Raw genomic sequence first — 57,671 nt, forward strand, 5'->3', positions numbered from 1 at the left:
GAACTCAAACGTATATTTCTTCATAAAACCACCTCAAAATTATTAGTCTTTCTGTCTAATAATTTTACGGCACTTCAGAACGTCGCCTAACATCGCTGACACGGCTTGCTGCATCCCTGGCCGTCTCCGGCTCAGATGACACACGTCAATTTCAACCTGCAATAAAAAGTGGCCGCCCGCCAACCGGCGAACGGCCACTCCATTTAAATCAAGCTTACTTGATGAAAGCCTTCGTCATACCAACCATGGTAGCGTAGTCTTCCATTTGTTCTTCAGTCAGGGAGAAGGAAAGCATGGTGTGGTGACCACCACCGGCCTTCATCCATTCCAAGGCACCGGTCTTTAAGCCAACCTTTGGCGTCCAGAGTTGCTTAGCAACTGGCAGCTTAGGGGTTTCAGCTTCTGGCTTGTTGGCGTCTACAGCATAGCTGATCATCTTGAAGCCGTCACGGAAGTCCGCAACGGTCACGTCAATGGCGTCACCTTCGGAACCAGTGAAGACCAGACGTGCAGGGTCAGCCTTGCCACCAATGTCCAATGGGTGAACTTCAACCCGTGGCTTGTCGGAAGCGATTGAAGGGTCGACTTCAAGCATGTGAGAACCGAGGATGGCTTCATGGCCCTTCCGCAGATCCAACGTGTAGTCTTCCATGAAGGCAGTCCGGTCGTTATGAGACATAATCTTCATAACCCGGCCCAAGGCAGCGGTCTTCCAGTCACCTTCAGCACCGAAGCCATAGCCGTCACGAATCAACAATTGTGCGGCTAAGCCAGGGAGTTGTTCCATTCCCCAAAGGTCTTCGAAGTTCGTGGTGAAGGCGGTGTAGCCACCCTTTTCCAAGAAACTCTTGATTCCCAGGTATTGCTTCAATTGAACCCGAACGGAATGGGTGTACTTGTCAGCATCGTTGTCGCCTTGAACCATTTCGTAACGAGATTCGAGGTCGGCGTATTCCTTGTCGATGTCAGCGTCAGCAACCTTGCCGATTTCTTCAACTAAATCACCGATACCGTAGTAGTCAACCGTCCAGCCCATCTTGATCTGAGCTTCAACCTTGTCACCTTCAGTAACGGCAACGTTCCGCATGGTATCGCCAAAGCGGGCAACCTTAACCTTGAAACTTTCGTTATAAGCAACGGCAACGTCTTCCCAACGTGCGATTTGTTCCTGCACGTCTTCGTCACCCCAGTAGCCATAAACGATCTTGTTGTTCTTTTGAAGACGCGCGTTGATGTAAGCATATTCGCGGTCACCATGGGCACTTTGGTTCAGGTTCATGTAGTCAAAATCGATATCAGCGTAAGGAATGTTGTTTAAGTATTGGGTAGCCAAGTGCAGCAATGGCTTCTGCAATAATTCAGTTCCCCGAATCCAGTTTTTAGCTGGAGAGAACGTGTGCATCCAAGTGATCACACCGGCAACCTTATCGTTGTAGTTAACTTCCTTCATGAAGTCTGTGATACTTTCAGCGGTCGTCATAACATCCTTGAAGACCACCTTGTAAGGCAACTTGCCGCTAGCGTTCAACTTGTCAGCGATGTCTTGGGCATCCTTGGCAACGGACTTCAATTGTTCTTCACCATAAAGATGTTGAGAACCGGTAACAAACCAAAATTCGTAATCTGGTACTGATAACATAAAATGACACTCCTTTGATATATTTTTTTATTAGTTATTCGCAATAATTAAGTGGCCAAACCTGTGCTGTATACAAATGCTGATTCATATCAGCATCATAGGCATGACCTTGACACATCTCACCAATCCTACTGCCTGACCAGGCGGAAACGTCTGATTAGCGTAGACGGTCTATCAACCCAAAGGCTACTCGCGAGCCGCGTGGTCCTTGGACTTGGCGTTGTTTTGGCCGTAGTAGGCGTTGGCACCATGCTTGCGGAGGTAATGCTTGTCCAACAAGTATTGTGGCAACTCACGGTTAGCCCGCGTCAACTGTAAGGTGTGGTAGTCTTCTTCGGCAACCACTTCAAGGACCTTCGCGTTGTATACGGCCTTGTCAGGTGTTGGGCCCCATGAGAATGGCCCATGTTGGCTAACCAGGGCAGCAGGGACGGCTTCGTAATCGATGCCGCGTTCGTTGAAGGTCTTAACGATGGTCTTCCCAGTATTGCCCTCGTAGTCTTCTTCAATTTCTTCCTTAGTCAAGGCATCGGCAGCAGGAACGTCACCATAGAAGGTGTCGGCATGCGTCGTGTTCATGGCTGGGATATCCATCTTAGCAGCGGCGAAGGAAACGGCCCAAGGTGAATGGGTGTGAACGATCCCACTGATATTTGGAAAATGGTTGTACAGGTACGTGTGGGTTGGCGTGTCACTTGATGGATTTAATTTGCCTTCAACGACCTTACCATCCTTTAGGTTCACAACGACCATGTCTTCTGGCTTCAGTTCGTCGTAAGGAACCCCAGAAGGTTTGATGACGTACAGACCCTTTTCACGGTCAACACCGGAGACGTTTCCCCAGGTGAATGAGACCAAGCCAAGCTTTGGTAAACGCATGTTGGCTTCATAAACTTCTTGTTTTAAATCTTCAAGCATGCTATTTCTCCTTTAATTCGTGATTAATCGGTGAGTAGGTCAATGGCCTTACCTTCGACTGGTAAGGCCGCCTTGTAACCGGCGATGAATTCGTTAGAACCCTGAACACCAGTTGGGTCAGGTTCGACCGTCGTGCTGTCTGGGTTGGCGAAGACCTTGTTGTCCAAGAAGTCTTCCAGCGTTTCATTGGCCGTCTTGTCAGCGACGTAGAAGCCAAGAACTGCCATCCCCCATGGGCCACCTTCGCCAGCATTACTGGTGACGGTGATTGGCGTGTTCAACGAGTCCGCTAAGACCTGTTGCCCCACCTTAGGCGTCCGGAACAGGCCCCCCTGAGCAATCAAGGAATCCAAGTGGATGTGTTCCTCGTTAGCCAAGATGTCCATCCCAATCTTCAGTGGCGCAAATGCTGCGTACAACTGCGTCTTCACGAAGTTGGCCAAGGTAAAGTTACTATTTGGCGTCCGAACGAATAATGGCCGTCCAGCCGTCATTTTGGTAATGTTTTCACCGGAGAGGTAACTGTAGTTCAACAGGCCCCCGGCATTGGCATCCCCCTCGGTTGACTTGTTGAAGAGTGCCCCGTATAACTCGTCGGGTTTCAAGTCAACGCCAATCGTTTGGGCAAATTCCTTAAATAGGTTGACCCAAGCGTTGATATCGGAGGAACAGTTGTTGGTGTGGACCATGGCAACCGGCAAGCCAGTTGGGGTCGTGACCAAGTCGATGTCGCGATGAACGGCCTTCATGGGTTGGTCCAAGACCACCATGGAGAAGGCTGACGTCCCAGCCGAAATGTTCCCGGTCCGTTCGCGAACAGCGTTGGTGCCGACCATCCCAGTGCCAGCGTCCCCTTCAGGCGGTGCCATCACACTGCCGGCTTCCAGGTTGCCCTTGGGATCGAGCAACTTCGCGCCATCAGTAGTTAGGTTACCAGCTGGTTGCCCAGCAAGGAGTACCTTTGGCAAAATGTCCTTGATGTCCCAGTGATATTGCCGAACGGACTTCACGTCTCTAAATTTCGCTAATAATTTTGCATTGTAATCTTTAGTGTCGCTGTCGATTGGGAACATCCCGGAAGCATCCCCAATACCCAAAACCCGTTCGCCGGATAACTTCCAGTGCACGTAACCAGCCAGTGTCGTGAAGAACGTAACGTCCTTGACGTGGTCTTCTTGGTTCAGGATAGCTTGATAGAGATGCGCGATGCTCCACCGTTGCGGGATGTTGAAGTCAAATAACTTCGTCAACTCATCGGCGGCTTGTTCCGTGATGTTGTTCCGCCAAGTCCGGAAAGGAACCAGTAATTGGTCCTTAGCATCGAAGGCCATGTATCCATGCATCATGGCACTGACGCCGACTGACCCGATTTTGGTCAATGGGACGCCATATTTATCTTGAACTTCCGTAGCCATTGCTTGGTAACTAGCTTGAATCCCGGTCCAAACGTTCTCTAAGGAGTACGTCCAAACACCATTCTTCAATTCGTTTTCCCAAACATAACTGCCGGAAGCAATCGTTTTAAAGTCAGGAGTGACTAAAACGGCTTTGATCCGCGTTGATCCAAGTTCGATCCCCAGCGAGATGTTACCGCTTTCAACATCCTGAATAGTCTTATCCGCACTCATGCGATAAACCTCCATAGCTCTGTCAGCTAATAAATTCTACTACGCAACGTCTTAAGTGTATAATTTTTATTCGCATAAATCAACAATAAATTATATTTATACGTATTATTTTTAGAGAATTCTCAGATTTCTGGCCGTTAAATCCGAATTTGTTAAAATCAAGGACACTTGATTCCGTTTTAGCCGCCTATTAGTAGAATGATCTGGTTCCCCTAACGTTCACTCACCTGACCGTTTAATGACTATTCGGGTGAAATGGTAGCGGTAACATTAACTTGTACGGATAAATAAGAATGTGACGGTTATAAGCGTGGTCTGGCGATTGCTTGCTAGCTAAAACGAGAGTGGGTCGTAAGGCGGTTAGTTTGCGAGCATTAACGTGATAGCCGGAATTATGCTTGACTTTGGCATAATTTTTGCTAGCGGGTTAAGCGCAACAAACTGCCTGGTGGCCCACGTTTCGGCACCATAATGACGTAAATAAAGGAGTCTGGGAAAATCCCAGACTCCTTTGGTATCTCTGAATTTACAGTGCTGAAACGTGGGATCAAAGGCAGCTGACCCGCTTAGAGATGACGGCCGAATGACCCTCGACCCAGGACTCTTCAGTCGTCGCCGTTATGACTCACGCGCGTACTTCTATTCCGCCACCGTCGCGTCTAAAAATCCCTTTTCCGTGTCATAAATAACCTGCGTTGCCGTCGTTGTTACGGCTTGTTGCCGGTGAATAAATTTCACAGCGTGCGGGTATGGAGCGTCGTTCGTCACCCGATACTGGGTTGCCGAAAGCTGTTCGAGGCTCCCGTTGACAACTGCCAACTCACCATCAGCCTTTTCATACAGGTAGGCGTTCTGACCAAATCCCGTCAAGTAGGCCGCGAGCTCTTCACCCATATCCCAATCCGCTTGACCGGTATCCCCATCTGGGAAGAGCCGGGTGTAGATGCCACCGTCCTTTGCAAATGTCGATTGACCGAAGCGGTTGCGAGACAAATCTGGCCGATTCAAATTAGGCCCAGCGATACTGTAGGTCGAAGCCGCCTCCCCTGGTTGCAACTGGTTCGTTGGGGTCGTCGCGTTGCTGTCATACATGTACAGAACGCCCACAAATGCGCGGTAAGAGGCCAGTAACAAGGCCGTATCGTCCAAGACTTCGTACGCATCTAAGGCTGAGGCCGCTGTAATTCCGCCCCACAGAGAATGAATCATGTAGGACTGTGCTTCCCACCAGCGATCGGGCGCTTGACTCCGGAAGTCATTACTGTAGCCAATGTTGGCCTTCAGGAGTTCTGCATAGAGCCGAGCCTCCTTGACGTAACCGGCATTGGCTAAGGCCCCGGTTGCGGGACCAAATCCAGCATTGTCATAGAAGTGCTCCGTAATGGCCGCTTGATACTCACCACTGTGAGCTGCGACCCGTTTCGTAGCCTCTTCCCAACAACTCTTGATCTGCTGGTACTCTTCCGTCAAGCCGTGTTGCTTCAGCGCTGCCAGTAAGTCATTGATGTACAGGAAGTAAACGCCTAATGTGTGGGCCTCCTCTTTCCCCCGTTGTGACGTGTGGAGGTCAGCATTGACCCGCATGTTGAAGACCTGTGCGGCCCATTTCAAATAGGTCGCCGCTGAATTTAACTGTAAGACATCCTCATCAAATTGTGCCAACAAATAGTAAACGTGGCCGATGTACTCGAAGTCCATGTCCCGGTAAAAATCACCATACAGATTAACCGGCTTGAAGAAATCGCCGTTAGTAAACCATTTCGGCTTCACGTAATTAACGGCACTGGCCTCGACTTCACGCACCTGGTCTGCCGTCTTCGTCGTTTGATGCAGCAAGTTCGTCTGAAGGATCAGACTAAGCTTTCCGAGGGATTCCCCTTGATTAGAAATCGGGGTAAAGGCATCGTATGGCTTGGTCGTCTTCCCATTGTAGGCGTTCTTAGTCAGCCAATCGACCCGCGTTTCAATTAGGTCGCGCACTGCGGCCATAACGTTGAAGACAATTAGGTCGCTGCGACCGTCCGTCAAGTAGATGCGTAGACTATGTTCACCAACACCTTTGACCGGGGTCCTTAAGCTGTCGCCTTCGTAGTCACCGATCACATCTTCCTTGTGCAACTCGCCATCCGTCTTGTAGGTCATCACCATGCGTTCTGGCTTGACGCCCGCCGGCAGTGAAATGTGGATATTGGTGGTTTGACCGACCGTTAGCAGCGGATCGAAATTGATCTCGGGATGCCCATTCGCAGCAGCGACGGCCTTGAAATCGGCCTGTGTCGTGAAGGGTTCGAGCACAAAGCTCCAGTACTGGGCCGCACCACCGGTGATCACCACGTAATTGTGGGGATAGATCCAGTCATTAACTGGTTCCTCGCCGTGTTGATAGCCGCCCGCCAACTCTAACTGGTGGAACAGCAGGCCATCCAGCGACGGTGAAACGTTCTCAAAGAAGCGGTTGGTCCACTCGTTGTACGTCCCAACAGATTGCGTCACACCCGCCGTTTGGAACAGCCCGAGGTTTGGTCCCTGGTTGTCCCGCCGCACACCAGCCAGTTTGGTAAAGTTAGCTGAGATGCTAGGGAAAACGGCAGCAGAGTCGGACATATTGCGATGCACGTTCTTATCACGGAACATCACGTAGGCCAGCGAGGCCCAAACACCAAAGTTCTCTAGCGTAATAAAGTCGTCGGTTGGATTTTGAACGGCAATGTCCCATTGGACCTGTTTGCCTACCAAACGGTACGTTTCCACAACAACTAAGCCAGCAATCAGGTAAGAAACCGTGATATCGTTGTCCGTGGTCAGCACGCTAGGCTCAAAATCAATACTGTGGTAAGTCTTATCACCCACGGTCAGGGTAAACTCACCGAACAATTTATCCTCATCCTGATAGCCAACTTGCTTGAGATAAGCGGGATCCACGACCCAGTTCATGTGGTGGTCATCCTGCTTATTTTGCAGATTGACAATGGCCCCACGTTGGTTCACGTCTAATTGAAATTGTGCTGATTCCATTACTTCAACCCCTCCTTGTCTGCTTTGATCCGCCGGGTGTTGGCCTGGCGATATTGACTGGGTGACAAACCCGTATACTGTTTAAATACCGTTGAAAAGTAATATATGTTCTGAAAGCCAATGGCCTCCGCGATTTCAGTCTCCAGCATGTTGGTGTTGAGCAAGCGCTTGCTGGCTTCTTCCATGCGGTACTGGCGCAAAAACTCAGTGGGGGTTAACCCGGTCGTGGCCTTCAGCGTTCGAATCAGGTAGTTCGGATGGAAATGAAACTCCCGACTCAACGTAGTATTGGTAATCTTTTCATCAAAATGGTCCCGCAAGTAACGTTGCACCTGCCCTGACAACTGAACCATTGCCGAGTCTTGCTGCGACTGGACCTGAATTTCCTGCAAGACGTCGATGAAGAGCTGCTGTGCTTGCCAGAAACCGTACTCCTTGGTTGCCGAACTATTTTTAAAAATCTGCTCGGTCATTTGAACCAAACGGTCTTGGTGCTGCATCTTAACATGTTTGGCCAGATACAGCGTTTCGGTCGGCGTGTAATGGTGCAGTGTGGGGACCTTGATGGCCGAACGCATCGGTACTAAGGTTGCCTGCTGCTGCCAATGGCCGGATACGTAAAAGTGAAGCCAGTAATACCCCGTATCCTCGGTCACCGCATGCCAGGAATAGTGATGATGCATGGGCAACAACACAAACATTTCACCCGGCTCAATGGTGTAGTCATTATCATCTTCCGAAATGAAAAGTTTCCCTTTGATCATAAACATCAGAATGAAATACTGCAGGTTGTTACGGTTCGGGTGGTGGTCACCGGCATGAAAGGTAGCGTATCCCCCTTCAATAAACGTCGGCAACGGTAAACACGAAATTGAAATGTAAGCCGGTTGGGCCATGCAATCACCTCCAAAAAGTTTCCTTATACGTCTTCGGTAGTCAGGTACTCCACCCGGTGAAGCAGACCTGAAGCCTGAGGCCCGGTCTTCAGGTCAACTTTGAGCCTAAAGTCCAAGTCTCAAAGATTGGCCTGTGCTCTAAGCCCGGCACAAACCAGCCGGACTAAGACCACCGACACGAGGTTACGTGCCTAATGACCTACGACTACGACAACATTTTTCTAATGTTATTATAGGTCGTATTCCTAATTTTTGTTAACCTAGCTGACACCAAGTTTCATGGTTAATCTAGATAGTATGCCACCGGTGTCGACCCTCACTCGTCATCAATCATTTCAGCAAGCCCGCTTCTGACACGAAATAGGTGCCCAGTCTCGTAAAGAAACCGCACCTATTCCGTTAAACCATGTAAATCATGGGTCGACCTTGAAGACGCAGACACTTCGCGGCTTCAAGTCGAGTGGAAACCCGTCCCTTGGCTGGAGCAATCCCATAGCGGGTGGAATCCCTGCTGGCTTAATAGAAAACCAAGCTTGGAGACTCGGGCCTTTCGAGGCTTCAAGTTGTGTTCGCACCGTTCCAGCCCATATCTGCCGGCCGATAAGGCGATGGTTGGACAATGTTGCCTAATTTTAGACCCAGTATCGTTGTGACAACAGTCATAATGTGGGGTTTGGAACTTTCAACCTCAATCTTCAGCTAATTCGCCACGTTTTTCGGCTAAGGTCGCACGGATACCAGTTTCTTGTTTTTCGTAACGTGCATAGAAGAACATGATTGCTGCACCGATAACAAAGAAGATAGCAGGTAAGAAGCTGATACAGAACTTGATAGCGCCCAATGAAGCCGCCGTCTGTGCAGCACCGGCCTTGTAACCGGCATTGGCCATAATCATTGATGGTGCCCAGCCACCCAGGCCAGATCCCATCTTGATGGCAAATGAACTCCCAATGGCAGTTAAGAAACCACTGGCCCGGATACCGTTCTTCCATTCCCCGTAATCAACCGTGTCGGATAACATGGCAAATGGCATAGAAACGGAAATCCCAGTCCCAACGGAAGCAATACTCCAGGCGATTCCTAAAGCAATTAAGGACTTGCCCGTAAAGAAGATCATGATTTGACCAACGGCAGCTAAGCACAGTCCGAACATCAAAACGTGTGTCTTACTAAATTTCTTGACCATGAATGGAATCAAGACCATCCCGACCATTTGGAACATAACTAAGGCGTTCAGTACGGACGCAAAGCCTTTGACCCCTAAGTTGTACTGCGTGTAGTAAACCAAAACGGAAGTCCGCGAAGAGTTCCCTAACCAGTAGAAGATAAAGGCAACAACCAAGATGAACCAAGGCCAGTTACTCTTAGCGGCCCGGATACTATCCATGATTGGAATGGACTTTTGCGTTGCGGTGTTGACTTCACGCGTATCGAAGAAGGCAAACATTAACAGGGCAAAACCAGCAACGGCTAAGACGATAGCCGTGTTCCGCCACCCAGCAACATCGCTACCGCCGCCAAAGAAGGCAACGAAGCTCAACGTGAAGGTTGCGGTGATCAAGAACCCAATGTTCCCACCGATCATCCGAACACTGTTTAATTTGATTCGCTCGTCAGAATCGTTACTCAAGTTTGGCAGGATTGAACTAATTGGCGTCCCAACCCCGGTGTAGGAAATCCCGAAGAGTAGGTAAGTAATCATGGCCCACCAGAACTTCCCGGTCGCGCTCAAGTTAGGACTTAAGAACATCAGAATGAAGAAGATGGCAAATGGGAACGCCATCCATAAGAAGTACGGTCGGCTCTGGCCCCACCGGGTGTGCGTGTGGTCAATAATGAAGCCCCAAACTGGCGCATCGAAGGCATCTAAGATCCGGGCTGCCAGTAAAACGGTCCCAGCAGCGGCAACGGATAATCCGAACACATCCGTATAGTAGTAAAGGATGAAGGTCGTGACCGTCGTGTAGAGCAAGTTCCCCGCGGCATCGGTACTAGCAAACGCTAACATTCTATGGAACGGCACTTTAGCATCTGATTTAACAGCAGTTGCGACTTGACTTTTCACAATAAGTTCCTCCTTGAAGTGAATTTATAAAAACGAGTCGTTAATCACTCCTGGTGTGTTGTCTAGCTGTAAACGATTACAAAATAATACAAATTACTAACAGCTATGACCTGAGTGCTTTAATGGTCGTCTTTATTTACTACCAATTTAAAACAAAAACACGGTATTGCCAATTCGATAGACAACACCGTGTTTATAATTTTTAACACACTGAACTTATTTCACAGTGTTTTCATTTTCCTCGCGATCTAGTAAAGCACTAATATCTTGTGGGATGGGAATACTAGGATCAATCGCCGGATTATTCAGGTGGGTGTTGCCATAACTGTTCCGATACTGGCCCGCCGTCATGTTCACTTTCTTCTTGAAAAGCTTCATAAAGTTCTTATCGTCATGAAAATAAGCAGCGGTCGCCACCTGATTGATAGGCAAATTAGTCCGGACTAATAATAGCTTGGCAACTTCAATTTTTATATCTACTAAGTAGCTGCGGAGATTCTTCCCCTGTTCCCGTTTGAATAGTTTAGTCAAATAATCCGGGCTCATGTCAAAGTGGTTCGCAATCACGGCCACCGTTAGATTGCTTGAGAGGTTAGCGCGGATCCACTCGACGACGCGGGTGGTCTTGGCATCGGTACCACCCGCCGTGGCCACTAGGTTTTGCAAGTAGGCATCCCCTACCGAGATCAAGGCCAGCTGCGTCATCAGGTGGTTGCCATAGTCCGTATAATGATAGCGATTCGTGTAGTCCAGAACTTGATTGAACATCAAGATGAGCTCCTGCGGATTAGTCACTGGAAAGTGGCGTGGCAGATTGACCAGACACTTCAGATCATGCGCCGGTTCATGGGCAGCCTGCTGTTGCGTCATTACCTGTAACTGCTGATGGGAAAAGTCGACCCAGTCCCACCCCGCAAAGAAGTGTAACCAAAAGAAGTCGACGGGTCCCGTGGTGTCCTTAGTCCCCGCAATACGGGTATCGGGTGGCAATACCCAGCAATCGTTAGCCCGAATCCGACACGGTTGGCCATTGATCGTAACGTCGAAATGACCTTTCAGGCAAAAAATGATTTCAAAATCGTGCTCGTGATACATGTCCTTATGTCGCCAACCCGCGTCAGCACTGAACTCACCGGCCTTATAAAACCAGAGTGGTTGCGACAACGTTAACTGCATTAATTTCATCGTCTCACCTCGTGTGCGGAAATTGCCACTTTTTTCACAGGTCAGTGGCTTTTTTTCGAATTGGTACCGTTTACAATAATAGTTGTTCAGACAAATCATTATATTTTGAAAAGTGAGGTTTTGTAAACCACCCCATGCGGTTACAGCGTGAGCCCCTGACAACCACAACCGTTCTGCTCTTATTATATCATAGGTGGTTAGGTTCCTTACCCTTTTGCTGGGTGTTCCTTAAGTGGCGTTAGCTTTCTCGGCCAAAGAAGGCTAGCACTTCGCCGCGATGTCATTACATACTAGTTAGTTTCCGACACCACGACGAGCACCCGCCCGCCACGTTTCAATTTATAATTGCGACCACACGAAAGGAGATCTTATTTTGACTGAATCAACATTAACGACTGCCACCCCCAAGGTGACCATCACGTCTGATTTCTGGAACAAGTACCGCCAGCTCATCGTGAAGGAAGTCCTACCCTATCAGTGGGCCGTCATGAATGACGAAGCCGACATCAACATCACCGACGAAAAGGGGGGTGCCAACCCGGACTCCAAAAACAGTCACGCCGTTGCTAACCTCAAAATCGCCGCTGGTCAGATGAAAGGCCACCACTTTGGCTTTCCCTTCCAAGACACCGACGTCTACAAATGGTTGGAAGCCGCAGCCTACTCCTTTAGTTACCAAGCCAATCCGGATTTGAAGACGGTCACGGATAACCTGATCGACTTGATTGCCGATGCGCAAGAAGACGACGGCTACCTCTCGACCTTCTTCCAGATTGACGCGCCAGAGCGAAAATTTAAGCGGTTGCAACAAAGCCACGAACTCTACACCATGGGACACTACATTGAAGCCGGCGTGGCGTACCATCAAGCGACTGGCAGCGAAAAGGCCCTGACGATTGCGATTAAGATGGCCGACTGTATCGACGCTAACTTTGGCCCCCAAGATGGCAAACTTCACGCCGCAGATGGTCATCCTGAAATCGAACTGGCCCTCTCCAAACTCTTTGAGGCCACCCACGAACAACGCTATCTCGACTTAGCTCACTACTTCCTGGTCAATCGAGGGGTCGATCCTGACTTCTACGACCGTCAGCTGGCAGCCGATGGCTTCGATAACGACATCATCCCCGGAATGCATGGCGTGACTCACAGCTACTACCAAGTTGACCAACCCTTGCTGACGCAAAAAGACGCTAAGGGCCATGCTGTGCGGGTCGTTTACCTTTGCACGGGAATGGCGCATGTGGCCCGGCTGACCGGTGACAAGGACTTACAAGCTGCCTGTGACCGTCTGTGGGACAGCATCGTTCACCGCCGGATGTACGTCACTGGTGGGATTGGCTCGACTAACATTGGTGAAGCCTTTACCTACGACTATGATCTGCCAAACGAAACGATGTACGCCGAAACCTGTGCCTCAGTTGGACTGACTTTCTTTGCCAAGCAGATGCTGCAAAACGAAGCCAAGGGTGAATTTGGCGATATTATCGAAAAGGAATTGTTTAACGGTGCCTTGAGTGGTATCTCTTTGGATGGGAAACACTTCTTCTACGTGAACCCCCTCACGGCCGACCCGAAGTTCCAACAGAACCCTTCTAAAGCACACATCATGAGTCGTCGCCAAGACTGGTTTGGCTGTGCCTGCTGCCCAAGTAACATTGCGCGGTTAGTCTCATCCATCGACCAATACGTTTACACGGTAACTGATGACGCCATTCTGTCCCATCAATTCATCGCCAACCAGGCTGAATTCGACCAAGGACTGGTCATCGATCAAACCAGTAACTTCCCGTGGGACAACCACATCCATTATGCGGTCAAGAACCCGAACGGTGTCCAAACGAAACTGGGCATTCGAATTCCAGGATGGTCACGGGCTAACTTTACGCTGGTCGTAGACGGCGCCGAACAGACCCGTCCCGTTCAAAATGGCTTCATTTACCTCGACATTACTGGTGACCTGACCGTTGAGTTGACCTTGGACTTCAGTATTCGTGAGCTTCAAGCCAACCCAGCCGTAGCGAGTGATGCTGGTCAGGTTGCCATCCAACGTGGACCCATGGTCTACTGTGCAGAACAAGCCGATAACTCGGCCGACCTCTGGAACTACCGGGTGGCCGCTGACGCCGATCTATCCTACCACTTCGACGCCGACTTGCTGAACGGTGTGGGTGAGATCACCGCTAAGGCCGCCGTACGGAAAACTTCCGCAACGACCGACCTGTACGCCGACTACCAGCCAACGACTTGGCAACCAACCGACCTGACACTGGTTCCCTACTATGCTTGGGCCAACCGTGCGGACGGTCAGATGCGCGTCTGGTTGAATAAGGAAAACGCCTAACCGTAATCAGTAAGCCTGATTAACGACCTCCACTACCTGTAGGGTCGTGAAGGTACATAACTACTACCCTAACAAAATCAATTTCAAGTCCAATCTGTTGCCCATCTCTCGTGGGTGTTCAGCACATAAGTTAATGGAGGCGAGAACGTTGAAGTTTATGACTAAAATGTTTGCGGGTCAATCCTTGATCTCGTGGATTCTACAATTAATTTTAATCTATCTGGCTTGGCAAGTCGCCGACCACCACATCGAAAACAACCTGTGGACCATTGCCGGCGCGGGCGTCATTCTTCTGTTGACCTACATGAGTCTGTCCCACGACAGTAAGCAACGGAATAAGTAACTTAGTGGGCCTGGTCCGTACTCCGGCTGCCAGGGATTCCGACTGCTGGGACCATATCTGGCAGCTAGTAAAGTGCATGACCGACCCTAGTACCCAATCTTAGGTACACCAAGTAGAACAAAGATTCAGCTTTAAAATCATAAAAAGAAACACTATAGAAAGCGAGGAGTTTGTTATGAGTTCTAATGGACAACAATCGGACCATAACGTTGCGGCAGCGCAAGCGCTACTAAAGAATGACCGGCTACCCTTTCACCGGAAAGTGACTTATGGATTTACGGATATGGCGGGGAACTTACTCTACTGTATCGTCGGTTCTTACATGCTGTACTTCTTCACCAACGTCTTCGGCTTGGGTGTGGGGACTGCGGGTTCCCTGCTCTTGCTGGGACGGGTCATCGATGCCATTGGTGCCCCAGTCATGGGGGTCTTAGTCGACCATACCCACAGTAAATACGGGAAGAGTCGACCTTGGTTCCTGTGGATGGCCCTACCATTTTCCATCTTTATCTGGTTACTGTTCACCACGCCAGCATTGAGTGGAACGGCCAAAATTGTCTACGCCGGCGGGATGTACATCTTGGCCGAATTGGCATACACGGCAATGTCCACGCCAATCACGTCCGTTTTACCTAACTTAACGTCTAACTCCGACGACCGGATGTCAGCCAACTCGATTCGGCTGGTCTTAGGGAACGTCGGGAACTTCTTCGCCGTAACCTTCATCATGCCATTGGCAAGTGCTGTGGGCAAAGGCAACGATCAACGTGGCTGGTCCATCGCCGTTGGTATCTACGCCGTTATCGCCTTCATTCTGTTAATGATCGGGTTCTTGGACATGCGCGAAAAGAACATCGAAAACGACGAGATCATCACGATCAAGGAAAGCTTCAAGGCGACTAAAGGGAACTGGCCATGGATGCTAATCGTGGCAGCTAACCTGATCTACTGGACGGCTTACTCCGCTAGAAATGCTGCCTTACCTTACTATTTCCAATACAATCTAGACAACAAGGCTTTAATTTCATTCTTCAACGGTTTTTCTATCATTCAAATCATCGGGATGGCCTCCGTGCCGTTCTTCGTAAAGTTCATGCATAAATGGGGCACGACCGTCTTTATGCTCGCACTGACCATGGTTGGCCAAGTGTGGATGGGCTTAGCTGGTGGTAACGTTACTTCAGCCTTGATTGGCTGGTGTCTCGCATGTATCGGTTCTGGGTCTGCCTGCACCATGTTCTTCGCCATGGTTGGGGACACCGTCGACTTTGGGGAATGGAAGAGTGGTATCCGGGCCAACGGGTTACTGACCGCGATGGGGGCGTCCTTTTGTATTCAAATGGGCGCTGGACTTGGCTCATTTATCGCCGCTAAAATCATGGCGGCCTTCGGCTTCACCGCTGCCAAGGCAACGCAATCAGCTGGAAGCTTAAGTTCTATCAGCTTCACCTTCATCTGGATTCCTGTTATTATTTACGCAATCAGTCTGATCATCATGATCTTCTACCGCAAGTGGGAAAACCATGAACCAATCGTTACCGAAGACTTGGCTGAACGTCATGCCCAAGCCAAGGAAAGTGCGACCGACTAGGTGGTTTAACTTGTAACGTATAGCATTTGTAAATTCAAACAGGATCGGGATTAGCTAACTTCTGCTAATCCCGGTCCTGTTTCGTTTCTACATAGGGAAGCCGTTTTCTAACCAGGCCACTTGTCGCGATACTAGTAGCCTGGTCAAACCAGGTTTCCACTCAATTTGGTTACCTATTTCGGCCATAGTCACCACACGCTACTGTCACCTATGGGCTAGCCGCTGCATTGTACCCGGGTACATCGGGGGACGACCCGAACTTAACGGCTTTGAGGCGAGCTGGAAGTCCGTCCTTTGGTTGACGACGTTCCCCACACAGCCAGTGGGATCTCTGGCAATCTGAATATGGTTATTTCAACTAATTTAGCAATGACAATCCCCACTGCCGCAAGAGTAAGGTGAATATTTTGGCTTTCTTTAGCTATCATCTAAAAAAGCATCGTTGTCTTGGAAAGTAAGTCTTCCCGAACATCGATGCCAGCAGTAAATTTTCATTTAAGTTAACACACAAGGCCTGCTCTGATCACTGCAATTGGCTATTCCTTGGTAACCCTATTTTTTCAACTGAATTGCCGAATTACGTTCCACGATAGACGTTTGGTACGTAATGGGTTGAATGCTCTCGTGATTGAGCATCTTGATCAACAGGTTAGCGGCATCCGCACCCATGCGTTCCTTCTCGTGATTCAACGTGGTCAGGCTAGGCGTAAAGTATTCGCCCATTTTATAGTTATCGAAACCAACCACCGAGATGTCTTCTGGGACGCGTAAGTTTTGTGACTTCAGGAAGTCGATGACTTCGATAGCCAATTGGTCATTGTAACAAGCAATCGCAGTTGGCGCATCGGTCTGCTTGAGATAATTGGCGATTCGTTCAAATAATTTGCTAGACTCTTCGCCGGACTGATACATGATGATATTGCTCATGTAGGACAATTCTGGCCGTTGCTGGTAAGCGCGGACAAAGCCATTCATCCGGTCAACACCTTGGATATCGTCGACCTGAAAGATTCCCAGAATACTCTGATGGCCCAAACCGAAGAGGTAATCCACCATTTCCTGTTCGGCGGTCAGATCGTTCGTATCAACGTACGGAAAATCTAGGGATGGGTAGTGGGCGTTGATGAACAACGTTGGCAGCTCATCGTCCTTGATTTCTTGATAGAGGTCCTGATTGGGGTTAGGCAACGCACTCTGCGTGGGTTCAACGATTAGCCCAGCGACCTTGCTGTCTAACATGCTGATCAGGCTCTTACGCTCCTTCTCATGGTTGTTATGTGTGTTGCTTAAAAGAATGGAGTAGCCGGCCTGGGAAAGCACTTGGTCGATTCCAGAAATAATGTTGGGAAAAATGTAGTCCGCAATGTGGGTCGTGATGACCCCAATCAGCTTAGTATCGGCCGGCGTCGACCAATCCTTGTGCCAATCCTGAACGAACATCCCCCCACCCTGAATCCGGTAGATAAAGTGATCACTCTCAAGATCCCCCACCGCACGGCGCACCGTGTAGCGACTGACAGAATACTGTTTCATGAGTTCTGATTCCGTTGGTAATTTTTCATTGACCTGGTACTTACCAGATATGATATCTTCTTTTAAGCCATCTTTGACTTTTTGATATTTATTTTCCATATTGCACCTCACCGATGACCTAATTCTACCGGTTTTTGAGAACGTTTACAAATAAATTCTGAAAATAACTGAATTTATTATATAATTTATTCTTATTTAGGTTCGTTCAATTAAATAAGTAACCTTTTCATGCAGGTTGCCGACCAGATAACTTTCTTAAAAGTTGGCTCGTCTTCCATTTAGACATGATTGTCTTTTCAATTTATCGTATAAACTAGTTTCTACTGAAATACAGCAATTACCGCCTCATCTCAGTCGAAAACACGTGACATTTACCTTGAATCCGATTAACTCCCCCACTATTTAACAAAAAGGAGTGGTCAACCAGAGCTTAAACAATCAGTCTTAGTTTACCACTCACTATTATGTATTAACGTTGAACTACTGAATCTCGCTTAACAAGCTCTGGCTGATACGTAATCGATTTAACTGGCTCATGATTAAGTAACTTGATTAGCATGTTACCAGCATCCGTTCCCATTCGTTCTTTCTCATGATTCAATGTCGTCAGACTAGGCGTCAAGTACTCACCCATCCGATAATTATCGAATCCAACAACCGAGATATCCATTGGGACCTGCAGGTGTTGGGACTTCAAAAAATCAATAACTTCAATGGCTAGCTGATCGTTATAACAAACAATGGCAGTCGGCGCATCATCTTGGTTAAGATAGCCTGAAATTCGCTCGAATAATTTCTGAGATGTATCTCCAGACTGATACATAATGATATTACTCATATACGATAGCTCTGGGCGTTGCTGATAAGCACGAACAAAGCCATTCATTCGGTCAACACCTTGCAGGTCATCTACCTGAAAAATCCCAAGAATAATTTGATGGCCTTGCGCCAGTAAATAGTCCACCATTTTCTGCTCAGCCAACGTATCATTCGTATTAACGTATGGAAAATTCATGGTTGGATAATACGAATTAATAAAGAGCATAGGCAAATCGTCATCTTTAATCTCATGGTAAAGATCCTGATTAGGATTCGGTAGTGCACTTTGCGTTGGTTCAACGATCAATCCGGCCACCCGGCTGTCCAACATACTAATTAAACACTGACGCTCACTAGCATGGCCATCATGGGTATTACTAATTAAAATAGAGTACCCCGCCTTAGAGAGGACTTGATCAATTCCAGCAATAATATTTGGAAAGATATAATCCGCAATATGAGTCGTTATCACACCAATCAATTTTGTATCAGGCGTGGACCAGTCCTTATGCCAATCCTGAACAAACATACCACCACCCTGAATTCGATAAATGAAATGATCGCTCTCTAGATCACCAACAGCTCGACGAACGGTGTATCGACTCACTTTATACCGATTCATCAGTTCTGATTCAGTCGGCAACTTCTCATTCACTTGGAATCTTCCTGAAATAATATCCTTTTTGAGCCCATCCTTAACCTTTTGATATTTATTTTCCATATTACACCTCACCATTACCCCTATTCATTAATGATCTGCCATCAACAACCATTGATACCGCTTTCAATTGTAAATACTTAGCTAATAGGGTTTCCACCCTATTAGCTTCTGAATCTAGGTCCTTGTGATTCCGGCCTTGCTAAGATGCACTTTGTATGACTCACACTGTCTACTTGAAACCAAAAGGGACCTAATTCACAAGTGAATTAGATCCCTAAAGTTTTTCAATTGTGTTCTTGCACGCCGTTAAGTGGCCTGCCCAAGAACTCTTTAGTAATCGAAGGTTAAGACGCTCCATGAATACCCGGATAACGCTGCCGTTTGCGCCTTGCTACCAACTTCAACGGTCAGATCATCACAGGGTTGTAAAGTTAGCGTTTCTGGATGTTCACGCGTATTCTTATCACCTAATTCACCTACTATATGTTCCATGTGCCCACTCTTAATTGTAGCCGGTAATGCCATCGAAATGGTTTGTACCTGTTTCCCACGGTTGACCGCAAACACAACGTATGCTGAACCAGTATCCATAACCACTTGATCAATCACTGGAACATCTTGATAACGTTTCGTCGAATAGTTTTGACTATCCGTTAACGAAGACGCCACCACCGTTGATGTGTCTGACAGATTATCCAATATCGACTGCAGAACATAGTAAGTCGGGTTTGCCCACGCATTACCACCTTCATCCGTTAGAATCAGTGGAATCGTATTAACTAATAATGCCTGGCAAGATAGCTTAACCCGATCACCATGTCTTAGAATTGCCAATGCCATAGAACCAAACAACAACGTATCTGCTAAGTCAAAGTAGCACCAATCAACGGGATTATGCTCTTCCCATGGCTGCGGCTTCTTCTGTGAGAAGTGATGAACATTCCATTCATCAAACGAAATTTTCATCGTCTTATCACTATGCTTCAACGCTTTAACCGCATCAGCAATGGTTGCCACCTCACCAATTTGCTTATCAAACTCACGGGATCGTGCCAAGTAAGTTGGTAAGTCATCAGAATCACGTAAAGCTTGTTGATCAAGATTCTCTGATTGATCACGATCTACATAATTATGCATCGCAATATAGTCAACGTTGTCGTATGCTTCCATCAAAACCTTAAAGTCCCATGAAGGATATGTGTCTAGTCGTGGAGTTGAACTCCCAACTAAAATAGTCTCAATGTCTGGATCCATTAGCTTCATTGCCTTTGACGTCTCATTAGCAAGGAGTCCATATTCTTCAGGCGTCTTTCTGGCAACCTGCCATGGACCATCAAGTTCATTTCCCAAACACCAATACTTAACGCCATAAGGTTCTGCATGTCCATTCTGCCGTCTCAGATTAGCCCAATCCGTATCATATTTGCCATTCACATACTCTAATTCGTGAAGGGCATCGTCGATACCTCGGGTACCTAAATTAACCGTTAAAATTGGATTGTCCACATTGGCCTGTTGAATCCATTGGAAGAACTCATCCAATCCAAATTGATTGGTTTCCAGCGACTGCCAAGCGATATTCATTCGCTTAGGCCGCGTTGCTTGGCTACCAACCGTATCTTCCCAATGATAACTAGATGTGTAGTTACCACCGGGATAGCGCAGTGTTTTTACACCGAGTGCGCGCACGAGCTTTAGTACGTCTCCCCGAAACCCTTCAGGAGTTGCTGAAGGATGACTGGGTTCATAAATTCCTGTATAGATAACCGTCCCCATATGTTCTAGAAAAGAACCAAATAACTGTGGCCGGACATCAAATCGTTGTTCGTTGTATAAGTTTAATTTTGCCATATAGATTAAAACCTCGAAAGTTTAGTCTCTAACTTCTTATGATAAAAAGAAGCAAAGATAAAGTCTAAGAACGTCAAACTGAAGAACGCAGTAACGGGGAAAACCATTGCTACTAAGATCATCACAAGCATAATAGCCGCAAATGCCAACGTCATCGGCAATTCGATAACGATATCAATCATTGCATTCTGGAAGAAGCGTCCAAAGTGGAAATCCTCACGCATTGAGTATTCTTCCAGAACCATATAAAACATTGCTGCGACAAACAGAAACAGGGAAATAACTAAACTCACTCGAATAGGCGCAATGACTTTTGTGAACGCCTTCATATAAACGTAATAGAACAGAATTGCCAGAGTTGACGTAACCAAGCCAATTCCAAATTTCGTCCAAAAATGACGTTTGAGCTCCTCAAAAAACTTTCTCATAATCGTCTCGTTACCCCGACCGTAAATCCGAATTGCAGTGGTGATACATGCACTAATAATTGGATAAGCGAAGAAGACTGATGCAAATCCCATCGTCGCAAATACCCCAAGAATCAGATAATTTGTTAGCGGTATTAGGCCCAAATACAGCCGGCTATTAAAGATCCGTGACATGCTTAGAATTCCCCCTTATCTACTGTGTAAAAGCTATTCCTTCATACCTGACATTGCTGAACCTTGAACGAAGTACTTTTGAGCAAAGATGTAAATAATGAACAATGGCAACATAGAAATAACGGCACCAGCCATAACAGGACCGTAGAATGAAATATGCTGACCAGTGAAGAGTGCCAACCCAGCTGGCAACGTCCGCATACTTGAAGTCGTCGTCAAAATTAATGGGTAAAGCAAATCGTTCCAGTTGTTGGTCAACGTGAAGACTGCTAAGGCCATCAACGTTGGCTTAGACAATGGCAACATAATCTTCGTAAAGATCCGCCATTCATTTAGGCCATCCAAACGAGCAGCTTCATCCAAGTCACGAGGCAATCCAACAAAGTTAGACCGCATCATGAAAATACCGAACGCAGTAGTTGCCCGTGGAACAATCAAACCTGTGTAAGTATCCAGTAAGTTCATCTTGTTCATTTCGATAAACAGAGGAATCATGTAAACCATGAATGGAATCATCATGGAAACCATGACGAAGTAGTAGAATGCTGTTTTTCCTTTGAATTCCATTCTAGCTAATGCATAGCCAGTCATGGAGTCTAAGACCAGAGAAATCAACATTGTAGCTCCGGCAAAGATAACGGTGTTCTTAACATAACCTAACAAAGGAATCGTATCCCAAACCTTAATGTAGTTTTGGAACGTATACTTCCCAGAAAAGATATGTGGTGGGTAAGTAATAATATCCTTTTCATATTTAAATGATGACAATAGCAACCATAAGAATGGGAATACAACAATCAAAATCAACAAGGACATGATAACCTTGAAAATAATTGACTTGATTACTTTATTCCGATGATAGTTACTTTTTTTAGTAGAATCAACGAGTTCAGTCGTATCAGCTGTTCGTGCTTCCATATAGATTCATTCCTTTCGCGCCCTTTACGGGTAATCCTAATAGATACTGCCCACAAAGGACTTTATAGTCGAAATTGGGTGCCTATCTCATTTGCTTTTCCTTGTGACTCATGTAGAGGTTAGAGGAAACTGACAAAATAGCGATAATTACAAACAAAATTGTCGCAACGGCTGAAGCGTAGCCCAATTGATATGGTGCGGAGAACCCACGACTATAAATGTATTGCACGGCTGATTCAGTCTTGAACTCAGGACCACCAGCGGTAGTAACGTAGATTTGGTCAAAGACTTGCATTGACCCGATCAAGTTCGTCATCACACAGAAACCTAATGATGGAATAATTTGTGGAATCGTGACGTGGAAGAATTGCTGTTGCTTATTTGCCCCGTCCATTTCAGCTGATTCATACAAACTTGGTGAGATTGCTTGAATAGCAGTCAACATGATAGTCATCGTAACACCAAAGTTTTTCCAAACCGTCATAGCCGCGATTGATGGCATTGCTAACGATGCATCACGGAAGAATTGTGGCGTACTCATTCCAAATTGGTGTAAAACATAAGGAATCCAACCAATGTTAGGATCAAGCAACATTGAGAAGATAATCCCACTAGTCGTTAATGAACAGATAACAGGTACGTAGAAAACGGAACGTGAGAAACGGTTGAATAGCGTCGTCCGTGACAAAGCAGCGGCGGCAACCGTCCCAACAATAACTTGTGTAGGTGTTTCTAGCAACGTAAAGTAAACCGTATGCCACATTGAGTTAATCGCCCGTTGATCATGGAAGAACTGAACGAAATTATCTAACCCAACAAACTTAGTACCCGTGAAGAAAATATTAATATTGAAAAAACTAAGTCCTAACGTCCCAATTAATGGAATCACCATGAAGAATAGCAGAATGATGATAGATGGTGCCATGAATAAGTAGGCAGCATGCTTTGGTTGGTTCCAGAATCGGAAGAAGGAACGTTTCTTACTAACAGATGTATCGATCTCTTCCATTTAACTCGACTCCTTTATAAAACAGATGCTAATTTCAACCGAGATTGAAATTAACATCTGTTTTTTTATGATTCACACTAACTAGTTAACTGCTTAGTTACCACTTAATGTACTATCAATTTGTTTAGATGCAGACTTCATCGTACTCGTAGTATTGCTCCCAGCCAAGACTTTTTCGATAGATGGGTTAATCACGTTAGTCGTGATATTACTCATGTTCTTGTTACCTGGGTAGTATGGCTTAGCATACCCAATTTGCTTGTACATCGTGGAAACAAGTTTATCAGCCTTGATATCCTTGTTAGCAGCGACAGACTTCAGGTATGGTGCACACTTGTTTTCAAGGCTCCACTTCTTGCCAATCTTAGTCGTGTTCCAGTACTTAACAAATGAGTAGATAGCCTTGGTCTTGCTATCACTAGTGCTGGTAGGAATACCAAATCCAACACCATCCAAGATGGCCTTCTTGTCACCTTGCTTAGCCTGAACCAAAGTACTCATTCCGTAATCAATGTTGTTCTTCTTCAAACCGGAGTTCAACCAAGGACCATTGATGTAAAGACCCAGAGAACCAGCAAGCATTAAGTTATCAGCTTCGGCACCGGAAATGTTCTTAGGACCAACGCCGTCTTTGTAAATTAATTGTTGTAAGTAATCAAAGCTCTTCTTAGTAGCTGCAGAGTTCAAAGCAGACTTCTTTTCGCTACCATTCAACAATTTAGCACCGTTATCTTGTAATAAGTTGTACATGATAGCGCTACCATCCTTAGGCATTGCAAACCCTTGGGTGTTGTTGCCTAACTTGGAGATCTTCTTAGCATCAGTTGCTAATTCAGCCCAAGTCTTAGGTGGGTTGTTAGGATTCAAACCGGCCTTCTTAAAGAGCTTCTTGTTCCAGTAGAGGTACATGCCTTGTACTTGCATAGGAACGAAGTAAGTCTTCCCATTGATAACCCCTAAGTTCCGGGCAGTGGTTTCGAAGTTAGACTTGTCAACGCCGCTTTGCTTGTAGAAGTCGCCCATGTCCTTCATCGTGCCATTGGCAACGTAAGAAGCCATGTCACCATAGTTCATAGCGACAAAGTCAGGTGCTTTCTTAGCAGTGATACCAGTTGGTAACTTCTGGTTGAAGTTATCCCAAGTCATGATATCCATCTTGACCTTAACGTGGTCTTTGTTAGTCTTGTTGTAATCTTTAACAATTTGCTTTAAAACGTCCCCGTCAGTTGATGTGAAGCCGTTCCAGAAAGTAATAGTTGTAGTCTTGCTTGAAGAACTACTGCTACTTGACTTGCTGCTTCCACATGCTGCCAAGCTGACACCTGCTGCTGCGATTGCAGCAACAACGCCAAGCTTTTTCATTAAGCCATGTCTCATGATTTACACCTCTATGATTAGTAGTTAATTCCAATACCTTATATGATAGTGGTTTCGCTCTCAGACACGATCATCCATTAACCCCTAAATGCTGATTGACCATCATATCCGTTATATGTACTTAAAAATAATAACTGTACTTTATTGCAATGCCCCTATCATATTTAGAACTTTGCTTGAACAGTAATCTCCGATTGAAGGACCCCCTTGTAATCTGTCATGGCCATTAAACGAAAATTTGATTGAACTTCAGCATCCTCATTGCTAATGTTCTCACAAGTCACCCCATTCAGTTCCCACGATTTCCCCATTGTCTGCGCATTAACGTTGGGTATTAATCGTTGTTACTTTCAGTGGCACGTCCAATGAACGAACGATTCAGCAATTTGTTAGCCCCAGCAACTCCTGAGTTTAGAAAGCAATACTACAACTTTCTAACTAACTCCTTTGCCTTATCCACGTACAAATTTAGCATAAATTGTAAGCGATTTCAATAGTTATACGGAACAATTTTGGATTTTGATACTTTATATACTTACTAATAACGACGTTAACCCCACTAATCATACCGGTTACGGCCAATAAATAAGCATACTAAAATTTCCAAAAAATTTATATTTTTTCAATCTAATTCTCGTTTTAGCTCAGCAGAACCTCATCATTTTTGGGAATTTAATGGCTGACTACCTTGATTTACCACTGTTTATGTCCTATTTCACTATCTAAACGACAGAACATTTGATGAACCTTCTATTCGGTATCTTAGTTCATACCTTGCTTACCGTTCTTATTCAAACCAAAAAAATTCGTCCGAAATGCTGCTAAACCCACGTTTAAGTCCCATTTATTCAATCATCTAGTTGACGCTTTCTTGATTGAAAGCGCTTTATATAGTAATATTTGTTCAGACATATTGTTTTCCGTATAAATGTTGTCCGAATAAAATAACTATATTCAAACTAATCTTATCTTATAGGAGGTCATATCTTGTCTCATATCTCAATTGACGCTCACAGACAGCGTGGCAAAATTAGCAAATATATTTATGGTCAGTTCTCTGAACACCTTGGCCGCAGCATTTATGGTGGCTTATGGGTTGAACCTAACTCAAATATTCCTAACATAAATGGACTACGCACTGATGCCATCACTGCCCTAAAGGCCATCAAGGTTCCGGTCTTACGCTGGCCTGGTGGTTGTTTTGCTGATACCTACCACTGGGCTGATGGTATTGGTCCGGCCGATAAGCGAAAAAAAATCGTAAATACTAGTTGGGGCAGTGTTGTCGAAAATAATCACTTTGGCACGCATGAATACTTCGAGTTACTTAACCAATTAGGTGCCGACGCTTATGTAAACGGTAATCTCGGCAGTGGCACGGTTCAAGAAATGTCTGAATGGGTTGAATACATGACCTTCAACGGAACTTCACCAATGGCCGACCTACGCACAGCTAATGGTCACAAGGATCCTTGGCATGTAAAGTTCTTTGGTGTAGGTAACGAGAGTTGGGGTGGTGGCGGTAACATGCGTCCCGAGTATTACGCGGACCTTTACCGACAATATCAAACCTTCCTCACTAGTTATGATTCGGACTCCCCCCTTTACAAAATTGCTTCTGGTCCTAATGTCGACGACTACCATTGGATGGATGTATTGATGAAAAATGCCGCTCCTTACATGGACGGTATCAGTTTACATCACTATGCACTCGCTTCTGCCTGGGAAGACAAGCGTCCTGCCTTGGCCTTCCCTGAGGCTGAATGGTTCTCCTTAATTAAGAGTGCACAAAAAATGGATGAGCTCATTACTAAACACAGTACCATCATGGACAAATATGATCCTGAAAAACGTGTTGGTTTAATCGTCGATGAATGGGGCTCTTGGCTACGTGCTGAGCAAGGAACCAACCCTGCATTTCTTTACCAGCAAAATACGATTCGTGACGCCATGATTGCTGCTATTACGCTGCATATTTTCCAAAAACACGTCGATCGGGTTCAAATGGCAAACATCGCCCAGATGGTCAACGTACTACAGTCTATGCTGCTAACGGACGGTTCAAAAATCGTTAAGACACCAACTTACTATATCTTTAAAATGTTTCTTAAGCACCAAGATGCTATTGCGATGGATACGCTTGATGATTTATCAGAAACGACCAGTGCCTCAATTTCTAAAAACAAGGATGGTTACTTCGTCTCGCTTTGTAACTATGGCTTAACTGCAACTGATACCATTACGGTCGATATGGATAGTCTCATCAGTACAGTCAGTGGCGAAATGTTACGCGGAACAAAGATGGATCAACATAACGACTTTGATCACCCTGATGAAGTTTCCCCTGAAAGTTTTACAGCTATCACCCACGATTCTCACCAATTAACCGCTAAAATTCCACCAATGAGCGTTGTGACACTGCAAATAGATACTGTTAACTAATTTAATTCAAAATAAAAGGGCCCACGTAAATTGACAATTTCTTTGGCAATTAGGTTTACATGGACCTTTTGCGTTACCATTAGAGATAGCAATTTTTATTTAGCATCATCACATTATGATTTATGATTTATGATTTATGATTTATGATTTATGATTTTTAGGATCACACACCTTAAATATATCTGAAGGGAATGAATCTTACCGTGGAGCTCAAAGATATTATCAGTATTTTCCCAGATGCACAGCTACAACCAACGCCTAATCCAGATGCGGCTTATCTGAGTCTTCCAGTTGCGGCACAGTGGCTGAACATCCCCCGTACCAACCTCACCTCCCGTGAAATCACTTTGCTCCAACTTATGATAGATAAGGCGGCCATACCACGTACTAAAACAGCTAACGATCACACTTGGTTTCGTCGTCTCTTTTTAGGTGAAAAAGTTTCTCAACAACAATTAAAAAGTCAACGTGTTCGTGTGATTCAAATCAACCTCGTTAGCCATGACAATTCCATCCCGGTCAACAATTGGTTGGATGCCTTTAAGACAATGTTCAAACAACCTTTCCTAGATACCTTCCTTATTAATAATCATGAAGCAATCGCGATTGAGCCACTTGGTTCTAAAATATATGATAATGATAATTTTCTTGGGATTAGCCAGGCATTAGATAGTGATTTTTACTGTAGTTCCAAGATTTATGTTGGTCAATATTGGCAGAACGATAATACGATTGAGCAGCTCTTCACCAACGAACGAAATTTGTTTAAGTTTCAACTACAGCAAAACACCAGCGACCGGCTGTTCTCCATTTCAAATAGTATTCTCAAATATTACTTTAAAACGCAACTTAGCCAAAATCCCTTGATTCTAAAAAGCGATTCAGAATTATTCAATATGCCGGAAGCAAAAAAAACCATCACCACTCTTTATCAAAACGGTGGCAACGTTAGTAATACCGCTAAAAAGATGTTCTTGCATCGTAACACGCTACAATACCGCATCAAGAAGTTTCAGGAGACAACTGGGTTCAATCTAAAAAATATGGATGATCTACTCTTTTGTTATCTTTTAACTTTTCAATAATCACCAAAAAGGATAGTGAGCCCCCACGATGGGAACTCACTATCCTTTTCAAAATCTTTAATCCATGTAGTCTACAGACAGTTCAGAATCCTTATCAAAGTAATGTGCCTTGTTCAAGTCAAATCCCATCTTAACGTGGGCACCTGGCTTTTCAAAGTCACGTGCGTTAACCTTCGATACAAACTCAGTATTCCCAACCTTACTGTACAACTGAGAGTCAGCACCCAGTAATTCAGAAACGATAATTTCTGCATCAACTTCGTTTTCAGGGAAGGCTTCCAAGAAGGCATTCTCAGTATGAATATCTTCTGGGCGAACACCCAAAATCAATTCTTTACCGTCATAACCATGCTTAACTAAGTTCTTTAGACGACCTTCTGGAACGCTGAGATGTAATTCGCCCTTTTCATCGGTAACCACACCATCCTTCAGTGTAACGTTGAAGAAGTTCATGGCAGGTGCACCGATAAATCCAGCAACAAAGGCATTAACTGGCTTATCATAAACTTCAGAAGGAGTCCCTACTTGTTGAACCTTTCCATCACGCATAACAACAATCCGATCAGCCATCGTCATCGCTTCGGTTTGATCATGAGTAACGTAAATGGTCGTCGTTCCTAAGTCTTGGTGAAGCTTAGCAATCTGAGCACGCATAGAAATCCGTAATTTAGCATCCAAGTTAGATAATGGTTCGTCCATTAGGAAGACAGGTGCATCACGCACAATTGCCCGGCCTAAAGCAACCCGTTGCCGTTGCCCACCAGAGAGAGCAGCTGGCTTCCGGTCCAAATATTCAGTTAAGCCAAGGATATCGGCAGCATGTTTAACTCGCTTATCAATATCTTCTTTAGACTTCTTTTGAATCTTCAATCCAAAGGCCATGTTACCGTAAACCGTCATATGTGGATACAAAGCGTAGTTTTGGAAGACCATGGCAATGTCCCGGTCCTTAGGTGCCAAGTTGTTGGCAACTTTACCATTAATAACGAGTTTCCCTTTAGTAATATCTTCCAAACCAGCAATCATCCGTAAGGTCGTTGACTTCCCACAACCAGAAGGCCCGACGAAGACCATAAACTCCTTATCCTTAACGTCAAGGTTAAAATCTGTTACGGAGTAATCATCTGCCCCGTCGTATTCTTTATAGATGTGCTCTAGGTTAACTTCAGCCATTATGTATAACATTCCTTTCAAAATTTATCTGTACTTAGTATATGATGAAAGCGCATTCAGATAAAGTAAATAGTGAACAAAATCATCCGGACACTTTGGCAAAAGTGAACAAAGATATTGATAAATAAAGAATTTCAAATAATTGTTCGGATACATTTTTCTTACGTGGAACTCTCTAAATACAACAATTTTTTAACTCTAATAGTCCTTAATCTTCACAACAGCCACACTTTAACTTCAATATTAAAGAATAATGTGGGTTTATCCGGAAGATAACAGTTGTTAGTTGACAGCGTTTTCATACGGTTGTATATTTCAAGTGTACGTATTTATTAGCATTTATTGAAAGATGTATTCTTTAAATGCTTACAAATATTTCTAAAAGGAGCGATTAATCTTATGGTACAGGCACAAGACTACATCAACCCACTAATTGTTCAGCGGGCTGACCCGTACATTTACAAGCACACTGACGGCTACTATTACTTTACAGCCTCCGTCCCTGCTTACAACTTAATCGAGATTCGCCGGGCAAAGACCTTAAATGGTTTAGCAAACGCTGCCCCCCGTACCGTATGGCGGAAGCATCCAGATGGCAGTGGCCCAATGAGCCAACTGATCTGGGCTCCCGAAATTCATTACATAGACGGCAAATGGTTCATTTACTTCGCCGCATCCCATACCAAAGAATTCGATCACAATGGTATGTTCCAGCATCGAATGTACTGTATCGAATGTGACAGCGCCGATCCCATGCGTGACGAATCCGACTGGGTAGAACGTGGTCAGGTTGAAACTCCACTCGATACCTTTGCCCTTGACGCTACCGTTTTCGAAGCTCAGGACAAGCTATATTACGTTTGGGCGCAGAAGGATCCTGCTATCAAGGGAAACTCCAACATTTATATTGCTGAAATGGAAAATCCTTGGACGCTGAAGACGAAGCCGGTCATGCTGACCAAGCCTGAGTACGACTGGGAAACCAAGATTTTCTCGGTTAACGAAGGTCCCGCTATCCTACATCGCAACGGTCGCTTCTTCTTGACCTATTCGGCCAGTGCCACCGACGAAAATTACGCCATGGGAATGCTGACGGTTCCCGAGGACGCCGACTTACTTGACGCTTCAAACTGGTCCAAGTCTAAGACCCCCGTCTTCCAAAGCAATTTACCAATTCAACAATACGGCCCTGGTCACAACTCATTTACAGTCGCAGAAGACGACCAGACCGATATGCTAGTCTACCACTGCCGGAACTACACCGATATCAAGGGTGACCCGCTATATGACCCGAACCGTCACACCATGGTTCAGCCGTTCACGTGGAACGACGATGGCACACCTAACTTTGGCAAACCTGTTCCCTACAATTACAAGTAATCATTATCTAATGGAGGTTTTTTCATGCAAGGAAAATTAACCGTTGATCCCAGCAATCAAATTTCAAAAATTGACGACCGGGTCTACAGTGCTTTAATCGAACATCTTGGCCGCGCCGTTTACGACGGCCTTTATAACCCAGGAAATGCTAAATCTGACGAAAATGGCTTCCGTCAAGACGTCGTTAAGGCCGTTAAGGACCTAAATATCGACTTAATTCGTTACCCTGGCGGAAACTTTGTCTCCGGCTTCAACTGGGAAGATAGCGTTGGTCCCAAGGAAAATCGGCCAACTCGACTCGACTTAGCTTGGCGGAGCATTGAGACCAATCAATTTGGTCTCCACGAATTCATGAAGTGGACCAAGCAGACTGATACTCGTCCTGACATGGCCGTTAACTTAGGCAGTCGGGGCATCGATGCTGCTCGCAACCTTATCGAATACTGTAACTTCCCTGGTGGCACGTACTGGAGCGACTTGCGGAAGAAAAACGGTGCCGACAAACCCTTCAATATCAAGACTTGGTGTCTGGGTAATGAAATGGATGGCGACTGGCAGATTGGCCACAAAAATGCCGAAGAATATGGTCGCTTAGCCCACGAAACGGCTAAGGTCATGCGGCTCGTTGACCCTGATATCGACTTGGTCGTCAGTGGAAGCTCCACGCGTGAGATGGCAACGTTTGGTAGCTGGGAAGAAACCGTTCTCGACCACACCTACGATGACGTCGATTACCTTTCTCTTCACCGATACTATGGTAACGAAGAGAATGATCTGCATAACTTCCTAGCCAAGTCAGTTGATTTTGACGAATTTATTGGTGGCATCGTTGCCGTTTGTGACGCCGTTAAGGCCCGTAAGCACAGCGATAAGACTATCAACTTAGCCTTAGACGAATGGAACGTTTGGTACCACTCCCACAAGCAAGACGACGAAGCAACACCCTGGCAACAAGCACCTCATTTGTTGGAAGACCACTATAACTTCGAAGATGCTTTGATGGTCGGTACCATGTTGATCACCTTGTTAAAGCACGCCGATCGGGTCAAGATTGCTTGCCTCGCCCAACTGGTCAACGTCATCGCACCAATCATGACGGACGACAACGGTGTCTGGTTACAATCTATCTTCTTCCCCTTCATGCAAGTCTCCAAGTATGGTCGCGGGGTAGCTTTAACGCCTAAACAAGAATCCACAACCTACGACAGTAAGGACTTCAAGGATGTTCCTTACTTGGACAGCTTAGCTGTTTACAATCAAGAAGATGATGAAGTGGTCATCTTCGCTGAAAACAAGGGTGAAGACACCATGAACTTTAGTACCGACCTGCGTGACCTAAACGCCAAAGAAGTTGTTGAAGCAACTCAATTCTACGGCTATGACATCAAGCAGACCAACGAAGACCAGCAGATGGCTATTCAGCCAAATAACGACGTGCAATTAGACGGTAACGTCTTGCGTACGACGCTACAGCCTTTATCTTGGAACATGTTCCGAATCAAAGTTAGCGACTAGTCGTGGCTTATGTGACGGTAGGACGTTCTCAGATTTAAGTGCAGCCCACTACCGGTTGTCACCCGTTGCATCCAGGCCTAGGTTAATTGAATCGATAAAAGAGGCGATGACATTTTTCAGTCATCGTCTCTTTTCGTCGTTTCAATTAAGATTAAAGGTAATCAGCCGTTACCGATTGCTTCGCGGTGTGGATGCCACTAGCCGGTCCCTCGTAGAGCACTTCGCCCCCCTTGGCACCCCCATCCGGACCAATGTCGATCAACCAATCGGCACTTCGCATCACATCAAGGTTATGTTCAATCACGATGACTGTATTGCCTTTATCCACTAACTTGTTAATAATTCCAATAATCACCGTAATATCTGAAGGATGTAATCCGGTTGTCGGTTCATCCAGAATGTAGATGTTTCCCCGCTTGTTGAGCTCCTTGGCAATCTTCAAGCGTTGACCTTCACCACCAGATAGTGTGTTCAGTGGCTGCCCCAGTGCCAGGTATCCTAAGCCAACCTCGAGTACCCGTTTTAGCTTAGTAACGACCTTGGTGCCCTTAAAGAATGTCGCCGCCTCTTCAATGGTCATGGCCATAATCTCAACAATATTCTGTTGCTGATACTGATAGGTTAGGACCTGGGGGTCAAAGCGACCGCCATGACACAGGGAGCATTCTACCGTGGCATTTTCCATAAACGATAGGTTCAACTCAACCACGCCCTTACCCCCACACTGCGGACAAGCGCCCTTCGAGTTGTAACTAAACAGGCTATCACTCACACCGTTCTCGTCGGCTAACAGTTTCCGAATATCATTCATCACACCAATATAGGTGGCCGGGTTCGATCGGCTGTTGGCGTGCAGCGGCCGCTGATCGATGCGAATCGCCGCTGGGTGTTCCGGCGCAAAGACCTGTTCCACTAAGGTACTCTTGCCGGAACCGGCCACCCCCGTCACGACGGTAAAGAGGCCCTGGGGGACATTTAACACGGCATCTTTCAGATTGTGCAGCCGACTAGGTTGACTTGAAATGAACTGCTTAGGCATACGCGGGTGCGCGTTGACCGGCAAGTGGCGCAGCAGGTACTTCCCAGTCAACGTTTCGGATGCTAGCAGCTCCGGGTAGGTCCCCGTGAAGGTGATTTGACCGCCATGGGTTCCCGCCTTGGGCCCCACATCAACAACATAATCCGCAACTTTAATCACATCGGGATCATGTTCAACGACGAGCACGGTATTCCCCTTACTACGCAATTTGATTAACAGTTCATTTAATCGGTGGACATCGCGTGGATGCAGTCCCGTACTGGGTTCATCTAAAATGTAGATCAAATTTGTTAGGCTGTTGGCCAGGTATTTAACCGTTTTGACACGCTGCGATTCCCCACCAGATAAGGTTGTCGTCTCTCGTGTGAGGCTAAGATAATCCAATCCCACATCGATTAGTCCTTGGACCCGTTCTCGAATACTCCTAATTAATCCCATCATCCGTTCGTCAGTGAATTCATTCAACGCGATTACTAACTGGTTTAATTGCATATCTGTCAGATCAAATAGGTTATATCCGTTAATCTTAGACGCCAACACCTGTGAATTATAGCGTTTTCCTTGGCAATCTGGACAGGGACTCATGGTCGCAAATTTTTCAATCTTCTTACGCGCACCTTCACTGATTCCCTGACTCATCTTCAAGTTTTGGCGGTAGAATTGCTGCTCAATGCCTTCAAACTTAGCTTTCAACTGAGAACCCCGATAATGCACGGTAACTTCAGTTGGCTCGCCATTTAACAATAACGCCAATTCGTCGGCCGTAAAATCTTTGACTGGCTTATTCAAATCGAAAAGTCCGGTATCTACTAAGATTTGATAATAATAGGAGGTCGCATTGTAACCTGGCAGTTGAATAGCGCCATCAGCGAGTGACTTACTTTGATCTAAAGCCGCGTCCAGCTGTAAGACGTAGGTTTTCCCAATTCCCTCACAGGTTGGACACATCCCTGCTGGATCATTGAAAGAAAAGGCATTGCTGGCCTGACCATATTGTGGCCGGCCAAATCGTGAAAAGAGAATGCGAAACAAAGCGTTAATATCACTAACCGTTCCCAAGGTTGAACGCGCATTGCCCCCCAATGGCTTTTGGTCGATCACAATCGCCGTCGATAAATTATGCACCTCATCAACGTCTGGTCGGTGATAGTGGGGTAAATAGAGTCGCGTAAAACTATCATATGTACTGTTCAGCTGACGACCAGCCTCTTGAGCAATCGTGTCGAACACAATGGATGACTTTCCAGAGCCAGAAACCCCAGTAAACACGGTTAGCTTGTTTTTAGGAATCCGGAGACTGATATTCTTCAGGTTGTTCTCACGGTCATTTACAATCTCAATAAATTCTGGATCTGACATGGACATAACCTCCATCTGATTGGCTTGACGACACAGCGGAGTTCTAGATTACCATAGTCAAGACCCTAAACAAAGTGAAAAGGCCTCGAAAATCAAAAGAAGCAGAATGGTTGAAAAACCATCCTGCTTCTTGCTTATAAATTCACTTATTTTCCCGAATAACATCCATAAATGTCTCACCATACTTCTCCAACTTACTCTGACCCACACCCTTCACGGAGAGAAACTCTTCATCATCCGTTGGCAATACTTCACACATGCCATGCAAGGACTTGTCAGAGAAGATTACAAACGGTGGCACGTGTTGCTCTTCGGCTAAACTACGCCGCAACTCGCGAAGCTTACCAAATAGTTCGTCATCCTCCGGTGCTAAACGCTTAACTTGTCGAGCCATTTTACGATAGACCTGTTCTTCGCCCTTCAGGACTGCCGCGCCGTTGGTTGTAACTTGTAAGGTTGGATATTGACCACCCACACTCTGCAAGTACCCCGCCGCCGATAGGAAGTCGATTAATTCACCGACACTCTTTTGGCGCTGTCCCTGCATGATGCCATAAGTTGGTAACTCTTCCAAATGATTTTCTCGAATTCTTTGGTTATGAGCACCCGTCAAGACCTGGGCCACAATGCCCTTGCCATAACGTGCCCGCAGCCGTACGACACACGACAACACCTTTTGTGCTGCTGTCGTCACATCCTGTGCTTCACGATCATCCAAACAGTTGCTGCATCTGCCACACGGCTTCGATTCTTCACCGAAATAATTTAAAATAAACTGCTGCAAACACCCCTGCGTATTGGCATATTGACTCATGACCTGCAATTTGTCATACGAACGTTGTCGGTGCTCCTCATCCATTTCTTCCGATTGATCGATGAAGAACCGTTGAATCTGCAAATCCTGCGCCCGAAACAGTAAAATTGCTTCACTCGGCAGACCATCTCGCCCAGCACGGCCTGCTTCTTGGTAGTAAGCCTCGAGCGTTCCAGGAACTTGCGCATGAATAACAAACCGCACATTACTTTTATCGATACCCATCCCGAAAGCATTGGTTGCAACCATGACTTGAATTCGATCATATAGGAAGTCTTCCTGATTTTGCCGTCGTTTCTCATCTGGTAATCCAGCATGATAAGCGGCCGCCTGAATGTGATGGCGGGTTAACATCTTGGTCACGCGTTCGACTTCTTTTCGTGTACTGGCATAAATGATGCCCGTTTCGCCAGCATTAACTTTTAAGTACTCTAAAATATAACGGTCTGTGTCTTGATTTTTGACCACTGTTAAATTGAGATTGTCCCGGGCAAAACCCGTATTGACCTCATTTTGTGGCGCAATGTTTAATTGTTGGCGAATATCATCCGCCACCTGTTCCGTGGCCGTCGCCGTAAGTGCTAGAACTTGTGGTTGGGTAGGCAGCTGTTCAATCGCTGTACTCAATGCAAGGTAACTGGGACGAAAGTCATGCCCCCATTGCGAAATACAGTGCGCCTCATCTACCGCCAACAGATCAATCGGTAGTCGACCCAATGCCTGAATAAAAGCCGCCGAATCCAAACGCTCCGGTGCAACATAAAGTAATTTGTACGCACCATCGTGCAGTGCCGCCAGTCGCTCCTGAATTTCGGGCCATTCCAAGGAACTATTGATAAAGGTGGCTGGAATTCCGCTGTCATTTAACGCATCGACTTGATCCTTCATCAGTGAAATCAGTGGCGACACCACTACCGTAATCCCATCAAACAGCATTGCCGGTATCTGATAACACAGAGACTTTCCCCCACCGGTTGGCATGATAGCTAAGCTACTGTCGCCCGCCAGCACGTGTTCGATTACTGCACGCTGACCGGGACGAAACTCATCGTAGCCAAACGTTGTTTTTAATACTTGTTGTGCTGCCGCTAAATCTAGCATGACTGCTCCTTAACTGAATCGTTTCTTCTTTATATAGTTTGAACTCAATATTTCTATTTTAAATGCTCAGACGACGTAATACAACCGAACGCCCTGTAACTTTTCCCCGTAGTCTGACATAAGCATCGCAATTTTTCTAAATTCCACTCATAATATTCCGACATTAGCATAAAAATTTTTTATAATAAATCACCCGCTAAATCGAATCACAAGCACCCTCACAATTCGAGTAATGTGGCTAGTTATTACCTATCGCTGATAGGAGCCGTGACGCGGAAAGATGACGATTAAGGCTGTTTGTAGCCATTATAACAAGCTAACTATTTAGTTATTAATTAAAACCACATCGTCTGTAATGTTCACCAAATATAGTTGACAGCTAAGATAAACTAGCTTATAGTAAATTAAATCGTACGCAATCGAATTGGAGTGATCGTGCATGGAAACTGACGATATGACCTTAACCAATCAACTATGTTTTTCGGTCTACCACGCTAGTCGCCTATTTACCAAATTTTATAAACAGGCACTAGCACCATTTCAGCTCACTTATCCACAATACCTGGTTTTGCTTTCCTTATGGGAAGAAGACCGGCAGCCACTGCATAAGCTGGGTGAACGACTCGACTTTGGAAGCAATACGCTGACACCTTTATTAAAGCGAATGGAAACGAATGGTTGGTTGACGCGCAGTCTGCCAGCCACCGATCATCGACAATTGATCGTCTCCCTGACGGAACAGTCACGGGACGCGAAACCGGAAATATTTGCTACTATCCATCAATGTGTTGTACGACAACACGTTGACATCCGTAAATACAATGACGCTTTAGCGATGAACCGTGAACTGATTGCCACGCTGCAAAGGATGCTCAAGTAATTTCATCGACATTGGGTCACACAGCGAAATTTTCCATTAAGATAGTTTTGTATTCCTATCGTACAATCTAAAAGAAGGCCTGAACAAGTCATCGTTCAGGCCTTCTTTGGAGGAGTTTACGTTTTAATAAGTTACTTCGTCAAATACATTGCGCGCAATTGTGCCTTCTTATGAGCATTTAAGCCAATCTGCGTCTTCAAAAAGTTGTCAACTGAACCATACTTCTTGTCAATCGTCTTGTATGCAGCGTTCAAGTAAGCTTTCTTGACTGCCTTCAACCGACGGAAGTTTGCTCGGGCGTCCTTGTTCGTCGTCAATTTATCCATAGCGGAGATTGCAATCTTGTTTTCCTTAGCCAGATTATGATTAGAACGTAAGTATTCCTTCATGATCGTCTGCTTGCTGACACCCATCGCAGACAAGAAGAGCATGGCACCGATCCCGGTCCGGTCTTTACCATCTGTACAGTGGAAGAGCGTTGACCCATTCTTTTGTTTGAGTAACTGGTTAAAGAAGACCTTATAGCCCTTGATTGAAATCTTGTCACTTACCAAACCTTGGTAAAATTCTGGCATGTGGTTGGGGTCCATAGTTGCTAGCTGTTGGGCAAATTCTTCTTGTGAGTTTCCCCCAAAGTTAGAGTCCTTAACGACACCATCTTTGATATATTTTACGTTAGCAATCTTAACGTCAGGTGTGTTCTTAATTTCATTACCAGAACGGAAATCAACCACCGTTTTCAGCTTATACGTTGACTTAATGACCTTAACATCATTTTTCGTGTAGTTGATCATCTTGTTCGAGCGAATAATCCGATGGGCCTTGATTCGGTGACCATTCTTGGTCTTGATACCGCCCATGTCCTGAACGTTGCTAGCACCCTTTAAAGGAATTTTCGTCCCATAAACCGTTTTACTTGCCGCATTAGCAACAACTGGCGCGCCCATGCTCCCGAACAGCATTGTTCCCAATACAACGGTTAAGCCGGTCTTCATCATATGATTCATCTTTTGTTTCCTCCCCGAGATATGTATCTCCTCCAGTTGTAAACGTTACCATAATTTGAATACCCCGTAAAGGTTTTATCCATATTTTATATTACAATTATGAACTAGATTGGTCGACAATTGGTATAGTTAGCCTACTTCCACTACCGAGTCATCCCCTTACCCGCCAACAATTCAGCATGTCATACTTAACATGATTAAGGGGGTGAGCCACATGAAACAGTGGCAGAAAGCATACACTATTGGCGTCGTCATTCTAGCGCTCTGGTCCATTATATTAGCCATTCTCGACTTCTCCAACCTCATTCACATTCAGGAACTCCCTTGGTCCGTGATGGACGATGGCATTCTAGCCATCTTTACCGTCGACTACATCGTACGGTTTGGGCGGGCCAAACAAAAATGGGTCTTCTTCCGACACAACATTTTCGACCTGCTCGCTATCATTCCCTTAAATACCATTTTTAGTTTCTTCCGTCTAGCACGAGTCACCCGCTTATTTCGACTCGTCCGGCTATTTCGCTTCGTACGTTTGGTCGGTTTCATTGGCAAGCTACGCCACACCTTGAAACGCTTTTTGCGCACCAACGGGTTCATTTATTTAGTCTGGGCCTGCATGGCAATTCTGATTCTGGCCGCCACCCTTTACTCCTATGCCGAACACGTTTCCTGGGGAGAAGCGCTCTGGTGGGCCATTGCCACGGCCACCACGGTAGGCTACGGCGATGTCGCACCGCACACGGCTATCGGCAAAGTTGCGGCCACAATCCTTATGCTAGTGGGCATCGGCTTTATCGGTGCACTGACCAGTACCATCACGACTTACTTCGCCAATCGGGGTAAGTCGTCTGAGTACCAACGGGTGACCAGGCAACTAGCGACAATCGAAAAACAGAATCGGGAGTTACGTGACCTCCTACAAGAATTGCGACAAACCAAAGATGATGACTGAAGACTGGCAGTTCCAAAACATCTAATATGGCCGTTGTAACAGCGATATTAGGATTAAAACTGGGAATTGTGGTACTCACCGCAGTCCCCTTTTTACTGGCAAAACGTCACTGTTCGCCACTCCCCTCGCAACATCTACGCAACCACTTCTCTTCCACCACGCTTCAATGATATAATACGGGTTAAAAGGAGTGCTGCATTCATGGAAAAACGAATTAAAGGTTCATGTACTACCATTTTGGTTGGGAAAAAGGCGTCACTCGACGGTTCAACGATTATTTCTCGGAACGACGATGGTCACGAAGCCCTCGACCCTGAAAAATTTGTCGTGGTTAACCCTGCCGACCAGCCACGCGATTACAAGGCCGTTATCAGTGGCGTCGAAGTTAAGTTGCCCGATAATCCACTGCGTTATACGTCCATCCCAAACTCAATTCTAACGAATGGTATCTGGCCAGCCGCTGGTATCAACAGTGACAACATTGCCATGTCCGCTACTGAAACGATCACGACTAACTCTCGCGTCTTGGGTATTGACCCTTACGTTGCTGGTGGTATCGGTGAAGAAGACTTGGTAACGTTGGTCTTACCTTACATTCACAGTGCCCGCGAAGGGGTTGAACGTTTGGGTAGTCTCTTAAAAGAATACGGGACCTACGAACCAAACGGGATTGCCTTTTCCGACAACAACGAAATCTGGTGGCTAGAAACCATCGGTGGCCACCACTGGGCTGCTAAGCGGATTCCAGATGATGCCTACGTTGTCGCTCCTAACCGGATGAACATTGACTTCTTTGATTTCAGCGCCGACGACACTCTGGCTTCGGCTGACCTGGAAGACATGATTGCATCCTACAGTTTGAATCCTGATTTCGACACGGTTAATCTGCGTCACATCTTCGGGAGTGCTTCCACCAAGGACACGGTCTACAACAACCCCCGTGCCTGGTTCGGTCAGAAGTACTTCTCCCCAGATGTTGAGCAGGACCCTCAGGACCAAGACCTGCCATTCATCTGCCACGCCAACCGCAAGATTTCCATTGAAGACGTTAAGTATGTATTGAGTTCTCACTTCGAAAACACAAAGTATGACGTTTACGGCGACGGCTCTGAATCTGACAAGACAAAGTTCCGCCCAATTGGGATCAACCGGAATCACGATGTGCACATTTTACAGATCAGAAATAACGTGCCCGACAGCATTGCCGGTATTCACTGGTTAGCCTTTGGTGCCAACACGTTCAACACGGTCGTTCCTTTCTACGCTAACGTGGATGACACGCCAGCCGTTTACAAGGATGCTGATGGCACGTTTAACTTGAATCATATGTACTGGTTAAGTTGCACCACGGCCTTGCTGGGTGACACGGACTACGACCTATACGTCGACTTCCGTAACACCTTCGCCCTGGAAGCCATGGGTGCATACCGCAAGATTCAAAATGACACGGACGCCGCTATTAAGAACGGTGCCGACGTTAAGCTTCTGAAGGACGCTAACGAAAAGTTGTCCAACGAATCCTTCTCCCGTCAAACCAAGTTACTTGGTGACATGGTGACATTTGGTTCAGAACACATGAAGTTGCGGTACAATTTAAACGATTAAAAGAAAAACCCTCCTCAGTCTGGGGAAGGTTTTTTTTATTGTTAGATGACATCACGAATATCACGCATTGCGATAAATAAAGGATACGTCTCCGGAAAAACGGCTACACGATCGTAATTCATATGCAAATACTTGAATCCAAAATGTTGATAAAACTCGACAGCACCCGGTAAAGCTGATACTTGAACACCTGAGACACCAATATTCAGTTGGTCTCTGGCTATCAAGATATCTTGAAATAAACTTTTTAATAGCATGGTACCATGTCGTTTTCTTTGAAACTGCTTATCTACACCTAACCAAGTTAGTTCAATTGCTGGGAAAGGAATTATTGAAACGTCATTTCCCATCGTCTCAAGAGTACCAAGCAGTGACGCATCATACGGATTCTTAACCTCAACAATACTTGCTGCCAAAGAGTAAAAGCCAATAATTTTCTCTTGATCCTCCGTAAAGAATACAGTGGTTGAAAAAATATCTCGTTGTTCGCGGTTCACTGCATTCCGATATAAAAAGTCATCTACAACACTTTCCCCACTAGTAAAGTGCTTCAGCGACACACCACTTGGTAACTTACGTATATTGGTCTTATACATCAAAATTGGCTCTTCTTAATGCTGCTGATATTTTATCAATCTCGTGCTGTTCATTAACCGTACGTTCTTGGTTTTGGGGGGCAAGCAGGTTCATAACATATCTCAGTTCTTTCCTACTTTTGACTTCAATCACTTGTTTTAAATCATTACTTTCAGTCACAGACATTTGAATTTCCCCCTTAATTTTGTATTCAGTTTAACTCTGCTCGGAAGTCTATCTACTACAGAATCTTTACGTTCCACCAAGCATAACTGTCTAACCCCATAAGTGTATAGCACAACCTCAAACTAATCGAAACAGATGGCCAACCGCTACATCAGCAATTGAGCACCCGTTTTCTTTATAATTTCAGTCACTAATTAAACCGTCATCATCCACAACAGCACATGTAACCACTAAGGCGCCACACCCGCTTGCACGTCAACCTAAAACTTGGGCTCATACTCAAAACCTAGCTTCTTATAGTAATCCAGCTTGCTAAAATGAATAAGAGCCAGCCCGCCCCCAAACCTTAATCGATCGAAAATAGTTCGCTATCGCACCCATTCGTACCTCGCTTTCGGCCAACGTGAAAGCACGCAACCCCGACATCAACGAGTCATCCACTTCGTCGGGGTCACGTGCCTAATTTGTCGTCACTTATAGTTGCATTTAGTATAGTATAACCATCGTTGTCGTGGGGATAACCGTCACTGTTCCGTCGCCTAGTAATCGTCAAAAAGCCCACTGAGAATTATTTCCCCAGTGAGCTTTCATCATGACACTTTACTTTACAGCTTGTGCAACGGCTTCATTCACAGCCGTCTTTTCATCCTCAATCAAGGCGACGCGAGTTTCGATGACCTTGGTATCCATCGTTATTTCCCGGGTTAACCCTGGGGTGTTCAACTTCGGTTCGAAGAAGGCCTTAAATTCAGCCAATCGTTCTGGTGTATGGAAAACGCCAGTCGTCACGGTAATGTACGTGGTAAATTCCATGTCGCCACCAACCGTGTCTTCCAACCATTGCCAGTCATTTCTGATCCAGTCCCAAGCGGCTTGTTCGCCTTTAGAATTGTTCAACACACCGCGGTACCAAGCCCGCAAGTCTTGCGGCTTAACGGTATCAGCATCTTCAAAGACACCAATCAATTTGGCAAGCAGCGCGGCGTCTCCCGTCGTTGGCAAGGCCGCAGCGAGGTCCGCCTTGTAGCTGGCATCGCTGGACTTCCGATAGTCATTCAAGAGCTGATCGAAGATTGTCGCGTCGCTAAAGTTCTCCACTTCATTGGCCAAAATGAAGACCCGCACAGATGCCGGCAACCCAGCTAAGTTGTCTTGATTGGCAACGAAAAGCTTGTGGGCAGCTGCAATCGATTCCGGATTTTTGGCGTACAAGGCCGCGTTCAAAACAAATGGCCGCGTTAATTGGTCATCATTTGATTCGTCGGCTTTAGGCGTCCAGCCCAACCGGTCGACTTGCTTAGCACTCAAGCGGTCAAACAACGTCCGTAAGGCTTTCTCTTCGGCAGAATCTGGCGTCACAAACTTCCGTAAGTTCCCAGCAACGCCGTAAAGCACATCGTTAACAACCGTAGAGTGGCTAACGCCAAAACGACTCAGCAATGGCACAATTGCCGCGTAAGAAATTTGCCGACCCTCAGCCAATAACCGTAAGTCTTGGAGCAATTGTAACTGGGCAATGGCATCCAAGCCGTCCAGGTTGGCCAAGATGTCTTGTAACAAGGTGTCGTCGTACTTCACGATGAAATGCGAGTTGTTGCCGACATTTAAGCGGAAAGGCTGACCATTCGTCTGTCGCAATTCGGCGTAGTCACCCAGGGTCACGGACTTGTCTGCCAAAATTTCAGGAACAGCATCGTAGTTCCCATTAAGAGGGACTTGCCATTGCCGGCCAGCATCCTTACCTTCGCCGACAAAGAATTGTTGTTGGGTGATGGTCAATTTGCCATCACCCACTGCGGCAGAAACGACTGGATAACCAGGTTGTTCGAGCCAAGAGTTCATGATCGCCCCAACATCCATACCAGAAGCGGCGCCCAGAGCAGCCCAGAGGTCGGCCCCGGTGGCGTTGCCATAATGGTGGGTCGCGAAGTAGTTCTTCAGACCAGCCCGCAAGGCATCGTCACCGATCAAGGCCCGAACCATGACCAACATCCGTGCCCCCTTGGCGTAAACGATGGCACCGTCGAACAACGCGTCGATTTCGGCTGGATCTTCAACCTGCACGTGAACGGATTGGACACCGTCCGTGGCATCCCGTTGCAGAGCCATTGGCGCTTCAGACGTCTGGAAGACTTCCCAGATGTGCCAGTCGGGTTCGATCGCGTCGATAGCAACGTATTCCATCATGTTGGCAAAACTCTCGTTCAACCAGAGGTCGTCCCACCACTTCATGGTAACCAGGTCACCGAACCATTGGTGAGCCAGTTCATGGGCAATAACCGTAGCGACCCGTTGCTTCGTTTCAAATGACGTATTGTCGGGATCTAAGACCAGGTAGGCTTCCCGGTAAGTAACCAGCCCCCAGTTTTCCATCGCGCCGGCTGAGAAGTCGGGTAAAGCCAACTGCCAAGAATGCGGGAGTGGATATGGTGTCTGGTAGAAGTCTTCGTAAAATTCAATGGACCGCTTAGCGATATCCAAGGCAAAGTCGAGTTCCTTAGGTTGGTGAGCTTTCGTGGAGAAAACGCCGACCTTGACGCCACTCTTAGTGGTCGTCAACTTGCTCTGCATTTCACCAAAAGCAAAGGCAATCAGGTAGGAGGACATGCGAACCGTGGTGTCAAAGTAGTGAACGCCATTAATAACCTTCACTTCGGGCATGTTACTGATGACGGTCTCGCCTTCATGTTCGTCAAACTTGATAGCGAGGTCAAACGTAGCCTTGGCTTCGGGTTCATCGACACAAGGAAAGGCCTGACGGGCAGCGGTCGTTTCAAACTGTGTCCCGATCAATTCCTTCTTTTCCCCGTTAAGTTCGTAGTAGGAGGGGTAGATTCCCATCATGCTGTCGGTCAGAGGCGCAGTGAAGTCGATGGCAACCGTGGTCTCACCGGTCTTGCCCAGGTCGATGTGAATGCCTTCGCTCTGGTCATCAAAGGTAAATGGCACGTCCTTACCGTCGGCTTTAACGGCGCTAATGGTCATAAACTTCTGATGAATCGCGATGCTAGTCTGTTTAGCATCACCGGTAATGGTGGACGTCCCGGCGATTACTTTCGTCGCCCGGTTGATATCGAGGTACACGTTGTAATGTGTCGGTTGGAAAAGTTCGTAAAAATGTGTGGATTCTGCCATATTTTTCTCCTTAAATTGTTAGAATAAACTCATTATACGACAATTGGTTGCGAGACGCCACGAATGATACGAGCAAATTACCGTTGCCCCTGTTTTAACCAAGCTTCGACTTCGTGGCCATTAATCGCGTGCGTAAATCGTCGCCCGGGTTGCCAGTGAATACCCGGATAAGCGCAACGCAGACGGTCGTTAGCAACGGCAATCGGGGTGGAACTGGAGGTACAGAATTGCCAGACGGTTTTACCACGTAACAGATTCGTTTCCAGTAAGGTGTTGACCACATGAGGCACCTGACTCCACCAGATGGGTGCACCGAGATAGACGGTATCAGCCTGTTCAAGTAACCGCTGATTGGGCAATTGGATAGCGGGCCGAACGGTATCATCTGCCGATTCGAGCGAGACGCGACTAGTCGGATTGTGCCAGTCGAGGTCGTCGGACGTGTACGGTTGCTGTGGCTCGAGGGGCACTAATTGCGCCCCAGTCACCCGCGAGATCTTTTGCGCAACAACAGCGGTGTGCCCGGTACAAGAAAAGTATAAGACGATTTGTTTTGGCATAAACGGGATAACTCCTTTCGGTAACGATTGCTTGCTAGTTATGTTAGTTATACACCTTGAACGTTACTAGAAGCCAAAAAGAGCACATTTCATCAGCGAAATGTGCTCTTAAATATTTAATTAAAGGCGTTCCAGCCCCTATCTGCCGGTAAGCTAGTTTTAGGCTCACCATCGCTGTTCCAGCAGTCGTGAATGGTGTGTTTTAGCCCTCTCAATCTTCAGAGATTACTTATTTTTCTCCAAAGCTTCCCAGAGCCCATTGAGATAGGTGATTCCCAATGCCCGATCGTACAAACCATAACCAGGCACACCGTCTTCACCCCAGATATTGCGTCCATGGTCTGGCCGAATATAACCGTCAAAGTTCGTATCGTGCAATGCCTTCATGATCTCATACATATCCAGACTACCGCATTCGCTTAGGTGAGCCGATTCATGGAAGTCACCGTTATCATTCATAAACTTAATGTTGCGGGCATGAATGAATGGTGCGCGATCCTTGCCAACAAATTCGCGGATAATAGCTGGCACATCGTTATCTGGATTTTCGCCTAAGGAACCGGTACAAATCGTAAAACCGTTGTACTTAGATTCATGCATCGCTTCAATCGCCCGCATATCTTCGGCATTCTTGTAGATCCGTGGCAACCCAAACAAAGGGCGCGGTGGATCGTCCGGGTGCATCGCCATCCGAACGTCGCATTCCTCACAGGTTGGAATGATGGCATCGAGGAAATACTTCATGTTTTCTCGGAGCTTAGCTTCGTCAACACCCTTATAAGCGTTGAAAAGTCCTTCAATTGTCGCCAAACGTTCTGGTTCCCAACCAGGTAAAACGTAACCATTAGCACCATTACGGGTAGAGTCAATGATTTCTTGTGGATCATCGGCAAGCTTTTCAGCTTCAAATGCCATATCATTAGAACCATCTGCTAAAACATAGTGCAGATCCGTCCGTAACCAATCAAATATCGGCATAAAGTTATAACAAATAACTTTGATCCCATATTCTGCTAAGTTACGAATCGTCTGCTTATAATTTTCGATGTATTCATCACGACTTGGTTTCCCAATCTTGATGTCATCGTGAATATTAACAGATTCGATAACTTCCAGCTTCAAGCCGGCAGCTTCAACTTCTTGCTTAAGTTTGGCAATTTTTTCCTTTGGCCATACTTCGCCAACTGGTACGTCGAATAACGCGCCGACAACCTGAGTGGTTCCAGGAATCTGACGAATATTTTGTAAGGTAATCGGGTCGTCATCCGGCCCATACCAGCGGAATCCCATATTTTTCATAAGCCTATGCTCCTAACTCTTCATGTAATGTTTTCGCAACCGCGCCTGGACCGGCGATCATTGCGGTAAAGTATGCCTCGATCTTAGGCGTTAACCCAGCAGCTTCAAGATCAGTTGGGAAGATTTGCTTGTTCGTCAAGATTGGCTTCAACACAGCGTGTGCATCAATGCTATCTCCCAAACTAATATCCGCAACGTAGGGTTGTAACTCTTCTAACAGGGGATCAAAGCTAGGCGTAAAGGCCGTGCCATCGTCTTTGATTGCCATCAGGAAGCGACACCAACCAGCAATGATCAATGGAATTGCCTTAAGGTCGCTCGTGCTTTTACCCTCATCTAGGTAATGCTTCAAGGTCACCCCGTACCGAATTGGAATCTTCTGTGAGCTGTCACTAGCAATCCGTTGTGGCGTATCTGGAATATTTTTATTTGGCAGTCGTTTGTTGATCACTTCATCGATAAAGCTCTTTGGATCGATGATCTTTGGATCCTTGACAACTGGTAAGTCCTCGTTGTAGCCGACTTGCTTCACCAGAGCAACTAAGTCTGGATTCGTCATTTCTTCAGCAATGCTGTTGTACCCCAGGACAGAACCAAAGATGGCCAGACCGGTGTGCAGCGGATTCAGGCACGCGGTCACCTTCATCTGATCGGCATCATTAACCGTGTCCCGGTCGGTAAGAATCACACCAGCTTTATCTAAAGCTGGCCGACCATTTGGAAAACTGTCTTCAATGACCAGATAATTTGTCACCTCAGTGTTCCCAAACGGCGCGATGTTCGTATGTTTAGCGGTATGAATGATTTCGGTATCTTCAAAACCACTATCTTTGAGAATCTTAGCAACAGATTCTGCTGGATTCGGCGTGATCCGGTCAATCATGCTCCAAGGGAAACTTACCTGCTTAGGATTCTTAAGGTAATCGACAAATCCTGCTGGCACGGTCCCATTGGCCTGCCACCCCGCTGCAATCGTCAGAATGGCTTCTTCAAACCGTTTACCATTTTCCGAGAAGTTATCGGTCGACACCATTGCGATAGGCAGTTTACCGGCGTTGAAACGTGCGAGCAGCAGACGGGCAATGGCTCCCATGTTCGTGCTGGCATCATCAGGATCACCGGCAATATCAGCTTGCGCAGCCTTCGTTAACTCACCGTTGACGTCACGTAAGGCATAGCCCTTTTCCGTAATCGACATGGTAACAAATTGCAGGCTCTGCTTCTCGAAAACTTTCTTAAGCTGTGACCAGCCATCGGCATTGGCTTTGTTATAGTAGACAGCATCCGCAACGCTGGCAATCAAAGTCTTATCATAATTGCCAGCCTCATCCATCACGACCTGTAAAGCGCGGTCATTGTATGGCTTGTAAGCTTGTTCAATGACACCGTCATCATAAGTTTCTGCGACAATGACTCCGGCTTTTAAATCACCAGTATTCAGTAAATCTTGTGCGACCTTGGCATGGAAGCAACGGAACAAGTTACCGCCGCCAAAGTGTACCCATACTGGCGCTTCTTGAGCAGCCTGTTTCGCTTTAGCTTGGTCAAATTTAGGTACCGTAATACCGGCCTTAGTAAAAGCCGCAGCATTTTTGAGATAATCATCAGTTAAGCGCACCATGATGAGATGCTCCTTTCAAATTTTAACGATTTTATTTTATACTAATATATCAGTTCACGTTAAAACCTTAACATGTGTTGAAACCGATTACAAGCTTAAATTCTTTTTTTGTTTAAAACTGATAAAATTGGTATACTTTAGTTGAAAAAATATGTAGGGGGAGTGCCAGATGGTCGAAATAACAAATTTTCAAGATGAGGCATACGTTGCCATTCGTAATAAAATTCTACGTCTAGAACTCCAACCAGGTGACCGCATCAATAAGAAAACTTTGCAAGACGAGCTATCTATTGGAGCAACCCCCATGCGCGAAGCATTTTTACGTTTGAGTCGTGAGGGACTCCTACTAGTACGTCCGCAAAGCGGGACTTACGTGGCCAAGATCAGCGTTGACGAGGTTTATCAAGCACGTTTTGTTCGCGAGAGCATTGAAAAGCTAGTCGTTGCTGAGACAATTACGCGTATTACACCGTCTGATCTTGACGAGCTTCACCGGTTGATCCAGCTACAAGAACTCTATCTTCATTCTAAAGACTACAATCATTTCTTCAATCTTGATGAAGAATTTCACCAAGCCTTCTATAAGATCGACCACAAAGAGTTTGTCTGGAATTGGCTACAGGTCGTCAACCTGCAATTCAACCGTTTCCGCTATCTACGCTTGGAAGTTGCGGACCTCGATTGGCAACAAATATTCGATGACCACCGTGCCATCGTTGCTGCCGTTGCCGATAAGGTCCCCAGTCGCGCAGAGACCTGCGTTAGTCGTCACCTACACATGGTTGACGATGATATTAAGGTGGCTTTGAAGATTCACCCAGACTTCTTTGAATAAGGACGGTTCTAAGTTGATTGCCACAAAATTTCAAATTCTTTAGTCCCTTCCTAAAGACGCTGTTTCGTACTGAAACAGCGCCTTTTTCATTTTATTTTTGTATCTTTGCATGAATATTCACAAAAAATATGTTGACATTTGTCTAAAAGCAGATAGAATGAAAGCGTATTCAAATATACTAATATTTCAGTTTGCAATTCACATAATTTTTTTATACTTATTGGTAGCTTGAAAGGATGAATTAGATATGAAACATACTCGCTGGGTCTACACACCAAAAGAGATCAACGTCAAACGCGGAGTCGCGTATGGCTTGACCGATCTTATGGGTGGCGGCTGGAACAACATTGTTTCGGGGGTCATCTTCGCTTACCTAACCCTCTCCGTTGGCCTAAATCCCGCTATGGCTGGTGCCATCACAGGTATTGCCCGTGTTTTCGATGCTATTTTTTGTTTAATTTTTGGGACAATCACCGATGGCTTTTACAAGACGAACCTTGGTAAGAAGTATGGTCGCCGACACTTTTGGATGTTCATTGGGTTGATTGGCTTCGCCATTTCCTTCTTAGCCTTCTGGGTACCGGCCACTTCGATCTTTGGACCCGGACATGATTTCATCTACTACTTAGTTGTCTATACTTTGACTGAACTCTTTGTTGGAATGATCCTGATTCCTTGGGAAACATTACCAACCGAAATGACCACCGATTACACCAAGCGGACCGTGCTTTCTGGTTCCCGGATGTTTATCTCCGCTACTGGAACTTCACTTGTTTTCTTCATCTTGGCAATTCTACAATCCTTACCTAGTGCAGAAGCCAAGAAGAATGCCTACCTCTTTGCCGGTATTCTTTGGACCGTCCTGTTCGTGGTTGCCATCTACATCTCCTATCGTAGTACCTGGGAACGTCCTTTGACCAAAGAGTTCATCGCAGAACTTGATGCCCGACCAAAATTAACTGTTGGTCAATACATCAAAGAAACGCTGCATGACTATGGTCAGACTTTCCGTAACCTGGCATTCAGCAAGCATTTGACCATTTATATTTTCTCATTCACAGGAAAAGATTTCTACGCAACACTGTTACCAACGTTTATCGTTGTCTGCATGGGAATGGCATCAAACATTCCTTGGGTGCTTAATGCATTTGCCGTGTTTGGAATCCTATCAACCTTAGCCGCTGCTAAATTGATGATTACGCATGGACCACGCTTCCTATACAGCTTGTCCTACATTGGTATTATTATTGCGTTAATTGCCTATGGTATCGTTTACTTCATGCACGTCAAGAACCCATTAACCATCTTAATCATTATCACGATTCTTTACCAATTATCTCGTGGGATCTTGGAATTTACACCATGGAACGTTTTCCCATTCATTCCCGATGTTGACCGTATCATGACTCGTGGTGACAAGGCCGGTACCTATGCGGCTGTCATGACCTTCTTCCGTAAATCAACCGGTGCCTTAGCCACTTGGATTGCCGGAATTTTGTTGGAAGAACTCGGTTACGTCTCCACTGCAGCCACGCAAGCACCTGGAACTACCGATAAAATCGCCCTACTCTTTGTGATTGCGCCACTCGTCTTAATCGTTATTGCCTTAGTTGTTTCATGGACATTCAAGTTGAACCGGCAAACTCACGCCGTATTACAAGGCGAAATTAATCGTTTGGAAGACGGTGGTGACAAGCGTGACGTTACCCCTGAAGCCAAGCAAGTTGCTGAAGAATTGACTGGACATCCATACGACGAACTCTGGCCAGACGAAACGTATGAAGAAGTGCAGGCTGAAAAATCTAAGGAGTGATAGTAAGATGGCAACAACAGTTATTGTCTACAATCAACCAGAACAGCAGTTTTTGAATCAAACATTTGACGGAAATACTCCCGCCAAAGTCGACCTCAGTAGCATTGGTCTTAGTAACGATGCTGAAATCGGAAAATTAGTGCAAGCAGATACCTTTGCTCTAGTCTTTGATGGCACCACTTGGATCAATCAAACCTACATGCAATGGGAGGACTTACGGATCAATGAGGCCTTGCAGGCCGTTAAAGTCGACTACAGCGAGAAGACGCAAGGCATCTTGACCCGTTTTGTGGCTAGCATGGACATCAAGTATCAAGGCAAGATGTCTTGGGTAGAATTGTTGAATAAACTAGGAAAAGAAATCGAGGAGTGATTAATCATGACTTTATTGAATGACGATTTTTTATTAACAACTGGTACTGCGAAGAAATTGTTCCACGAATACGCGCAAAACGAACCCATCATTGACTACCATTGCCATTTGGAACCAAAAGAAATTTACGAAAACAAGAACTACGCCAACATCTCTCAGATTTGGATCAACGAAGGCTTGTACGGTGACCATTACAAGTGGCGTTTGGAACGTGACCATGGCGTGCCTGAAGAATTGATCACTGGTGACGGCGATGATTACGACAAGTTCGTTGCTTGGGCCCAAACCATCAACGACTCATTGGGCTCTCCACTATACGAATGGACCCACCTGGAATTACGTCGTTTCTTCGGCATCAACAAGCGCCTTGACCCAAGCACTGCCAAAGAAATCTGGGATGAAGCCAACCGGCAATTAGCTACCCCTTCCTTCACTCCCCGGGCATTGATCGCACGTTCCAATGTCCAAGTGGTCGTCACAACTGACGCACCAGAATCCGACTTAAAGTACCATGAACTGCTTGCTAAGGAACATCTTGCCTTCAAAGTATTACCTGGGATGCGGCCTGACGATGCCTTCAACATCACTGCCGACGCCTATGCCGATTACTTAAAGCGTCTCGGCTCAGCCGCTGGTCTCACCATCAACAGTTTCAAATCACTCGCCGATGCCATGGCGCAGCGTGTTCAATTCTTCTCTGACCACGGTGGTAAGATCGCCGACCTGGGCTTGAATTCCTACTACTACGCCGACGCATCAGCTGATGAACTTGACGCTATCTTTGCCAAGGGTATCGCTAACGAAGCCTTGTCTGCCGATGAGCTTAATAAGTTTACGACTGCCTTGGTTGAAACGATGATGAAACTGGCTCAAGAACATGACTGGGTCCTGCAATACCACGTCAACGTTGCCCGTTCACAAAACAAGCCGATGTTTGACAAGATTGGCGCTAACACGGGGTTTGATTCCGTTGGTACCCAAGCTGACCTCACTGAACAGGTTCGTCGTCTCTTCTATGACGCACAAACCAAAGGTATTCTGCCAAAGACCATCTTCTATTCTCTGAACCCGAACGACTGGATGGCAATTGCCACCTTGCTGGGCAACTTCCAAGAAGGCCCCGTGCAGAAGATGCACCTCGGTGCCGGCTGGTGGTACAACGATACCCGTGATGGTATGGAAGACCAGATGAAGCTCTATGCGAATACAGGGATGTTCCCGAACTTCTTAGGCATGTTAACCGATAGTCGTTCCTTCCTGTCCTACCCACGCCATGAATACTTCCGTCGGGTGATGTGTGACGTGATTGGCCAATGGGTCGCTCGCGGCCAAGCCCCTGACGACCTCGAGTATCTTGGCAAGATCGTTAAGCGTATCAGTTACGAAAACGCTCGCGATTACTTCGGCTTCTTCAACGATTAAGCCCACAAAAAATGAAGGGAACGCAATAAACCTGCATTCTCTTCATTTTTATTTAACATCAATTCTAAAACCAGAAAGAAATGAGGGATAACACATGGCCGAATTTTTAACGATTGGTGAGCCAATGGCCGTCCTCGCATCTTCCAATCCAGACAAATCATTGGTTGATGCGACAGATTTCGAAAAGTTTGTCGCCGGTGCTGAACTTAACGTCGCGATTGGGGTCTCCCGCCTCGGACATCGCGCAGAATACATTTCAGCGGTTGGCCAAGACCCATTTGGAAAGTTCATTCAAAAATCTTTAGCGGAAGCCGCCATCGGCAATGACTATGTCAGCGAAGATGCTCAACATTGGACCGGATTTTATCTAAAGGAACGGGTTACTCATGGTGACCCAGCTACGTTCTATTTTAGGAAAAATTCAGCGGCTGCTAATTTTGACAGTCATGTTTTGGATCAGATCGACTTCAGTGACGTTAAAATTGCCCATTTATCGGGGATCTTTGCGGCTCTATCTGAAAATGACCTAAGCGTGCTAAGGCAACTAAACCAGTATCTGAGAGACGCTGGCAAGTTTATTACCTTTGATCCTAATTTAAGACCCGTGCTTTGGGACTCTCAAGCCAAGATGATCAAGGTTACCAATGAGTTGGCCAAAAACGCCGACTTAGTCATGCCTGGAATCAACGAAGGCAAGGTGTTGCTGGGGTCAGACGATCCCGAGACAATTGCCAACTTCTATCTCGATCAAAGTGACTATACCAAAACCGTCATCGTTAAATTAGGGCCTAAAGGTGCCTATATCAAGCAAAGGAATGGCGACACCCAGACAATTCCCGGATTTTATGTCGAGACTGTTGTGGATACGGTCGGTGCCGGTGATGGCTTTGCCGTTGGCTTGATAACCGGATTATTGGATGGCCTGCCACTCGATAAGGCTGCTCGCCGTGGCTGCGCAATCGGTGCCCTGGCCGTCATGAGTCCTGGCGACAACGATGGTTACCCGACACCAGACGAACTCACGACATTCATGCAGGTTCAACAACACTAAAAAAAGAAGGTCAACTTATATGAAAAGAGCAGAATTACTACAGAACATGATTGACACCGGTGTCATTGCGGTTGTCAGAGCTGAAACACCCGAAAAAGCCGTCAAAGTTGCGGATGCCGTTATCGCCGGTGGGGTTACGGGAATCGAGTTAACCTACAGTGTTCCCCACGCTGATACTGTCATCTCCGAACTCGTCCAAAAATACCAGGACACTGCCGTCGTTGTTGGTGCAGGCACTGTCTTAGACGCCACTTCCGCCCGACTAGCCATTATCGCCGGTGCGCAATTCGTTGTTGCCCCCACCTTCGACAAGGAAGTCGCACTGATGTGTAACCTCTATCAGGTTCCTTACGTGCCTGGTACCTTCTCCATTACCGAAGCCCAGACCGCTCTGAAGTACGGTTCTGAAGTCGTTAAGCTGTTCCCAGGTGCGATGGCCGGGACCGTGGCCATCAAGGAATACCATGGCCCATTTCCTTACCTAAACGTGATGCCATCCGGTGGCGTTAACGTTCAAAACATGAGTGACTGGTTCGCAGCCGGTGCCGTTGTTGTCGGTGCTGGTGGCGGGTTGACCGCCCCGGCGGCTGACGATGACTTCGCTGGTGTTACGCGTAATGCTAAGGAATATATGACGGAGTTCAACCGTATTAAGGATGCGCAAACCGTTTAAATTCGTCCTGTGAGGCGCGTCAGTCGGTTACTTTCACTTCATTGTTCACTCTGGTAACTGACTACGTTGAATTCTAAATAAAAAGAGATGACCTCCTCGTTTTTTTGAGGGGGTCATCTCTTTGTCGTGCCTTAAGCTACCAAAGTATTTCGCTGCCTACCACGCGATTTTTGGGTTGCTCATACACCTGGCGAATCAGCATATTGAATTGATCTTGGTCTGGAGTCATTAGTACTTCCACGATGTAAGACGGTCAGTTATTGGGTGCCTACTCTTTAGTATCGTAGTCCCCTATCTAAGAAATTCAAAAAAAATCAGCCTAATCGCCTAAACAGCTCTATCATTTCACGCAATTTAAGTTGAATCAAAAAAACTGACGCCAACCAATTTTACGCATAAACAATATTCCACCCATTTGCTCTCAACAAGCATTGATCCGTTTTAGATACCTCAAACTCGGGTAACGCAATACAAACCATCCCCTCAGCCCTCGTTAAAGCGACGTAATTCAATGCCATTCGCTCAGTTTGAGGCGCTGTACTTTTCACCGCTTTTCCTTCCAATAAAGGTAACACTTTTTTTACATCGTGAGTTCGGAAATATGTTTCTAGTAGTAACGTTGCCAAATGTGTCTGTCCCTTAACACTATGAATACTACCTAATTTAATTTCAACATGCCTTTCTCCCGAAGTATACACAAACGCATTACCCTCATTACGATTTTTAGATGAACGATTCTGAATATCCAATGTATTTCGATCATTAAAATTCTTCCACATAAAAAATTCTTCGTTAGTGAGAAAGTCTTCCATATCTCCAAGGACTAATTTAATGTCTAACATCGCAGTTACCCATGTTTCTTCGGACAACTCTACCACAAATAAAAGCCGTCTAATTGTCTTTCTAAGTGTCATTAACTTCTCAGGCCTAAGAGTCTTTGAGAACACACTAAAAGGATTTTCGTACACCCCATATTCTTGAGGTTCATTGGATTGATCATTCAAAAAATCAACTAGACCCAAAATGATTATTTTCACCGCTGGTTTACTCTCACTACCTGGCCTCCATAACGATCGTGCACGCTCAACATAGTCACAGAAGTATTCATATTTCACTCGCCGATTGCCATCTCTATTAGGATCATAACTTGGAAAATATGCTTCAATATTAGCAGGAAAGTGTCTCTGTGCTTCTTCCATATCCTTTATCTTACGAACCCGACCAATAGCAAAACAACTGTGACCTTCTCCCCCGTGGAGCTGTTTATCAGAAAACTCATTCAAAATTAGTTCTCCAAAAGTCGGGAGTACTCTCGCAACAGTATCCTTTTGAAATATTATTATTGTTGCTAGGACATTCTTAAACTCTGTATTAACACCATTCATAATTTCACCAGATATAGCCAAAGGGTTAGCAATACTAGCCACTTTGTCAGTCAATCGTCGACTATCTATAATCTGAAAGTGTGGCTGACGCGGAATGATTACTTTGGCAGAACCAGAACTACTCTCATAAATTCTTTGATTTGAGTCCCCAAGTGCTTGAATATCAGAGCATGCGAAAGATTTTTCTACCAAGTTCCATAGTGTCGACGCAGTATCCTGAGCCTCATCAATAAATAACAAAGGAAAACGTTTTGAGATATTTTTAGAAATTTCAGAGCGCTTTTCTATAGCATAATTTGAAAAATAAAGCACCTCATCATAAGTCATATTTCCTTGTCTAATCGAACAATTAACAATTTTCCTAATTATTTTACCAGTCCGAGTAGTATTTGAAAAACTAAAATCTTTATCTAAAGAATACTCTAGTACTACATCACGGCGAGACTCAACCGCTCTGTTTTTTCCAATCATTTTTCTTCGCATCGCCAAGGTAATATCAGAGTCTATATTATGAATTCGAATATTTTTAGATCTAAACCATGGTTTAACAACAAAATCACTAAAAAATGTGTGGAAGGTCCCAACAAAGTGAGGATAATTCAATAATCTTTCTCCGTAAACTGTCCCCCCAAGTCTGTGCTGAATCTCCTCTCGTGCAGCATTTGTAAAAGAAAGCACACAAATTCCATCCGTTGTACTCTTCCACTTTTTGGCTAGAATACCCAACTTAGCAATTAGTAAAGTTGTTTTCCCAGTTCCTGGAAAGGCTTGAACATCTTTAAAATCAGCTGGTGGTAGATTCTTAATAATTTTTCGACAAATAGCATCAAAGTGTATTTGATTACCCATTACTGCCTCAATTTTATCAATGTCAATATCCGTAATTTCAATGTCATCATTCTGCATCAATAGCACCACCTGTTACATATTTAATCGCCTCAACCAAATAAGTTGGGACAAAGTCTTGATATGACTGAGCATCATCGTCAATTAATTTTGTCAACTCGTCAGCTAAATAATTTGCAAACTCGGCCTTATGTTTTTTTACATGCTTGTAAAATAATGTGGCTCGATATTCTGAATTCTCGGACTCATCAAATTCTTTCTCCCATTGATTCAACGTATTCAATTTGACTCCACTAGCCATATACAAAGCTTGAATTAGAGCTCGCTTAAATTTTTCATTATTCCAGCCTGATAAAACTAAGTCATACTCAAGAGTCCAGTTATTTGCCACAAATGCTCTAACATCATTCTCGTTTATGCTTTCCACGCGTCTCCTCAATATTTCTTGTAGACTTATATCGCTTTCAAACTCACTCTCTATATGCCACTGACGAGAATCACTACTTAAATCCTGCCCTAAGATATTAGGCGCTACATTTGGCTCTATGTCCCGATCAGTGACACATGCTATTGGAACGCCCATTCTTGTGCCATCACATCGCTTAAAAATATTTGCAAAATGTATTAACCCCCTACTCATAACATTTACAATGGACACCCCATAATCAGAAAAGCTAAGTCCTAATAATCTTGCTATCGTCGGGAGAAGTAATTCTTCACCACTACCTTCAACTATTAATACTCCATTTGCAAAAAACAGATTAGACTTCGTTACATCAAGAAATCTCTCCAAATAGCCATAGTCATCTGGACTGAGTTTCGTACTACTGGCATCCATTGGATAAAACTTGCCAGATTTGACAATAACCAAATCCTCCAAATGCACAACTGAAGCAAGCATTGGTGAATGGGACGTTACAATTATCTGATGTGCAGAACTGTTTGCAGAAGATTCGAGTGATCGAATTAATTTCATCTGTCGCTGTGGATGAATGTGAGCTTCCGGTTCCTCAATAATAGTAAATTGACTCGCATTTCTTTCCTGTTTCTGCAATAAGAGTTCACATGCCATGCTCATAATATTACTGGTACCTAATCCGGGAATTCCATATACATCCTTTTGGGCATGATCAACATTTAATCCAATTTT

General features: G+C 45.7%; 42 protein-coding genes (1 of these 42 running past the window's edge). 16 read left to right on the forward strand and 26 right to left on the reverse strand.

Annotated features, from left to right (window positions below; genetic code table 11):
* Positions 1–214: 214 nt before the first annotated feature.
* The 7 genes from araA to EKM89_RS07770 all read right to left on the reverse strand — a co-directional run bounded on the left by araA (position 215) and on the right by EKM89_RS07770 (position 11,346).
* Positions 215–1,639, reverse strand: a complete 1,425-nt coding sequence (gene araA / locus EKM89_RS07740; RefSeq protein ID WP_125687321.1) for an L-arabinose isomerase — start codon at positions 1,637–1,639, stop codon at positions 215–217.
* A 186-nt stretch (positions 1,640–1,825) separates the two neighbouring features.
* Entirely contained in the window at positions 1,826–2,557 is a 732-nt protein-coding gene (locus EKM89_RS07745) for an L-ribulose-5-phosphate 4-epimerase (RefSeq protein WP_125687323.1), read from the reverse strand.
* A 23-nt stretch (positions 2,558–2,580) separates the two neighbouring features.
* Positions 2,581–4,185 (reverse strand): xylulokinase, encoded by a 1,605-nt coding sequence (locus EKM89_RS07750; RefSeq protein WP_125687325.1) that lies wholly within the window; start codon positions 4,183–4,185, stop codon positions 2,581–2,583.
* Positions 4,186–4,824: 639 nt separating this feature from the next.
* Positions 4,825–7,200, reverse strand: coding sequence for a hypothetical protein (locus tag EKM89_RS07755; protein WP_125687327.1), 2,376 nt, complete (start codon positions 7,198–7,200; stop codon positions 4,825–4,827).
* Positions 7,200–8,096 (reverse strand): helix-turn-helix transcriptional regulator, encoded by an 897-nt coding sequence (locus tag EKM89_RS07760; protein ID WP_125687328.1) that lies wholly within the window; start codon positions 8,094–8,096, stop codon positions 7,200–7,202. The genes EKM89_RS07755 and EKM89_RS07760 overlap by 1 nt, the downstream gene beginning before the upstream one ends.
* Before the next feature lie 688 nt (positions 8,097–8,784).
* Positions 8,785–10,104 (reverse strand): glycoside-pentoside-hexuronide (GPH):cation symporter, encoded by a 1,320-nt coding sequence (locus tag EKM89_RS07765; protein ID WP_191988756.1) that lies wholly within the window; start codon positions 10,102–10,104, stop codon positions 8,785–8,787.
* Positions 10,105–10,377: 273 nt separating this feature from the next.
* Complete coding sequence (locus EKM89_RS07770; RefSeq protein WP_164510543.1) at positions 10,378–11,346, reverse strand: AraC family transcriptional regulator; 969 nt, start codon at positions 11,344–11,346, stop codon at positions 10,378–10,380.
* A gap of 373 nt (positions 11,347–11,719) precedes the next feature.
* On the opposite strand from EKM89_RS07770, the gene EKM89_RS07775 reads away from it, so the two are divergent.
* The 3 genes from EKM89_RS07775 (at position 11,720) to EKM89_RS07785 (ending at position 15,624) form a co-directional block, all read left to right on the forward strand.
* Positions 11,720–13,690: a glycoside hydrolase family 127 protein gene (locus EKM89_RS07775; protein ID WP_125687334.1), complete on the forward strand. Its 1,971-nt coding sequence runs from the start codon at positions 11,720–11,722 to the stop codon at positions 13,688–13,690.
* A 148-nt stretch (positions 13,691–13,838) separates the two neighbouring features.
* Positions 13,839–14,033: a hypothetical protein gene (locus EKM89_RS07780; RefSeq protein ID WP_048735313.1), complete on the forward strand. Its 195-nt coding sequence runs from the start codon at positions 13,839–13,841 to the stop codon at positions 14,031–14,033.
* A 175-nt stretch (positions 14,034–14,208) separates the two neighbouring features.
* Entirely contained in the window at positions 14,209–15,624 is a 1,416-nt protein-coding gene (locus tag EKM89_RS07785) for an MFS transporter (protein ID WP_125687336.1), read from the forward strand.
* A gap of 552 nt (positions 15,625–16,176) precedes the next feature.
* On the opposite strand, the gene EKM89_RS07790 is transcribed toward EKM89_RS07785, so the two are convergent.
* From EKM89_RS07790 to EKM89_RS07820, 7 genes are all read right to left on the reverse strand, one after another.
* Positions 16,177–17,256, reverse strand: coding sequence for a GntR family transcriptional regulator (locus EKM89_RS07790; protein ID WP_125687338.1), 1,080 nt, complete (start codon positions 17,254–17,256; stop codon positions 16,177–16,179).
* Positions 17,257–17,626: 370 nt separating this feature from the next.
* Entirely contained in the window at positions 17,627–18,697 is a 1,071-nt protein-coding gene (locus EKM89_RS07795) for a GntR family transcriptional regulator (RefSeq protein ID WP_125687340.1), read from the reverse strand.
* A gap of 270 nt (positions 18,698–18,967) precedes the next feature.
* The gene (locus EKM89_RS07800) at positions 18,968–20,488 is read right to left on the reverse strand and encodes an alpha-L-arabinofuranosidase C-terminal domain-containing protein (protein ID WP_125687342.1); all 1,521 of its coding nucleotides are present in this window, start codon (positions 20,486–20,488) and stop codon (positions 18,968–18,970) included.
* 5 nt (positions 20,489–20,493) lie between these two features.
* Positions 20,494–21,090 (reverse strand): hypothetical protein, encoded by a 597-nt coding sequence (locus tag EKM89_RS07805; protein WP_125687344.1) that lies wholly within the window; start codon positions 21,088–21,090, stop codon positions 20,494–20,496.
* 33 nt (positions 21,091–21,123) lie between these two features.
* The gene (locus tag EKM89_RS07810) at positions 21,124–22,008 is read right to left on the reverse strand and encodes a carbohydrate ABC transporter permease (protein WP_048735300.1); all 885 of its coding nucleotides are present in this window, start codon (positions 22,006–22,008) and stop codon (positions 21,124–21,126) included.
* A gap of 82 nt (positions 22,009–22,090) precedes the next feature.
* Positions 22,091–23,017 carry a carbohydrate ABC transporter permease gene (locus EKM89_RS07815; RefSeq protein ID WP_125687346.1) on the reverse strand — a complete coding sequence of 309 codons (927 nt, stop codon included), beginning with the start codon at positions 23,015–23,017 and terminating at the stop codon, positions 22,091–22,093.
* 93 nt (positions 23,018–23,110) lie between these two features.
* Positions 23,111–24,394, reverse strand: coding sequence for an ABC transporter substrate-binding protein (locus EKM89_RS07820; protein ID WP_125687348.1), 1,284 nt, complete (start codon positions 24,392–24,394; stop codon positions 23,111–23,113).
* Positions 24,395–25,381: 987 nt separating this feature from the next.
* On the opposite strand from EKM89_RS07820, the gene EKM89_RS07825 reads away from it, so the two are divergent.
* Both EKM89_RS07825 and EKM89_RS07830 read left to right on the forward strand, forming a co-directional pair.
* A complete protein-coding gene (locus tag EKM89_RS07825) occupies positions 25,382–26,836 on the forward strand; it encodes an alpha-N-arabinofuranosidase (RefSeq protein ID WP_225421847.1) in 1,455 nt (484 codons plus the stop codon).
* 203 nt (positions 26,837–27,039) lie between these two features.
* Positions 27,040–27,921 carry a helix-turn-helix domain-containing protein gene (locus EKM89_RS07830; protein WP_164510544.1) on the forward strand — a complete coding sequence of 294 codons (882 nt, stop codon included), beginning with the start codon at positions 27,040–27,042 and terminating at the stop codon, positions 27,919–27,921.
* A gap of 57 nt (positions 27,922–27,978) precedes the next feature.
* Here the strand turns inward: EKM89_RS07830 and EKM89_RS07835 are convergent, their stop codons facing one another.
* Positions 27,979–29,094, reverse strand: a complete 1,116-nt coding sequence (locus EKM89_RS07835) for an ABC transporter ATP-binding protein (protein ID WP_125687352.1) — start codon at positions 29,092–29,094, stop codon at positions 27,979–27,981.
* A 399-nt stretch (positions 29,095–29,493) separates the two neighbouring features.
* Here EKM89_RS07835 and EKM89_RS07840 point away from each other — a divergent pair, with 399 nt between their 5' ends.
* Together EKM89_RS07840 and arfA are read left to right on the forward strand one after the other, a co-directional pair.
* Positions 29,494–30,474, forward strand: a complete 981-nt coding sequence (locus EKM89_RS07840) for a glycoside hydrolase family 43 protein (RefSeq protein ID WP_125687354.1) — start codon at positions 29,494–29,496, stop codon at positions 30,472–30,474.
* A gap of 24 nt (positions 30,475–30,498) precedes the next feature.
* Entirely contained in the window at positions 30,499–31,989 is a 1,491-nt protein-coding gene (gene arfA, locus EKM89_RS07845; RefSeq protein WP_125687357.1) for an arabinosylfuranosidase ArfA, read from the forward strand.
* Between the two features lie 151 nt (positions 31,990–32,140).
* Here the strand turns inward: arfA and EKM89_RS07850 are convergent, their stop codons facing one another.
* Positions 32,141–34,387, reverse strand: a complete 2,247-nt coding sequence (locus tag EKM89_RS07850) for an ATP-binding cassette domain-containing protein (RefSeq protein ID WP_125687359.1) — start codon at positions 34,385–34,387, stop codon at positions 32,141–32,143.
* A gap of 142 nt (positions 34,388–34,529) precedes the next feature.
* Positions 34,530–36,302, reverse strand: a complete 1,773-nt coding sequence (recQ, locus tag EKM89_RS07855; RefSeq protein WP_125687361.1) for a DNA helicase RecQ — start codon at positions 36,300–36,302, stop codon at positions 34,530–34,532.
* A gap of 439 nt (positions 36,303–36,741) precedes the next feature.
* On the opposite strand from recQ, the gene EKM89_RS07860 reads away from it, so the two are divergent.
* On the forward strand, positions 36,742–37,182 hold the full coding sequence (locus EKM89_RS07860) for a MarR family winged helix-turn-helix transcriptional regulator (RefSeq protein ID WP_125687363.1): 441 nt from the start codon (positions 36,742–36,744) through the stop codon (positions 37,180–37,182).
* Between the two features lie 131 nt (positions 37,183–37,313).
* Here EKM89_RS07860 and EKM89_RS07865 read toward each other — a convergent pair whose 3' ends face one another.
* Complete coding sequence (locus EKM89_RS07865; protein WP_125687365.1) at positions 37,314–38,189, reverse strand: tyrosine-protein phosphatase; 876 nt, start codon at positions 38,187–38,189, stop codon at positions 37,314–37,316.
* A 214-nt stretch (positions 38,190–38,403) separates the two neighbouring features.
* Here EKM89_RS07865 and EKM89_RS07870 point away from each other — a divergent pair, with 214 nt between their 5' ends.
* Positions 38,404–39,141, forward strand: coding sequence for an ion transporter (locus tag EKM89_RS07870; RefSeq protein ID WP_125687368.1), 738 nt, complete (start codon positions 38,404–38,406; stop codon positions 39,139–39,141).
* Between the two features lie 201 nt (positions 39,142–39,342).
* Positions 39,343–40,746, forward strand: coding sequence for a C69 family dipeptidase (locus EKM89_RS07875; protein WP_125687370.1), 1,404 nt, complete (start codon positions 39,343–39,345; stop codon positions 40,744–40,746).
* Positions 40,747–40,787: 41 nt separating this feature from the next.
* Here EKM89_RS07875 and EKM89_RS07880 read toward each other — a convergent pair whose 3' ends face one another.
* From EKM89_RS07880 to EKM89_RS07900, 6 genes are all read right to left on the reverse strand, one after another.
* Entirely contained in the window at positions 40,788–41,342 is a 555-nt protein-coding gene (locus tag EKM89_RS07880) for a GNAT family N-acetyltransferase (RefSeq protein ID WP_125687372.1), read from the reverse strand.
* On the reverse strand, positions 41,335–41,508 hold the full coding sequence (locus EKM89_RS14075) for a hypothetical protein (RefSeq protein WP_164510545.1): 174 nt from the start codon (positions 41,506–41,508) through the stop codon (positions 41,335–41,337). Before EKM89_RS14075 ends, EKM89_RS07880 begins: the two co-directional genes overlap by 8 nt.
* Before the next feature lie 600 nt (positions 41,509–42,108).
* Positions 42,109–44,643, reverse strand: a complete 2,535-nt coding sequence (locus tag EKM89_RS07885; protein ID WP_125687374.1) for a M1 family metallopeptidase — start codon at positions 44,641–44,643, stop codon at positions 42,109–42,111.
* A 77-nt stretch (positions 44,644–44,720) separates the two neighbouring features.
* On the reverse strand, positions 44,721–45,203 hold the full coding sequence (locus tag EKM89_RS07890) for a flavodoxin (RefSeq protein ID WP_125687376.1): 483 nt from the start codon (positions 45,201–45,203) through the stop codon (positions 44,721–44,723).
* 225 nt (positions 45,204–45,428) lie between these two features.
* Entirely contained in the window at positions 45,429–46,502 is a 1,074-nt protein-coding gene (gene uxuA / locus EKM89_RS07895) for a mannonate dehydratase (RefSeq protein WP_125687378.1), read from the reverse strand.
* Between the two features lie 4 nt (positions 46,503–46,506).
* Positions 46,507–48,123, reverse strand: coding sequence for a mannitol dehydrogenase family protein (locus EKM89_RS07900; protein WP_125687380.1), 1,617 nt, complete (start codon positions 48,121–48,123; stop codon positions 46,507–46,509).
* A gap of 169 nt (positions 48,124–48,292) precedes the next feature.
* Here EKM89_RS07900 and EKM89_RS07905 point away from each other — a divergent pair, with 169 nt between their 5' ends.
* The 6 genes from EKM89_RS07905 to EKM89_RS07930 all read left to right on the forward strand — a co-directional run bounded on the left by EKM89_RS07905 (position 48,293) and on the right by EKM89_RS07930 (position 54,290).
* A complete protein-coding gene (locus EKM89_RS07905; RefSeq protein ID WP_125687382.1) occupies positions 48,293–48,958 on the forward strand; it encodes a GntR family transcriptional regulator in 666 nt (221 codons plus the stop codon).
* 247 nt (positions 48,959–49,205) lie between these two features.
* Positions 49,206–50,771, forward strand: a complete 1,566-nt coding sequence (locus EKM89_RS07910) for an MFS transporter (protein ID WP_125687384.1) — start codon at positions 49,206–49,208, stop codon at positions 50,769–50,771.
* Between the two features lie 7 nt (positions 50,772–50,778).
* Positions 50,779–51,144 (forward strand): hypothetical protein, encoded by a 366-nt coding sequence (locus EKM89_RS07915; protein ID WP_125687386.1) that lies wholly within the window; start codon positions 50,779–50,781, stop codon positions 51,142–51,144.
* 6 nt (positions 51,145–51,150) lie between these two features.
* Positions 51,151–52,566 carry a glucuronate isomerase gene (gene uxaC, locus EKM89_RS07920; RefSeq protein WP_125687388.1) on the forward strand — a complete coding sequence of 472 codons (1,416 nt, stop codon included), beginning with the start codon at positions 51,151–51,153 and terminating at the stop codon, positions 52,564–52,566.
* A 94-nt stretch (positions 52,567–52,660) separates the two neighbouring features.
* Complete coding sequence (locus EKM89_RS07925) at positions 52,661–53,617, forward strand: sugar kinase (protein ID WP_125687390.1); 957 nt, start codon at positions 52,661–52,663, stop codon at positions 53,615–53,617.
* A gap of 19 nt (positions 53,618–53,636) precedes the next feature.
* Positions 53,637–54,290: a bifunctional 2-keto-4-hydroxyglutarate aldolase/2-keto-3-deoxy-6-phosphogluconate aldolase gene (locus tag EKM89_RS07930; protein ID WP_125687392.1), complete on the forward strand. Its 654-nt coding sequence runs from the start codon at positions 53,637–53,639 to the stop codon at positions 54,288–54,290.
* A gap of 389 nt (positions 54,291–54,679) precedes the next feature.
* Here the strand turns inward: EKM89_RS07930 and EKM89_RS07935 are convergent, their stop codons facing one another.
* Together EKM89_RS07935 and EKM89_RS07940 are read right to left on the reverse strand one after the other, a co-directional pair.
* Positions 54,680–56,581, reverse strand: coding sequence for a UvrD-helicase domain-containing protein (locus EKM89_RS07935; RefSeq protein WP_125687394.1), 1,902 nt, complete (start codon positions 56,579–56,581; stop codon positions 54,680–54,682).
* Positions 56,571–57,671: the 3' portion of an ATP-dependent nuclease gene (locus EKM89_RS07940; protein ID WP_164510546.1), read on the reverse strand. Its footprint extends 765 nt past the window's final position; 1,101 of the gene's 1,866 nt are visible here — the last part of the coding sequence; its start codon lies beyond the right edge, outside the window — the gene reads right to left on this strand; its stop codon occupies positions 56,571–56,573. The genes EKM89_RS07935 and EKM89_RS07940 overlap by 11 nt, the downstream gene beginning before the upstream one ends.

The organism is Levilactobacillus fujinensis, from assembly GCF_003946335.1.
Taxonomy (GTDB): domain Bacteria; phylum Bacillota; class Bacilli; order Lactobacillales; family Lactobacillaceae; genus Levilactobacillus; species Levilactobacillus fujinensis.

Bases quoted from the DNA above. Each gene is read 5' to 3' on its own strand.
- araA (WP_125687321.1), bottom strand. From the start codon at position 1,639: ATGTTATCAGTACCAGATTACGAATTTTGGTTTGTTACCGGTTCTCAA.
- EKM89_RS07745 (WP_125687323.1), bottom strand. From the start codon at position 2,557: ATGCTTGAAGATTTAAAACAAGAAGTTTATGAAGCCAACATGCGTTTA.
- EKM89_RS07750 (WP_125687325.1), bottom strand. From the start codon at position 4,185: ATGAGTGCGGATAAGACTATTCAGGATGTTGAAAGCGGTAACATCTCG.
- EKM89_RS07755 (WP_125687327.1), bottom strand. From the start codon at position 7,200: ATGGAATCAGCACAATTTCAATTAGACGTGAACCAACGTGGGGCCATT.
- EKM89_RS07760 (WP_125687328.1), bottom strand. From the start codon at position 8,096: ATGGCCCAACCGGCTTACATTTCAATTTCGTGTTTACCGTTGCCGACG.
- EKM89_RS07765 (WP_191988756.1), bottom strand. From the start codon at position 10,104: ATGTTAGCGTTTGCTAGTACCGATGCCGCGGGGAACTTGCTCTACACG.
- EKM89_RS07770 (WP_164510543.1), bottom strand. From the start codon at position 11,346: ATGAAATTAATGCAGTTAACGTTGTCGCAACCACTCTGGTTTTATAAG.
- EKM89_RS07785 (WP_125687336.1), top strand. From the start codon at position 14,209: ATGAGTTCTAATGGACAACAATCGGACCATAACGTTGCGGCAGCGCAA.
- EKM89_RS07790 (WP_125687338.1), bottom strand. From the start codon at position 17,256: ATGGAAAATAAATATCAAAAAGTCAAAGATGGCTTAAAAGAAGATATC.
- EKM89_RS07795 (WP_125687340.1), bottom strand. From the start codon at position 18,697: ATGGAAAATAAATATCAAAAGGTTAAGGATGGGCTCAAAAAGGATATT.
- EKM89_RS07800 (WP_125687342.1), bottom strand. From the start codon at position 20,488: ATGGCAAAATTAAACTTATACAACGAACAACGATTTGATGTCCGGCCA.
- EKM89_RS07805 (WP_125687344.1), bottom strand. From the start codon at position 21,090: ATGTCACGGATCTTTAATAGCCGGCTGTATTTGGGCCTAATACCGCTA.
- EKM89_RS07810 (WP_048735300.1), bottom strand. From the start codon at position 22,008: ATGGAAGCACGAACAGCTGATACGACTGAACTCGTTGATTCTACTAAA.
- EKM89_RS07815 (WP_125687346.1), bottom strand. From the start codon at position 23,017: ATGGAAGAGATCGATACATCTGTTAGTAAGAAACGTTCCTTCTTCCGA.
- EKM89_RS07820 (WP_125687348.1), bottom strand. From the start codon at position 24,394: ATGAGACATGGCTTAATGAAAAAGCTTGGCGTTGTTGCTGCAATCGCA.
- EKM89_RS07835 (WP_125687352.1), bottom strand. From the start codon at position 29,094: ATGGCTGAAGTTAACCTAGAGCACATCTATAAAGAATACGACGGGGCA.
- EKM89_RS07840 (WP_125687354.1), top strand. From the start codon at position 29,494: ATGGTACAGGCACAAGACTACATCAACCCACTAATTGTTCAGCGGGCT.
- arfA (WP_125687357.1), top strand. From the start codon at position 30,499: ATGCAAGGAAAATTAACCGTTGATCCCAGCAATCAAATTTCAAAAATT.
- EKM89_RS07850 (WP_125687359.1), bottom strand. From the start codon at position 34,387: ATGTCAGATCCAGAATTTATTGAGATTGTAAATGACCGTGAGAACAAC.
- recQ (WP_125687361.1), bottom strand. From the start codon at position 36,302: ATGCTAGATTTAGCGGCAGCACAACAAGTATTAAAAACAACGTTTGGC.
- EKM89_RS07860 (WP_125687363.1), top strand. From the start codon at position 36,742: ATGGAAACTGACGATATGACCTTAACCAATCAACTATGTTTTTCGGTC.
- EKM89_RS07865 (WP_125687365.1), bottom strand. From the start codon at position 38,189: ATGAATCATATGATGAAGACCGGCTTAACCGTTGTATTGGGAACAATG.
- EKM89_RS07870 (WP_125687368.1), top strand. From the start codon at position 38,404: ATGAAACAGTGGCAGAAAGCATACACTATTGGCGTCGTCATTCTAGCG.
- EKM89_RS07875 (WP_125687370.1), top strand. From the start codon at position 39,343: ATGGAAAAACGAATTAAAGGTTCATGTACTACCATTTTGGTTGGGAAA.
- EKM89_RS07880 (WP_125687372.1), bottom strand. From the start codon at position 41,342: ATGTATAAGACCAATATACGTAAGTTACCAAGTGGTGTGTCGCTGAAG.
- EKM89_RS14075 (WP_164510545.1), bottom strand. From the start codon at position 41,508: ATGTCTGTGACTGAAAGTAATGATTTAAAACAAGTGATTGAAGTCAAA.
- EKM89_RS07885 (WP_125687374.1), bottom strand. From the start codon at position 44,643: ATGGCAGAATCCACACATTTTTACGAACTTTTCCAACCGACACATTAC.
- EKM89_RS07890 (WP_125687376.1), bottom strand. From the start codon at position 45,203: ATGCCAAAACAAATCGTCTTATACTTTTCTTGTACCGGGCACACCGCT.
- uxuA (WP_125687378.1), bottom strand. From the start codon at position 46,502: ATGAAAAATATGGGATTCCGCTGGTATGGGCCGGATGACGACCCGATT.
- EKM89_RS07900 (WP_125687380.1), bottom strand. From the start codon at position 48,123: ATGGTGCGCTTAACTGATGATTATCTCAAAAATGCTGCGGCTTTTACT.
- EKM89_RS07905 (WP_125687382.1), top strand. From the start codon at position 48,293: ATGGTCGAAATAACAAATTTTCAAGATGAGGCATACGTTGCCATTCGT.
- EKM89_RS07910 (WP_125687384.1), top strand. From the start codon at position 49,206: ATGAAACATACTCGCTGGGTCTACACACCAAAAGAGATCAACGTCAAA.
- EKM89_RS07915 (WP_125687386.1), top strand. From the start codon at position 50,779: ATGGCAACAACAGTTATTGTCTACAATCAACCAGAACAGCAGTTTTTG.
- uxaC (WP_125687388.1), top strand. From the start codon at position 51,151: ATGACTTTATTGAATGACGATTTTTTATTAACAACTGGTACTGCGAAG.
- EKM89_RS07925 (WP_125687390.1), top strand. From the start codon at position 52,661: ATGGCCGAATTTTTAACGATTGGTGAGCCAATGGCCGTCCTCGCATCT.
- EKM89_RS07930 (WP_125687392.1), top strand. From the start codon at position 53,637: ATGAAAAGAGCAGAATTACTACAGAACATGATTGACACCGGTGTCATT.
- EKM89_RS07935 (WP_125687394.1), bottom strand. From the start codon at position 56,581: ATGCAGAATGATGACATTGAAATTACGGATATTGACATTGATAAAATT.